Raw genomic sequence first — 55,468 nt, forward strand, 5'->3', positions numbered from 1 at the left:
ATCAAGACCAAGCTGAGGACGGGCCCCGAGTACACCGAGCTGAAATCGCTCGTGCGCCGGGAGGGCCTGCACACGGTCTGCGAAGAGGCGGGCTGCCCCAACATCTACGAGTGCTGGGAGGACCGCGAGGCGACGTTCCTCATCGGCGGCGACCAGTGCACGCGCCGGTGCGACTTCTGCCAGATCGACACGGGCAAGCCCAAGGAGTACGACCGGGACGAGCCGCGCCGGGTGGCCGAGTCGGTCCAGCAGATGGGCCTGCGCTACGCCACGGTGACCGGCGTGGCCCGTGACGACCTGCCCGACGGCGGCTCCTGGCTGTACGCCGAGACCGCGCGGCAGATCCACTCCCTGCTGCCCGGCTGCGGCGTCGAGCTGCTGGTGCCCGACTTCAACGGCGACCGCGGGCAGCTGGAGGAGGTCTTCTCCAGCAAGCCCGAGGTGTTCGCGCACAACGTCGAGACCGTGCCGCGGATCTTCAAGCGGATCCGGCCGGCGTTCCGCTACGAGCGGTCCCTGGCGGTGATCACCATGGCGCGCGAGGCGGGCCTGGTGACCAAGTCCAACCTGATCCTGGGCATGGGCGAGACGCGCGAGGAGGTCGTCGAGGCCATGCGCGACCTGCACGCGGCCGGCACCGACCTGCTCACCATCACCCAGTACCTCCGCCCGACGCCCCGCCACCATCCGGTGGAGCGGTGGGTCAAGCCGGAGGAGTTCGTGGAGCTGCAGGCCGAGGCCGAGGCCATCGGCTTCGCCGGCGTGCTGTCCGGGCCGCTGGTGCGCTCGTCGTACCGCGCGGGCCGGCTCTACCAGCAGGCGATCGAGGCGCGGCAGAGCGCCTGACGCACGGGTTGTCGCGGCGCCTCCCGGTGGGGGGCGCCGCGCCGTGTCCTGGCCGGTAAGGTCACGTTTTCCTTTCAGGACCGGTTGGTTTGTATCCTTGCGAACATGGCGAAGTCCGTGGACCCAGAGAAGCCGGGGCGCATCAAGCAGCTCCGCATGATCGCGCAGGTCATCCAGCAGGCCAACCCCAAGGGGTTGCCCATCGTGTTCCTGTCGGCGATCGGCACGCTCGCTGTGGTCGTCGTGATCGGCATGGTCACGGGCTTCCTGTGGTATTCGGTGTTCCTCGGCGTGATGCTGGGGCTCACCGTGGGCCTGGTCGTGTTCGGCCAGCTCGCCCAGCGCGCCCAGTACTCGATCCTGCACGGCCAGACCGGCGCGGGCGCGGCGGTGCTGCAGGGCATGCGCGGCGCCTGGCAGGTCACCCCGGCCATCGCGGTCAACCGCGACCAGGACCTCGTGCACATGGTGGTCGGCTACCCGGGCGTGGTGCTGGTGTCGGAGGGCCCGGGCAACCGGGTGGCGCGGATGCTGGCCGCCGAGAAGAAGCGGGTCGCCCGGGTGGTGCTGGGCATCGAGATCTACGACATCCAGTGCGGTGACGGCGAGGGCCAGGTGCCGCTGTCGAAGCTGCAGCGCCACATCATGAAGCTGCCGCGCAACCTGAAGAAGCCCGCGGTTAACGAGGTCAAGGACCGCCTGCGGTCGCTGCCGAAGAACATGCCGATGCCCAAGGGCCCGATGCCCAAGGGCTCGCGGATGCCGCGCGGCCCCAAGATGCGCTAGATGCCGTCCTCTTCGTCGCGGGCCAACCGCGGCTGGTGGGACGGCAACGCCGACGACTACCAGGTCGAGCACGGCGACTTCCTGCGTGACACCGGGTTCGTCTGGTGCCCGGAGGGGGTCGACGAGGCCGAGGCGGGCCTGCTGGGCGACGTGCGCGGGCGGCGGGTGCTGGAGATCGGCTGCGGCGCGGCCCAGTGCGCGCGCTGGCTGGTGACCCAGGGCGCCGAGGTGGCCGCGTTCGACCTGTCGCACCGCCAGCTCCGCCATGCCCGGCGCATCGACATGGAGACCGGCGTGCGGGTGCCGGTGGTGCAGGCGGACGCCGAGGCGCTGCCGTTCGCCGCCGGGTCGTTCGATCTGGCGTGCTCGGCCTTCGGCGCGCTGCCGTTCGTGGCCGACCCGGCGGCGGTGTTCCGGGAGGTGCGCCGGGTGCTGCGGCCCGGCGGGCGGTTGGTGTTCTCGGTGAGCCATCCGATCCGGTGGGCCTTCCCCGACGATCCGGGGCCGGGCGGGCTGACGTCCGACCGGTCGTACTTCGACCGCACGCCGTACGTGGAGAGCGACGAGGACGGCGTGCCCACGTACGTCGAGCACCATCGCACCATGGGCGACTGGGTGGGCCTGGTCGTGGCCTCCGGGCTGAGCGTGACCGGGCTGCTGGAGCCGGAGTGGCCGGCGGGTCACGAGCGGGTGTGGGGCGGCTGGAGCCCGCTGCGCGGCCGGCACATCCCGGGCACCGCGATCTTCACCGCCGAACGCCCCTGACGCCACGGGCGGTGCGCGGCCGGGGACCCCGGCCGGCCGCCGCACGCAGCCTCCCGGCCGGGTCATGGTCCGGCTACGGACCCACCTGCGCGGTCATGGCGTCACCCGCTCGAAGACGGCGGCCAGCCCCTGCCCTCCGCCGATGCACATGGTCTCCAGGCCGTAGCGGGCCTGGCGCCGGTGCAGTTCGCGGGACAGCGTCGCGAGCATCCGCGCGCCGGTGGCCCCCACCGGGTGACCGAGCGAGATGCCGGAGCCGTGGACGTTCGTGCGTTCCAGGTCCTTCTCGCCGAACTTCCACTCCCTCATGACGGCCAGCGCCTGGGCCGCGAACGCCTCGTTCAGCTCGATGAGGTCCATGTCGGTCAGGGACAGGCCGGCGCGGCCGAGGGCGGCCGCGGTGGCGGGGACCGGCCCGATGCCCATGGTCTTCGGCTCGACTCCCGCCACGGCCCAGGACACGAGGCGGACCAGGGGACGCAGCCCGAGCCGCTCGGCGCGCTCGGGGGTGGTGACCAGGCACAGGGCGGCCGCGTCGTTCTGCCCGCTGGCGTTGCCGGCCGTGACGGTGGCCTCCGGGTCGGAGCCGAGCATGATCGGCCTGAGCCTGCCCAGCGACTCCAGCGAGGTGTCGGCGCGCGGGTGCTCGTCGGTGTCGATCACCGTCTCACCGCCCTTGACCTTCACCGCGGCCGGGACGATCTCCTCGGCCAGGATCCCGTCCGCCTGGGCCCGGACCGCCCGCTGGTGGGACAGGAGGGCCAGCTCATCCTGCTCCTGCCGGGGGATCGCGTACGCGCGGCGCAGGTTCTCGGCGGTCTCCAGCATGCCGCCGGGCACGGGGTGGTTCCTGCCGCCGGCGGTCTGCCGGGCGCGTACGAGGGTGTCGTGGACGGCCACGCCGTTCCTGGCGCCCCACCGCATGTCGAGCGAGTAGAACGCGGCGTTGCTCATGCTCTCGGTGCCGCCCGCGACGACGACCTCGTGCGCCCCGGTCTGCACCTGCAGGGCGGCGTAGATCACGGCTTGCAGGCCGGAGCCGCACCGGCGGTCGAGGTGCAGGCCGGGGACGGTGGCGGGCAGGCCGGCGTCCAGGGCGACGACCCGGCCGATCGCCGGCGCCTCGCCGCTGGCGTTGCAGTGGCCGAGGATGACGTCCTCGATCACCTCCGGCGCGACGCCGGTGCGGTCGAGGAGGCCCTTGAGTGCGGTCACCCCGAGGTCGGCCGCCGTCAGGCTCCTGAACATCCCGCCGTAGCGGCCGATCGGGGTGCGGACGGGCTCGCAGATGACGGCTTCACGCATGGCCGGCGCCTTCCTGGAACTCGATCGTCAACGTGGTACGGGGCTCGCCGGGATCGCGGCCGGACACGCCCAGGGTGAGCGGGGCGTCCCCGATCCGGAGCAGCCGCGCGGTCTGGCCGCAGAAGAGCGGCCCGCGGTTCCTGTGCCGCATGCGGAGGACCGGGGCGTGCTGCCCTTCGAGGCGCAGGACCTCCGCGAGGGCGAGCGTCATCAGGGGTCCGTGCACCACCAGGCCGGGGTAGCCCTCGATCCGGGTGGCGTACGGCCAGTCGTAGTGGATCCGGTGCGGGTTCGACGTCGCCGCGCTGAACCGCATCAGCAGGGCCGGGTCGGTGGCGAGGTCCCAGGCCCACTCCCCCGCCCGGGTGAGGGGGGCGCCGGCGGGGGCCAGGCCGGCCGCCGGCTCGGCCGGGACCTCGGAGGCGGCGACGGCTCCCGCGTCCCGGTAGACGATGTCCTGCCGCTCCTCGATCGCCAGGCGGTCGTCCTCGTCGTACAGCCTGGTGGCGACGGCCGCGACGACCAGCTTCCCCGAGCGGCCGGACTTCTCGGTGACCGACTCCACGCGCGCCTCGCGCCGGACCGTGCCGCCCACCGTGAGCGGGCTGTGGAAGACGACCTCGCCGCCGGCGAACATCCGGCGCGGCAGCTCGACCGGAGGCAGGAACGTCCCGCGCGCCGGATGGCCGTCGGTCCCGAGCGTGGAGGAGGCGGGCCAGCGCGCCAGGGCGAGCCAGTGCCACAGCGGCGGCAGCGGGTCACCCGGGCCGGGCGCGGGCGTGCCGTCGTCGAACAGCGCGGACAGCGCCGCGACCGGATGCGGGTCGACCGTCTCGGTGGTGGTGAGGGTGTGCGGTTCCCAGCCCGTCGGCGTCACATGAGCCTTCCGCCGGTCACTTCCAGCACCGTGCCGGTCATGTACGAGGACAGGTCGGAGGCCAGGAACAGCGCGACGGTGGCGACCTCGCCCACCTCGCCCGCGCGCCCCATCGGTATCTCGGCCATCTTCTGGTCCCACGCCTTCCGCGGCATGGCCTCGGTCATGGCCGAACGGATCAGGCCCGGCTGGATGACGTTGACCCGCACGCCGTGGTGCGCCAGCTCCTTGGCGGCGGCCTTGGACAGGCCGACGATGCCGGCCTTGGCGGCGGAGTAGTTGGTCTGGCCGACCATGCCGACCTTGCCCGACAGCGAGGAGATGTTCACGATGGCGCCGCTCCTCCGCTCCCGCATGATGGCCGCCGCCTTGCGCGTGCCGTTCCAGGTGCCCTTGAGGTGGACGTCCACGACCTGGTCGAACTGGTCCTCGGTCATGGTGCGCATCGTCGCGTCGCGGGTGATCCCGGCGTTGTTCACCATGACGTCCAGCGTGCCGAAGGCGTCCAGGGCGGTCTGGAGCAGGGCGTCCACGTCGGAGGCGTTCGTGACGTCGCACCGCGCCGCCCGGGCCGCCGCGGGGCCGCCCAGCTGCTTGGCCGCGGCCTGGGCGGCGTCGAGGTTGAGGTCGCCGAGGACCACCCTGGCCCCCTCCTTGACGAAGACCTCGGCGATGGCCAGGCCGATGCCCTGCGCGCCGCCGGTGATGACCGCCGTTTTGCGGTCGAGTAGCGTCATGACTCTCTCACCCGATTCTGTCGCGTGCGATCGACTGGCGTCATCCGGTGTGCCGCCCGGTGTCGCGCGTCCGGATGACGCCCTTGTCCGCCAGGGCCGCGAGGTCCGCCGCCGCCAGCCCCAGCTCGGCCCGCAGCACCTCGCCCGTGTGACGGCCCACCGGCGGCGCCGGCTCCGGCGGAGCCTGCTCCGCGTTCATCACCAGCGGTGATCCCGGCGCCAGGTGCGTGCCGACGCCGGGCTGCGTGAGCGGCGCCATCAGCGGGCTCTCCCGCAGCGGGCGCGCGTCGCCGGCGGCGAGGTCGGCGAAGCTGCGGTACGCCGACCACAGCACGCGGGTGGCGCGCAGGGCCGTCTCCGCCTCGGCCAGGGTACGGGTCTCGAACCAGCCCGCGAGCAGCTCGCCGAGCACCTTGCGGTGCCGGTGGCGTTCCGCCTCCTGGCCGAGGTCCGCCCCGAGCGCCGAGGCCAGCGCGGCGACCACCTCGGTGAGGCCGGTCGCGGCCAGGAGGTCCCGCCAGTGCCGCGCGGTGAGCGCCACGATCATCAGCCGCCCGCCGTCGGCGGTGGCGAAGTCACGGCCGAAGGTGCCGTACACGTGGTTGCCGTCGCGTTCCCGTGGTGTGCCGCCGAGCTGCGCCTCGGCGAGGTAGCCGAGGTTGCCGGCGGTCGCCAGGGCGACGTCCTCCAGCGCGACCCGGACCTGCTGCCCCTCGCCCGTCAGCAGCCGGTGCCGCTCGGCCGCGAGCAGTCCGACCGCCAGGTAGAGCCCGGCGGCGACGTCCCAGGCGGGCACGACGCCGTTCACCGGCCCCGCCGTGCCCTCCGGGCCGGTCAGCAGGGGGAAGCCGGTCGCCGCCTGGACGGTGTAGTCCACCGCGGCCCCGCCGTCCCGGCGGCCGGTGAGCAGCACGTGGATCACGTCGGGGCGGCGCTCGCTCAACGCCTCGAAGGTGAGCTCCGGGTGCCGCGCGGAGTTCGTGATCACGATTCCCCCGCGGTCTCCCCCGCTGACGATCAGGGCGGCGACGAGCTCGCGTCCCTCCTCGCGGGACAGGTCCACCTCGACGGCGCGTTTGCCCTTGTTGAGGCCCGACCAGTACAGGCTCGTCCCGCTCGGGGCCAGCGGCCAGCGGGTACGGTCGGCGGCGCCGCCGACCGGCTCCACCCGGATCACGTCGGCGCCGAGCTGGGCCAGCGTCATCCCGCCCAGCGGGCCGGCCACGTAGCCGGAGATCTCGACGACCCGCATGCCGAGCAGCGGCCGGGAGCGCCGCCCGGCGGGCGCGGCCCGCTCCGTCACCGCCCCGCCGCCTTGAGCGGCTGTTCGCGGATGGCCTCGGGAGGCTCGCCGGTTCGCTCGATGACGTCCCCGGCGGGCACGACCTCCTCGCGCACGAGGGTGCGGACGGCGGCGAGCACCGCCTGGAAGGCTTCGGTCTCCACTGGCTGTCTCCTGACGCGGTCGTGGGCGGGTGTCCCCGGGACGAGACCGCGGCAGGCGGATCGTCCCGAGCGGCCCGCGCGGCCCGACCTGGAGGATCTTGCCCAGCGAGGGGCCGGCGAAGCGCGGCGCGGGCGGACCTGGCGGCGCTCAGCCCCCGGCGTAGCGGGCGGCCATGGCGTGGAAGACCTTCTTGGGCTCCCAGCGCGCCTCGTCGAGCAGCCGGATCACGCCGTAGGAGCCGATGTCGTCCGCCCCGGTGCGGTTGTAGGCGGCGAAGGTGAACCACAGCGCCGTCTCCACGCCCTCCTCCTCGAACACGTCGAGCAGCCCGGTGAGGTAGCGCACCTGCTCGTCCTCGTCCGGCACGGCCCCGTCGGGCACCAGCCAGGCCGTGCCGCCGCGCTCGCCCGCGCCCTGGTAGGCGCAGGTGCCGAACTCGGTGACCGCGACCGGCTTGCCGTGCCGGAGGTGCGCGCGCAGCTCCTCGCGGAAGTTGGCGGCGTTGTACGCGGCCCGGTAGGCGTCCACGCTCACCAGGTCGAACGGGCTCCAGTCGATGTACTCCCACGGCCCGGCCGCGTAGGTGACCCGGCCGCCGAACAGGGGCCGGACCGTGGCGGCCGCCTCGGCGAGGAAGACGTTGAAGCGGGTCATGACCTCGCCGAGCGACTGCCACCACGCCAGGTCGCCGTCCATCATGAGTTGCAGCCGCTCGCGGTAGGTGTCACCGGGTATGAAGCCGGGCCCGAAGGCGCTGGTCTCGCAGCCGGTGACGAGGACCACCTCGGCGCCGTCGCGCCGTAACGTCTCGGCCCGGGCGGCGCAGTCGGCGTACAGGGCGAGCGTCTCCTCGCGCGGCTGGTCCACCGGGAAGGGCGCGAGCCACACCTCCAGGCCGGCCGCGGCGGCCTCCTCGGCGGCGACGCCGAGGCGCTCCGGGTCGCCGCCGGAGACGCGCACCGCCCGGCAGTGCAGGTCTTCGGCGATGACCCGCATCTCGCGGCGGGCGCTCTCGCGGTCGAACGCCCGGCGGGACCGCTCGGGCCCGTTGAGGAAGCCGGTGTCGTAGTTGATGCCCTTTTTCATGATCCATCCTTGTCGTCGACGTGACCATGGCCGCGTTCCAGCAGGTCGAAGGCGAGCTCCACGTCCTCGGCCAGGCGCCGGCCCGCCTCCGCGAGGGGCGTCCCGCAGGACAGGCGGAAGAAGAACGTCTCCTGGAGGGCGGTGACCGTGGCGGTGATCTGGGCCGCCATGACGCGGGCCACCAGGTCGACCTCCCCTTCCGGAACGGGGCTCGCGGCGCTCGTGGCCAGGGCGGCGGCGAGCTCCTCGCGCTCCTCCGCGTACGCCTGCTGGAGGCCCGCCAGCAGCGCCGGGCTGGAGGAGATGACCCGCACGCGCGCCATGAGCGCCTCCACATCCACCTCGGCGGGGCCGGCGGCCAGCCCCCGGTAGTGGGCGCGCAGCGCGGCCAGCGGCGTCACCCCCGGCGCCCGTTCGGCCACGACCCGCGCCATGTCGTCCTTGACGCCCTCCAGGGCCAGGGACTCCTTGCTCGGGAAGTAGCTGAACAGCGTCACCTTGGCGATCCCGGCCGCCTCGGCGACCTCGTTGACGGTGACCGCGTCGTAGCCCCGCTCGGCGAACAGGCGCAGCGCGACCTCGGCGATGCGCCGCCGCGTCTGCTCCTTCTTGCGCTCCCTCAGTCCTGCCATCACACAGAAAAGCGTACCCGGTTCAGAACCGAACCGGGTACGCCTTTTCCGGGATCGTGTGTCACATGCGGACGACGACGGTGTGGGACACGCGGTCGTGCACCCCGCGGTGGTCGCGGTCGAAGATCAGCGCGGGCACGGCCAGGGCGAGCAGCAAGGTGCGCGTCAGCGTGGGCACCAGCCGCGGGTCGCCGCCGTCCATGGCCGCCACCCGGATGCCGGCCAGCCGGTGGCCGAACGTCTGCCCCATGAACGCCACCAGCACGAGGTACTGCACGGCGAACACGACGGCGGGCACCCAGGGCGACTCGGCGGGGTCGATCCGCAGGAGGAGCTGGGTGATGGCCCAGGTGCAGATCAGCCAGTCGATGACCAGGGCGGTGATGCGCCGGCCCCATCCGGCGACCGAGCCGCTGCCCTCCTCGGGCAGGCCCAGCCGCTCGCCCGGATAGCCGAGATCGACGCCCGCCGCCCGCACTCCGCCCAGCCAGGTCTGTGTCCAGCGGGGCTCATTGCCGCTCATGTCCACCACGGTATCCGGCGGGTGGCCCGGTCGCTCACACGGAGTGGCGTAGGCGCTCCGCGCCCCTCCTCCGCTTAACATATGCGAAACAATCGGGACACCGAGCGGAAACGGCCGCGACCTAGCGTCGGCCTGATAGCCAGGTCCCCAGGGAGGTTCGAGAGTGTTCAACTCCGCCGACGACGTCCTGAAGTTCATCAGCGACGAAGGGGTGCAGTTCGTCGATGTCAGGTTCACCGACCTGCCGGGGACGACGCACCACTTCACCTTCCCGGTAGAGAACTTCAGCGCGAGCGTCTTCACCGACGGGCTCATGTTCGACGGCTCGTCCATCCGCGGCTTCCAGGCCATCCACGAGTCGGACATGCTGCTGCTGCCCGACCCGTCCAGCGCCGTGCTCGACCCGTTCCGCCAGCACAAGACGCTGAACCTCAACTTCTTCGTGCACGACCCGCTGACCGGCGAGGCCTACAGCCGCGACCCGCGCAACGTCGCCCGCAAGGCCGAGGAATACCTCAAGGGCACCGGCATCGCCGACACGGTCTACTTCGGCCCCGAGGCGGAGTTCTACATCTTCGACGACGTCCGCTTCGAGACGAAGCAGAACGCCGGCTACTACTACATCGACTCCATCGAGGGCGCCTGGAACACCGGCAAGGCCACCGAGGGCGGCAACCTCGGCTACAAGCCGCGCTACAAGGGCGGCTACTTCCCGGTCCCGCCGATGGACCACTTCACCGACCTGCGCTCCGAGATGGTCCGCAACCTCATCGAGTGCGGCATCGACGTCGAGATGCAGCACCACGAGGTGGGCACCGCCGGCCAGGCCGAGATCGACTTCAAGTTCGGCACGCTGCTCAAGACGGCCGACAACCTGATGCTCTACAAGTACATCATCAAGAGCACGGCCCTGGAGTTCGGCCACACGGTCACGTTCATGCCCAAGCCGCTCTACGGTGACAACGGCTCCGGCATGCACTGCCACCAGTCGCTGTGGAAGGACGGCTCGCCGCTGTTCTACGACGAGGTCGGCTACGCCGGCCTGTCCGACACGGCCCGCTACTACATCGGCGGCCTGCTGCGCCACGCGCCGTCGCTGCTGGCCTTCACCAACCCGACGGTCAACTCCTACCACCGCCTGGTGCCCGGCTACGAGGCCCCGGTCAACCTGGTCTACAGCCAGCGCAACCGGTCCGCCTGCGTCCGCATCCCGATCACCGGCTCCAACCCGAAGGCCAAGCGCATCGAGTTCCGGGTGCCCGACCCGTCGTGCAACCCGTACTTCGCGTTCGCCGCCATGCTCATGGCCGGCCTCGACGGCATCCGCAACAAGATCGAGCCGCCGGAGCCGGTCGACAAGGACCTGTACGAGCTCCCGCCGGAGGAGGCCCGCCAGGTGCCCCAGGTGCCGGGCTCCCTGCCCGAGGTGCTCGCGGCCCTGGAGGCCGACCACGACTACCTCCTGGAGGGCGGCGTGTTCACGCCCGACCTCATCGAGACGTGGGTGGCGTACAAGCGGGAGAACGAGGTCGACCCGATCCGCCTGCGCCCGCACCCGCACGAGTTCGAGCTGTACTACGACGTGTGACCGGTGAGCCCGTGGCAAGGTCCTGGACCTTGCCACGGGCTTTTCGCGTCGCGGCGCCTTCCTAGCGGCCCCCGGTGGCGGGGAGGGAGTCCAGTTCGTCCGCTCGGCGGAGGTCCTTGGGGCGGCCCAGCGCACGGCGCATCCGGATCAGGTCCCGGCGGCAGACGTAGTGAACCTCCAGGCCGCCCGGGTCGACCGCGGTGATCGCGCGATCGAGAAGCTCCCGGACCGGGAGGGTCCCCCAGGGCAGCGCCGGAGTGCAGCAGTCGCCACTGGCTCCGGGTGAGGTGAACGGGACTTTGGGGCGGAGAAGGGCGTCCGGGCGAGGTGCCACGAGGGTGCCCGACTCGTCGGTGAGCCGGGCGCCGACGGAGTCGAAGGCGGCCGCCAGGGCCGGGGCGTGGGCCGGCGCGCCGTCCCAGAGCAGGTCCAGATCGCCGGTCAGTTCGGCGGATCCATGCATGATGCCGGCGACCTGCCCGATGACCACAGCCCGGACGCCGTTCCGATGGAAGGCCTCAAGCAGAGGGAAGGGGTCGAACCCCAGCGCGCCGTCCGTGTTGATCGTGCCGAGGACGTCATCGGCGTCCTCGGGGCCCAGGCCGATGGCTGTCCGGTCGCGAGCCAGTTCACGAGTGCGGCGGGCAGCGGTGCGGAGCCGTTCCAGCGGTTCGTCGATCATCTGATCCATGCAACACCGGCTGCGCCCCCGGCGCACGCGGATTCTCCTAGCGGTGGGAGCGGATGCCGGTGAGGCGGCGCAGCACGTCCCACCAGAACGGGGCGCCGAACAGCAACGCCACGTACGTCATGAGGTAGCCCGGCCAGTGGCTGGGCGTGGTGAGCCGGTCCCACCAGGTGCCGCCGTTCCAGTGGACGGCCGGGTCGCCCTCCTCGGGGATCGACAGGCTGACCAGGGCATGGTCGAAGACCTTGACCAGGGCCGGCTGGCTGAGGGTGTCGGTGATGCAGGGCACCGGGTTCGAGCGCTCGCACTGCGCCTTGAGCTCGCCGTACGCGTCGGGACCGGACTCGGCCACGGCCGTCACGGAGGCGCGGAAGGCGTTGTCGCGCAGCAGCGTCTTGGCGTACTCCAGCCCGTCCATGGTGAACACCAGCGTCACCAGCAGCCCGAGCGCGGCCACCACCCACTTGACGTAGCGCCGGTACAGCATCGACAGCCGCTGCATCTCGCCGTCGAACCAGGACTCCACCCCGGCCCGGAACCGCTCCATGTCGCGCTGGGCGCTCTCCCACACGCCCTTGAGGTGGCCGTGGAGCGGGCTGCCCATGGCCTTCAGCTTCTCCAGCAGCCCCTCGACGCCGCCGTCCTCGGCCGCCGCCAGCTCCATCAGCGCGGCGGCGAAGCGGCCCGGCGGCAGGTTGGCGATGCTGGTGCGGCCCTGCTTGGGATGGTCGATCTCGCGGACCCGCTGGTAGAGAAGGTTGATCATGGCGTCCTCGGCCTTGGTCTCCTTCGCGGGCAGCTCGCCGGCCTCGGCCGGCGCGGGCTGGTCGCTGTGCACCGGACGCGGGTCCCGCGTGAACGGCAGCACGGCGAACACCTCCCGCACGCTGGCGGGCAGCCAGCTCCTGCCGTCCTTGTCGCTGCCGTCCATGGTGTCGCGCAGGTACGCCCACAGGAACTTGCTGCGGATGGCGAGCAGGCGGACGAACGCCTCGTTCAGCCCGCTGACGAGCAGCGACAGCAGCAGGAACGACAGCACGAGACCTAAGGCCAGATCCACGTAGATCGACAGCAAAACGATCACCCCGCGCCTTGATACACCCGCTCGGGCGCGGGACGCAACGGCTCACATCTCCGGGGGAAACGGGCTCAGGAGCCGTAGAAGACGCGTTCCACCACCTGGCGGGCACGGCGGGTGACGCGGCGGTAGTCGTCGAGAAAGTCCTCCGAGCCCTCCGGCGGGTAGCCGAGCGTGCGGGCCAGCCGCATCCGCTCGCGGGCGTCGGCCGGGACGCTGTCGCCGGGCCGTCCCTTGACCAGCATGATGGCGTCGCGGATCCGGGAGGCGCACTGCCACGCCTCGGCCAGCACCTCCTCGTCGGCCTCCGTCAGCAGCCCCTCGGCGACGGCCGCGCGCAGCGCCTCCAGGGTGCGGGTGGTGCGCAGGGACGTGGCGGCGCCGGCGTAGCGGAGCTGGAGGAGCTGGGCGACCCACTCGACGTCGGACAGGCCGCCGGGGCCGAGCTTGGTGTGCAGGGCGGGGTCGGCGCCGCGCGGCAGCCGCTCCGCCTCCATCCGGGCCTTCAGGCGCCGGATCTCGCGTACGGCCTCCTCGCGCAGGCCACCGGCCGGGTAGCGCAGCTCGTCGGCCATCGCGGTGAACTCCGCGCCCAGCGCGGCGTCGCCGGCGCAGAAGCGGGCCCGCAGCAGCGCCTGCGCCTCCCACGGCGAGGACCAGCGCGCATAGTAGGCGCGGTAGGAGGCGAGCGTGCGCACCAGCGGCCCCTGCCGGCCCTCGGGCCGCAGGTCCGGGTCGATGGGCAGCGGCGGGTCGGGAGCGGGCAGCCTGAGCAGGCGGCGCAGCTCGTTGGCGATGGCGAAGGCGGCGTCGCCGGCCTCCCGCTCGCCGGCGCCGGGGTGCGGGTCGTGGACGAACATGACGTCGGCGTCGCTCGCGTACGACGACTCCATGCCGCCGAGCCGGCCCATGGCGATGAGGGCGAACCGGGTGGGCGGCTCCGCTCCCCGGTCGGCCCGGACCTTGGCGACGGCCGCGTCGAGGGCGGCCTGGAGCGTCACGTCGTTGAGCGCCGACAGCGCGACGCCGACGTCCTCGATGCCGGCCAGGCCGAACAGGTCGGCGACGGCCGTGCGGAACAGCTCCCTGCGCCGCAGGGCGCGCACGGCGGCGACGGCGCTCGCCGGGTCGGCCGCGTGCCGCGTCACGGCGGCGGACGCCTCGGCCCGCAGCGCCTCGGGGGCGCGCAGCGCGAGGTCCTCGTCCGAGCCGAGCAGCGCCACGGCGTCGGGGGCGTGCATGAGCAGCCCGGTGGCGTAGCGGCTGGCGCCGAGCACGCGGGCCATGCGGGCGGCCACGGCGGTCTCGTCACGCAGCAGCCGGAGGTACCACGGCGTGGTCCCGAGCTTGTCGCTGACCTGCCGGAAGCCGAGCAGCCCCGCGTCGGGGTCGGGCGTGTCGGCGAACCAGCCGAGCATGACCGGCAGCAGGGTGCGCTGGATCGCGGCCCGCCGCGACACCCCCGAGGTGAGCGCGGCGATGTGGCGCAGCGCGCCGTCGGGGTCGACGTAGCCGAGGGCCCGCAGCCGGGCCGAGGCCGCCGCGGTGGACAGCCGGGCCTCGGTGTCGGGCAGCCGGGCCACGGCCTGGAGCAGCGGCCGGTAGAACAGCTTCTCGTGCAGCCGCCGCGCCTCCCGCGCGTGGCGGCGCCAGCGGGCGGTGAACTCCCCCACCGGGTCGGCCTGCATGCCGAGCGCGCGGCCCAGCCGGCGTAGGTCGGCGGAGTCGGTGGGCAGCACGTGGGTGCGGCGCATCCGGTGCAGCTGGAGCAGGTGCTCGACCTGGCGCAGGAACGTGTACGCCTCGGCCAGGCCGCGTGAGTCGTCGCGGCCGACGTAACCGCCCCGGGACAGCGCGGCCAGGGCCGGCAGGGTGGCGCGGCGGCGCAGCAGCGGGTCGAGCCGCCCGTGGACGAGCTGGAGGAGCTGCACGGCGAACTCGATGTCGCGCAGCCCGCCCGGCCCCAGCTTGATCTGCCGCTCCCCCTCCGCGCGCACGTGCTCCTCGACGCGGCGGCGCATGGCCTGGACGTCCTCGACGAAGTGGTCGCGGGTGGCGGCCGACCAGACCAGGTCGTTGACCGCCTCGACGTAGGAGGCGCCGAGCTCCATGTCGCCGGCGACGGGACGGGCCTTGAGCAGCGCCTGGAACTCCCAGGTCTTGGCCCACCGGCCGTAGTAGGCCAGATGGCTGGCCAGGGTGCGCACCAGCGGCCCGTTGCGGCCCTCGGGGCGCAGGCCCGCGTCGACCTCCCACAGCGCCCCCTCGGAGGTGGCCGCCGAGCAGGCGCGCATCATGGTCTGGGCCAGCCGGGTCGCGGCGCGCAGCGCCTTGGTCTCGTCGGCGCCGTCGCGCGGCTCGGCCACGAAGATCACGTCGACGTCGCTGATGTAGTTGAGCTCCCGCGCGCCGGCCTTGCCCATGCCGATCACCGCCAGCCGTACGTCCTCGGCGTCGACCTCCGCGCGGGCGATGGCCAGGGCCGCCTCCAGCGCGGCGCCCGCGAGGTCGGACAGCTCGGCGGTCACCTCGCTGAGCGTGGCCTGGCCGGTCAGGTCGCGCGCGGCCAGGCCCAGGAGCCGGCCACGGTACGCGACGCGCAGCGCGACCAGCGCACCGGGGTCGGCCGGGTCGCCCGGGTGATGGCGGCCGCCTGAGGAAGAGGCGGGCGTGGCCGCGCGGGGCAGCGGGTCGCCCGGGTCGGCGCCGACGGCGCGCAGCAGGTCGGCGCGGGCGTCACCCGGCTCGGTGGAGGCCAGCAGCGCGAGGTGGCCGGGGTGGCGGACCAGGTGGTCGCCCAGGGCGGCGCTCACGCCGAGGACGGCCAGCGCGCGCTCGCGCAGCCGCTCGTCGCCGCGCAGGGCGGCGGCCGCTTCGGGGGCCCGCTCGGCCAGCCGCGTCAGCGACAGCAGCGCGAGGTCGGGGTCCGCGACCTCGACCAGCCCGTCGAGCAGGTCGTCCAGCTCGCCCCCGGCCTGTTCCAGGAGCCGCGCGGCGGTCGCTCCGTCGGCGAACCCGAGCTTGGCGAGCCTGGCGGCGGTGGACTCGATCCTGGGCACCCCTCCATCTTGACAGGCCGGCGCGCGGGCGACATAAAGTGGAACGCAACGTTGCGTTGTGTTTCGGCGTTGTGTGTCGGCTATGGGGAGGACGGACAGATGAGGTCTCATGCGCATGGCGGCGTCGGCAGGGTGACCGCGCCCACCTGGACGGCTCCGGCCCCGGGGGCCGCTGCGGTCTCCGGGCCCGCTTCGGCGGGTGCGGCGGCTTCGGGGGTGGTGCCGGCGGTGGTGACGTGGGGGCTGCTGGCGGCCTGGGCCGTGCACGACGCCGAGGAGCTGGTCACGATGCCCGGCTGGGCCGGGCGGGCCGGCCCCAGGCTCCGGCGGCTCTTCCCGGGCGTCCCGTGGGAACGACTGGACGTGTCACGGGCGCACACGACCGTGGCGATCGGGCTCATGGGCGGGGCCGTGGCGGCGCTGTCGGCCGCGGGGGCGCGCACCGGTGGGCGGAGTCCGGCGTTCCAGGCGGCGCTGACGGCCTTCGGGCTGCACGGCGTCGTCCATCTGGCGCAGGCGGCGGTCCCCCGCGGCTACACGCCCGGCGCGGTGACCGCACCGCTCGTCGTGATCCCGTTCACGCTGTGGGCACGGCGGCGGCTGCGCGAGGCCGGGGTGCCGGCCCCGCCCCGCGGCTCGTCGGCCGTGGGCGCACTGGCCGTACCGCTGCTGCTGGCGGGCGTCCACGCGGCGGCCCACGCCGTCACCCGCCGCCGGGACCGGGGCGGCCGGCCCACCTCACGTCCCCGCGACCGCTGGTACTGAGAACGGGTTCAGGCCGGCACCGAGAACGGGTTCAGGCGCCTCGTTCAGGCCCCTCGTTCAGGCGCCTCTGACGACGGACGCGAACGCCTCCGCCATGGGGCGCCAGACCGACACCAGCTTGTCCTCCGCCGCCCGGACCGCCGCGACCAGCTCCTCCGCCCCCTCCGGCGGCGACGACACGGCCCACGACGCGAAGATGTCAGGCGTGGCCTCCGGGTGGAACTGCACCGCCCAGGCCCTCTCCCCCAGCCGATACGCCTGGTTGGGGTACCGGGAGCCGGTCATGAGCGGCACCGCCCCGTCCGGCAGCCGGGACATCACGTCCTGGTGGTACTGGATCGCGACCGCCGTGCCGATCCCGGCCATCAGCCGGTCCGAGGCGGCCTCCGGCAGCGCGGTCACCTCGCAGAGCCCCACCTCCAGCCCTTCGCCGCCGCGCTCGACGGTCCCGCCGCAGGCCATCGTCATGAGCTGGGCCCCGAGGCAGATGCCGAGAGTGGGAGTGCCGTCGAGGACGGAGCGGCGCAGCAGCTCACGGGTGGCCGGCAGCCAGGGACAGCGCTCGTCCTCCCAGGCGGCGGCCTCGCCGCCGAGCACGACCAGCCCGTCGGCGGCCCGCTCGGGCACCTCCTCGCCCCGGTACGGCCGGACGACGTCGCAGGCCGGGCCGAGCCACCCGGCCAGGTAGCCGAGCCCCGCCTCGGCCTCGTGCTCGATCACGGTGATCCGCATACCGCGTAATTTATCCGGCTTTTTCGCCCAAGGTCTCCTCATCGGTGCCGTACGGGAGGAGACGACAGGTCCCCGGGCGTACCGGACCGAGAGATCTGTCCCTAGGATCCCGTCCATGAGGGTGGACGAGGTCGGCGGGCTGCGGCTCGCCAGGTTCGGGGACGGTCCGCGGGTGGTCATCGCGGTGCACGGGATCACCGCGTCGCTCATGGCGTGGGCGGCGGTGGGGCGGCGGCTGCCGGACGGCTGGTCGCTGGTGGCGATGGACCTGCGCGGCCGGGGGCACAGCGCCGGGCTGCCCGGGCCGTACGGGCTGCCCAGGCACGCCGAGGACGTGCTGCGCGTCGCCGACCACGTGGGCGCGGACAGCGGCGCGGTGCTGGCGGGGCACTCCATGGGCGCGTACGTGGCGGCGCTGGCGGCGGCCCGGCGGGAGTTCGCCCGGGTCGTGCTGGTGGACGGCGGCCTGCCGCTGCCGCTCCCGGCCGGCACCGACCCGGACGCGGCGTTGGCGGCCACGCTCGGCCCCGGGCTCGCCCGGCTGTCCCGCACCTTCGCCACGCCCGAGGACTACGTGGCCTTCTTCCGGTCGCACCCCGCCTTCGTGAACGCCTGGAACGACGACGTCGAGGCGTACGTCCGCTACGACCTGACCGGGCCGCCGGGGGCGCTGCGCTCACGCGCCGCCGGGGAGGCGGTGCGCGAGGACGGCCGCTGGCTGCTGACGGAGGCGGAGGAGATCGGCGCCGCGCTGACCTCGATCACGGCCCCCGTCTCGCTGCTGCGGGCGCCGCGCGGGCTGCTCGACCAGGAGACGGGCATGCTGCCGGACGAGCTGGCCGCCGCCTGGACGGCCCGGCTGCCGCTCCTGGAGGACGAGGTGGTGGCCGACTGCAACCACTACACGATCCTGTTCGACGAGCGCTGCGCGTCGCTGGTCGCCGCCCGCCTCACCGGCTGAGCCCCGCACGGGTCCCGGCATGCGAACGGCCCCGGAACCTCGTGGGTTCCGGGGCCGGGAAGCCGACGTCGTCAGGGCGTCAGCGGGGAGCGATCCAGGTGGCGCGGGCGGCGGCGACCAGCGTGCCGTCCACTTCGTAGATCGCGCTCTCGCCGAACAGCTTGCGACCCTCACGGCCGGTGGCGCGGGCCACGGCGGAGTAGGCGCCGCCCGGGTACACGCGCCGGTGGATCTGCAGGGTGAGCCGGCCGAGCAGCGCCGACTCGCCGGGCTGGAAGTGCGCCCAGCCCGTGATGCAGTCGAGCACCGCGCCCACGATCGAGCCGGGAACGCCGTCCTCGTCGGCCACCGTGTGCGGGACCCGCCAGCCGGCGGCCACCACGTCCTTGCCCTCCACCGGACCCGGGAAGACGCGCAGGCCGTCGCCGGGCTCACGCAGGCCGCAGGCGAAGCACTCGGGGAAGGCGTGACCCTTCCAGCCCGCGAAGCCGGCCTCGGCCCGCGCCGCGTCCTTGAACGGGACGAACTCGGGGGCGTCGAGGTCCTGCGCGACCGGGATGGCCTCGACGAGCAGCCGGTCGCCGTCGGAGAGGGTGACGGTGTTGGCGACGTGCTCCAGCCGCAGCTCGGTTTCCAGCGGGGTGGGGGCATGGAGGGTGACTTCGACGGCTGAGCGGTTGTCGTTGAACGCGTCCGCCATGGTCCCGGCTATCCAGCCGCCGTTGGCGACGCCCACCGGTCCCCGGAAACGCTCGGGAACGGTCAACACGGTCTGCAGGGCAGCCGTCGTCATGCCTCACCCTCCCATATCGCTCTGACAAGCGAAAATCCGAAATTTCAAATAAAGCAGGCCGATATTACCGGAGATCCGGATGGCCTGTGTCGGCAGGGATGGCTGTCCACCAGCCTGCACCAGGATCCAACACTCCGGACCCACCAGAACCTTCCCGCTCAGCCGTACCGAAGTGCGACGCGCCCGCGGCGCGGCTCCCGGGAGGGCTCGTGGGGGTGGCGGAAAAGCCGTACCCGTAAGATACGGGCGCTAAATTGCACGCATGTGTCTTCGGCGTGAGAAGTGATGCTGATCACTCCGCGAAGCTCTCTCGCATCCCCGGGCGCGGGGACGCCGTCGAGCCCTCCGGGAGGGGCTCGCCCGTCTCCAGCAGCGTCTTGAGGCTGGACAGGATCTGCGGCCATCCCCCGCTGACCGCCTCCAGCACGGGGCTCCCCGGCTCGAACCCGTCGTGCACGACCGTCAGCCTGACCTGCCGCCCGGCCTGCTCGATCTCGAACGTCACCCTGGACCGCCGCTCCCCCGACACCCGCGCCAGCCACTCCTCGCCGAACCCGTACCTGTGCGCGAACTCCGGCGTGAACGTGTGCCAGGTGTACGACAGCCGCCGGTAGGGCTCGGCCTCCAGCACCACCTGCTCCGGGTCCTCGAACGTCATCCCGTCCTGCTCCCAGACCATCGCCGACCCGGTACGCCAGTCGGTGCCGAAGGTGGCGCCCCAGTAGCGGCGGGTGAAGGCGGGATCGGTGAGCGCCTGCCAGAGCCGTTCCGGCGTCGTGTCGATGTAGGTGGTGTAGACGAACTCGGGCCTGTCCATGGGGCTCTCCTCCAGGGCGGTCTTGAGGTCGGCGAGCGCACGCGCCCGCTCACGGTCGTACCGGCGGATCCAGCGGTCGGCGATGGCGTTGACGGGCTCGGCGTTGAGGTAGTGCAGCTTCACCCGGCCGCGTCTGACCGTGCTGACCAGGTTCGCGGCCTCCAGCACGGCCAGGTGCTTGCTGACCGACTGCCGGGCCATGTCCAGCCCGGCGCAGAGCTCGCGCAGGGTCTGCCCGTCGCGGGCGTTCAGACTGTCGAGCAGCCGCCGGCGACTGGCGTCGGCCAGCGCCTTGAACACGTCGTCCATCGTCACCGTCCACAATAGGCAGCCATTTGGCTGCCTATTCAGGCTAGTCGATGACGTTACGCGCACACCAGTGCCACGGAGCAGCCCCGCGCTCCGGTCAGGCTGAGGGGCTCCATGCCTCCCGCGGCAGGCTCATCGTGACCGACGTCCACCACTCGTCGCCGACGAGGATGCTCCGCGGATGCACCCGGCCGGCCCGGAACCCGAGCCGTTCGTAGATTCGCCTGGCCGAGTCGTTGTGCGCGTAGACGCCCAGCTCCACCCGCTCGACAGCGGGGTCCGCGAACGCCACGCCGAGCGCGGCCTCCACCATGGCCGCCCCGCACCCCCGGCCCCGCGCCGCCGGGGCCACCAGCACCATGCCGAGCCGCACGGACGCGCCGCCCGGCTCCCCCCGCAGGCCGACATGGCCGACCAGGCTCCCGTCCGGGCCGGTCGCGACCAGGAGGCGGCGGGCGGGATCGGAGGCTCGCAGGTCCAGCAGCTGCCGGCCGTCGAACGGCCAGGTGAACCCCGTCTTGCCGGACCAGACGACCAGCGCCTCCGGGCCGTCGATCCACGACGCCACGACGGGGGCGTCGTCCGGTTCGAGCGCGCGCACACGTATCACCAGCCCATGGCTATCGGACCACTCGTTTCCCGGTCAAAGACGGCGTCCTCACCAAGGACGACTTCCAGCTCGCCGCCATCGCCGCCCCCCCTCGGACGCCCGCGAATCGTACGACCGTCCACAGCTTGCGGTGGAGATCCTGCGCGATGGCAGCTGTACACATATCTCACATGCAGAAAAAGCATTATGCTTGCACCATGGACGCCACCTTGCAGGTCAGAGGGCTGGATGCAGAAGTGGTCGCGGAGCTGAAGGCACGGGCCGCGCGTAAACGCATGTCGCTGTCCGCGTATGTGGCCGACATCCTCACCGAGGTCGCCGCCACTCCAGCCCCGGACACGATCAGAGGACGGCTGGAGGCGCTTCGGTCGCTCGGCGGCGGGGCGAGCCACGAAGACGTCGTCACCGAGATACGGAAGATCCGCGAGTCGTGATCGTCATCGACAGTTCAGCGCTCGTCGAAGCCCTGGCCGGAGACGCCCCCGCAGACGAACTGCTCGCTCGCGTCGCCGAAAGCCGACTCCACATCCCCTACCTGCTGGACTACGAGTTTCGCAACGCCATGCGCGGTCTACTCCTCGGCGGGAAGATCAGTGAGGCCCGCGCCGAGGGAGCCCGAACCGTCAAGGCCGGCCTGCCCTTCATCCGTCACGCCGACGACCTGACGGCCGATCGCGCCTGGGACCTGCGAGCGAACTTCAACGGCTACGACGCCACCTACGTCGCCCTGGCCGAAATGTTGGACTGCGTCCTCGTCACCACGGACGAGAAGATCTACAAGGTGGCCCGCAAGTACATCGACGTCGATCTCTGCTGACCTCTCGATCGATCTCCTCTGGCGAGCCTGGCACGGCTGTCCGGCCTTGGGAACAGGATCGATTCGCGGAGCGGCCTCTCCCCCGGCCGGCGTCGCGGGGGTGCGGGGGCCGGCAGGCCCCCGCTCCTGGGGTCGAAGGGGGCGGAGCCCCCTGGGCAGCACGCCTGAACGTCTCCACGCGCGAAGCGCGCCCTCCCGTGAAGACCTCGCCCCGCGCCTTACAGCACCGGCAGGTACCGGTCGAGCTCGAACTCCGTCACCTGCCGCCGGAAGTCGCGCCACTCCGCCCGCTTGTTGCGCAGGAAGAAGTCGAAGACGTGCTCGCCCAGCGTCTCGGCCACCAGCTCGCTCTGCTCCATGACGGCGATGGCCTCGTCGAGCGACTGCGGCAGCGGCCGGATGCCGAGGGCGCGGCGCTCGGCGCTGGTGAGGGTCCAGACGTTGTCCTCGGCGGCGGGCGGGAGCTCGTACCCCTGCTCGATGCCCTTGAGGCCGGCGGCGAGGACGAGGGCGAAGGCGAGGTACGGGTTGCAGGCGGAGTCCAGCGAGCGGAACTCGATCCGCGTCGAGCCGCCCTTGTGCGGCTTGTACATGGGCACCCGGACCAGGGCCGAGCGGTTGTTGTGGCCCCAGCAGATGTAGGAGGGGGCCTCGCCGCCCTGGCCGGCGATGGCCTCGGCGCCGCCCCAGAGCCGCTTGTACGAGTTGACCCACTGGTTGGTGATGGCGGTGATCTCGGCGGCGTGCCTGAGCAGGCCGGCGATGAACGAGCGGCCCACCTTGGACAGCTGGTAGTCGGCGCCGGCCTCGTAGAAGGCGTTGCGGTCGCCCTCGAACAGCGACATGTGGGTGTGCATGCCGGAGCCGGGGTGCTCGGTGAACGGCTTGGGCATGAAGGACGCCCAGATGCCCTGCTCCAGCGCCACCTCCTTCATGACCAGGCGGAACGTCATGATGTTGTCGGCCGTGGTGAGCGCGTCGGCGTAGCGCAGGTCGATCTCCTGCTGGCCGGGGGCGCCCTCGTGGTGGCTGAACTCGACGGAGATGCCCATCGACTCCAGCATCATGATCGCCTGGCGGCGGAAGTCGTGGCCGGAGCTGTGCGGGGTGTGGTCGAAGTAGCCGCCGGAGTCGATCGGCTCGGGCCGCCGGCCGGGCTCGGGGCGGCTCTTGAGCAGGAAGAACTCGATCTCGGGGTGGGTGTAGAAGGTGAACCCCATGTCGGCGCACTTGGCGAGCGTGCGCTTGAGCACCCACCGCGGGTCGGCGTGGGACGGCGAGCCGTCGGGCATGAGGATGTCGCAGAAGATGCGGCCCGCGCCGGGCGTCTCGCTGCGCCACGGCAGGATCTGGAACGTCGCCGGGTCGGGCTTGGCCAGCATGTCGGCCTCGTACACGCGGGCGAAGCCCTCGATGGCCGACCCGTCGAAGCCGATGCCCTCGGCGAAGGCGCCCTCCAGCTCGGCCGGCGCGATGGCCACGGACTTGAGGAAGCCGAGGACGTCGGTGAACCAGAGCCGGATGAACCGGATGTCGCGTTCCTCGAGTGTGCGGAGCACGAACTCCTGCTGGCGGTCCAAGGCATCCCCTCATGAAGACAGTCAGTCATCGTGTCCCTACCAGCATGCCGTGTCCGTGTTTCGCACACGTTACGTGGGGCGCCGGTGCGAGCCTCGCTGACAAACCGCCCGCCCCGACCTACTGTGATCACGCAGTCGGTCTCGGGGGAGGCATGGGTGGCCATCGACCTGCTCAATCACAAGCTGGATCGGGCGTTCGACCACATCGACGCGGGCGGCGCCGGCTCGGTCGAGCGCGAGGACCTGCTGGGCCTGGGGGCGCGTGTCCTGGTGGGCTTCGGCGAGTCGCCGACGTCGGTCACCGGCAGCGGGCTCGTCGACGGTTTCGACGCGATCTGGGCGGCACTCGCGGACGCGCTCGGCCGCGACCGCGAGTCCCGGCTGTCGCGGGAGGACTTCCGGGAGGGCATGCGCGGGGCGTTCGTGTCGGGTGACCGGTACGAGCCGGTGTTCCGGCCGGCGACGGTGGCCGTGGCGGCGCTGTGCGACCCGGACGGCGACGGGCTGGTCGGGCGGCGCGAGTTCCGGACGATGCTCGGCGCGTTCGGCACCGCGTACGACGACGTGGACGTGGCCTTCGACCGGCTCGACCGGACGGGACGCGGGACGCTGACGGTGGACGAGCTGGTCGCGGCGGCTCGGCAGTACTACACGGGCGAGGACCCCGGCGCGGCCGGCAACTGGCTGTTCGGGCCTTTGTGAGCATCCCCGTGATCGCTACCGTGCGGACCGCGCTGCGCTCCGTGCTGCACTGGAAGCCGCTGGCGCCCGCCCCGCGCGCCGGTGAGCCGGAGGCTCCCGGTGCGGGCGAGCAGCCCTGGACGGGCGGCGGCGCTGCCGCGCTGATGGCGCTGACGGAGCGGGTCCCGGCACTGGCCGCGCCGTGCCGGATGCACCCGGCCGTGTACGCGATCGAGGCGGCCGTGGCCGACTGGGCCAGGCGCACCGGGCTGGAGGCGGACCCGGGCGTGGGGTTCCACCGGATCGCCGGGCGGGCGCTGGCCGAGTTCGACGCCGCCGCGGCGGCGCTGTTCGCGCAGTGGCTGACGTGGCTGTTCCACCTGGACGACGAGATGGACGAGGGGCCGGGCCGGCTGGAGATCTTCCAGGGGCTGCTGGAGGGCCGTGCCGCGCATCCGCTGGAGTCGGCGTTCGCGGACCTGTGGCGGGTGACGAGCGTGCGGATGAGCGACCAGTGGCGGGCCAGGTTCGCCGCGAACCTGCGGCGCCACCACGACGCCTGCCGCGCGCAGGCGGCCAACCGCGCGGCGGGCCTCGTGCCGACGCTGCGGCAGTACCCGGCGCTGCGCCGCGCGACCGTCGGCCCGTACGTCTTCGACCTGGTCGAGCCGTGCCTGCGGGTGGAGGCCCCGGCGTGGCTGCACGGCTGCGAGGCGTGGCGGGAGCTCGTGGACGCCTGCAACGACGTGACGGCGTGGTGCAACGACGTGGCGTCCCGGGCCAAGGAGCGCGGCGACGGGCACAACCTGGTGGTGGTCGCGGCGCGCGAGCTGGGGCTGGCGGAGCCGGAGGCGGTGGCCTGGGTGCTCGACCGGATCGCCGAGCGCTGCCAGGACATGAACCGGGCGGCGCGGCGGCTGCCGCTCGACGAGCTGGGGCCGCGCGTGGCGCGCGACGTCAGCAAGGTCGCCTGCGCGTATCTGGCGGCGCCGCGCGCGCACATCGACTGGCTGGTGGAGTCCACCCGGTACGCGCGCCCGTGAACACCCGGGTCAGGGGGCGTGGAGGGCGAGGGCGTCGCCCGTCGGGGTGCGCCGGTAGACGACCTCCTTGCCGACGCGCAGGCCCATGGCCAGCCCGCTGTCGCTGAGCACGCCGAGGTGCTGGCTGACCGCGCCCCGGGTGATCGCCATCCGGTCGGCCAGCGCCGACGTGGTGGCCGGCTCGGCCAGCGCGAGCAGGATCCGCGCCCGGCTGCGTCCGATGAGCGCGGCGAGCGCGCCGGGCGCGGGCGGCGGTCCCTGCTCCCACAGCGTGCCGACGCCGGAGACCGGGTAGACGAGCATCGACTGGTACGGCTCGGTCATGACGGCCGTGGCGGGCCAGAAGAACGCGCTGGGCACCAGCAGCAGCCCGTCGCCGTGCAGCCCGCCGATCGAGCAGGTCCAGGGCCGCTCGACGACGAGCCGCTCCCCCGTCCACGACACGGCCGGGTCCAGCCCGGCGAACAGCTCGCGCGCGCCGCCCGTGGCCAGCAGCCGCGACCTGCGCAGCACGTCCCGCTCCAGCAGCGCGTACACGCGCGGCCAGAACTCGGCCAGGCACGTCTCCCAGTACGCCTCCAGCGCGTCGGCCACCCGGGCCACCCCGGCCGCCGGGTCGGCGCGGAACCGCTCGATCACCGCCCGGTCGGAGCCCACGACCCTGGCCGCCTCGGCCCGCGCCCGCTCCGGCGGGGTCCGCCGGACCGTCTCCAGCTCGGTGGCGAGGTCGGGCAGCGGCGTGTCGGGCGGTGGGGTGACGAAGTCGACGAGGTAGCCGTCCGGGGGCACGAGCGCGAACAGCTCCTCCATGTCCAGCCCGGCCAGACGAGGACGCACGCACTTGATCCACGGCAGGTGCAGCGACTGCCGGGCCGGGTCGCGCAGCGTCCGGAGGCTGGCGACCAGCTCCCACAACGGCGAGAACGCGAACCTGATGCGTGCCACGTCCTCCGGTTTCAGCACCCATGTCACCGCCACACGTTTTAGTGTGCCCTAAATCGTTCGCCGATCGTGGCCGGATTCATCACCCTTTGATCCGTGAGTACGCCCCTGATGGACAAGCCCGGTTTTCTGCGGTCCGCGCTCGGCGGGCTGCCGCGCCCGTTCTGGGCCCTGTGGAGCGGCACGCTGGTGAACCGCCTGGGCACGATGGTCATGCCGTTCACCGGCGTCTACCTGACGCAGGAGCGCGGCATGCCCGTGGCGGCGGCCGGGGCCGTGATGGCGGTGTTCGGCGCCGGGTCGCTGCTGTCGCAGCCGCTGGCCGGCGTGCTGGCCGACCGGATCGGCCGCCGGGCCACGCTGGCGGGCGGCATGCTGGCCACCGCCGCCGTGATGCTGTGGCTCGGGGCGAGCACCTCACTGGCCACGATCACGGCCGCGATGTTCCTGCTCGGCCTGGTGATCGACGTCTACCGGCCCGCCTCCAGCGCGCTGGTCGCCGACCTCGTCTCGCCGGAGGAGCGCCCGCGCGCCTACGGGCTGCTGTTCTGGGCGATCAACCTCGGGTACGCCCTCGGCATGACCGTGGGCGGGCGGCTGGCGGGGATGGGGTTCTCCTGGCTGTTCTGGATCGACGCGGCCACCTGCGTGGCGTTCGCGGTGCTGGTGTGGCGGGCCGTCCCGGAGACTCGCCCGGAGGCTCAGGAGTCGACGGGCGGCTTCGGGGTGGTGCTGCGTGACCGGGTGATGGTCGGGTTCACGCTGGTCATGCTGGGCAACACGCTCATGTACTCGCAGACGGTGACGATGCTGCCGGTCGCGATGACCAAGGCCGTGGGCCTGCCGACCGGCGACTACGGGCTGGCCATGGCGCTGAACGGGGTGCTCATCGTCGTCGTGCAGCCCCTGGTGTCCGGGTGGCTGGGCCGCCGGGACCCGTCGCGGACGATGGCGCTGGGGCTGGCCGTCATGGCGGCCGGGTTCGGGCTGACCGCGTTCGTCACCACCGTCACGGGGCTGGCGCTGACCATCGTCGTGTGGACGATCGGGGAGATCATCACGGCCGGCATCGCCGGAACCGTCGTGGCCCGGCTGGCGCCCGCCCACCTGCGCGGCCGGTACGCGGGACTGTCGGGGTTCGCCTGGTCGGCGTCCTCGGTGCTGGCCCCGCTCCTCGGCGGGACACTGCTGGGGGTCGGGCCGCAGGCGCTGTGGTTCACGATCGGCGGGCTGGGACTGGTGTCGGCGGCCGGCATGCTCGCCCTCGGCCCCGCCGTCCGCCGCCGCTGACCTCCACCCGGCGTTGAGCGGCTGTTGATCGGATGGTGGCATCCGCCCGATATTTTCCTCCCCAAGCGAAGTCCACGGGGTCGAAAGGACGGGTGGGATGCGCCACGCCGGACGGGCGCGAGGGGTGGCGATCGGCCTCGCCGCGCTGGCCGTCGTCTTCGAGCTGACCGACATCTGGGTGACCGCCCAGCTCCCGCAGCCGTCGTACACGCCGCTGCCGTTCGCGCCCGAGGACGTCGCGGGCACGGCGTTCTCGCTGTTCGGCGCGGTTCTCGTGCACAGCAGGCCGCGCCTGGTCATCGGGTGGCTGCTGGTGGTGGGCGGGCTGGGCTCGGCGGCCAACATCCTGGCCGCGAACCTCAACCTGCTCATCGACGGCCCGCCGCTGCACTGGCCGATCGTGAACGTCACCTGGCAGGTCGGCCAGCTGACCCTCGGCGTCCTCCTGCCGCTCCTCTACCCGACCGGGAGGCTGCCGGCCAGGAGGTGGGGGTGGGTGGCCGGTCTGGCCCTGGCCGGCATCGCCCTCGACTGGGCCGCCCTGTCCGTCCGCAGCCATCCCCTGCGGGAGGCGGCCCACTGGACGGTCGCCGCCGCCATGGGGCTGGCGTTCGTGTCGCTGGCCGTGCGGTTCGCCAGGGGTGACGCGGTCGAACGGCGGCAGTTGCTGTGGCTGCTGGTGACGCTGCCCGGGCTGCTCGTCCCGTGGATGCTCGGCGACCCGTTCTGGTGGCTGGCGTCGCTGGGGATCCCGCTCATCCCGGCGGCGATCGCGGTCGCGATCCTGCGGTACCGGCTGTTCGACATCGACACGCTGATCAGCAGGGCCCTGGTCGGCACCGGCCTGCTGGTCATGGTCGGCGGCGTCTACCTGGCGGCCGGGGCGGCGTCGAGCCTGTTGCTGTCGGGGGTGGACCGGGTGGCGGGGCTCGTGGCGGCGCTGTTCGCCGGGGCGTTCTTCCAGCCGATGCACCGGCTGTTCCAGCGTGGTGTGGACCGCCTGCTCTACGGCAGCACCGGCGACCCGGACGCGCTGGCCGAGCGGCTCAAGCTCCACCTCCAGCTCGCCGACCCCGGCCACGGGCTGCTGGCGACGCTGGAGGTGCTGCGCGAAGGGCTGTCCGTGACGGGCGTCGCGGTCGAGGTCGACGACGTCACGACCGTGGCGGGCACGCTCGGCGTCCCGGCCCGCACGGTGCCGCTCGTCCGGCACGGCACGCCGGTGGGCCTGCTGCTGGTGGGGCCGACGGAGCGGCGGCGGTTCCCCGCCGCGCACGACGAGCGAGTGCTCGCGACGATCGCGCCGTTCATCTCGGACGCCGCCCATGCCGTACGGATGACGGCCGCGCTCCGGCACTCGCGTGAGCGGATCATCACGGCCCGCGAGGAGGAGCGCCGGCGGCTGCGCCGCGACCTGCACGACGGCCTCGGGCAGTCGCTCAGCGGCATGGCGATGTCCATCAACGCGGCCCGGCTGACCCTGCGCCACTCCCCCGAGCGCGCCGAGCGGCTGCTCACCGACCTGCGCGCCGGCATGGACACGGTCACCTGTGACATCAGGCAGCTCGTGTACGGCCTGCGCCCGCCCGCGCTGGACGAGCTGGGCCTGGCGGGAGCCGTCGAGGAGCTTGCCGGGGCGCCGGTCGAGACGTCAGGCGGGCTGACCGGGTTGCCGGCGGCCGTGGAGGTGGCGGCGTACCGCATCGTGCAGGAGGCCCTGACGAACGCGCGCAAGCACTCCGGCGCCACCCGGATCGACGTCACGCTGCGGCGCATCACCGAGGCGGCCCCGGGAGGCGGCCTCACGCGGGAGGCCGCGGGCAGCGGGCGGGCCGCCGTGCTGCGGGTGGGCGTCGCCGACGACGGGTGTGGCGTCCCGCCGGACGCGCGGGCCGGCGTGGGGCTGTCGTCGATGCGCGAGCGGGCCGCCGAGCTGGGCGGCACCTGCGTCGTACGGCCGCGCGAGGGCGGCGGCACCGTCGTCCAGGCGGACCTCCCGCTGTGAAGCCCCTCGCCGCCCTGCTGCGCAGCACTGTAGGAAAACGCCATATCTCCCGACATCCAACGGCTCTACGCTTACCTCTGCCATGCTGACATTCACCGCGCTGGGACCGTTCCATGCCTGGTCCGACGGCGTCCCCCTCGATCTCGGCGGCCGGCGGCAACGAGCGGTGCTCGCGCGCCTGCTCGTGGCCGGGGGCCGCGCCGTGCCCGTGACCACGCTCATCGACGAGCTCTGGCCGGGAGACCCGCCCGCGCAGGCGCTGTCGACCATCCAGGGGTACGTCTCGCGGCTGCGCCGCGCGCTCGAACCCGGCCGCGCCCCACGCGAGGAGGCCGGGGTGCTGGTGTCGGCCGCCCCCGGCTACGCGCTGCGCGCCGGCGGCGAGCAGGTGGACGCCTGGCGGTTCGAGAGCCTCGTCCGGTCGGACGGCGATCCGGCGCGGGTGTGGACGGCCATGGAGGAGGCCCTCGCGCTGTGGCGGGGGCCCGCGCTGGCGGAGTTCGCCGATCTGACGTGGGCGGGCACGGAGGCGGGACGGCTGGAGGAGCTGCGGCTGATCGCGGTGGAGCGGCGCGCCGGCGCGGGGCTCGCGCTCGGCCGGGCGACGGCGCTGGTGGCCGACCTGGAGGCGCACGCCTCGGCGTACCCGCTGCGCGAGGAGGCGTGGCGGCTGCTGGCGCTGGCCCTGTACCGGACCGGCCGGCAGGGCGACGCGCTCGGCGCGCTGCGGCGGGCGCGGTCGATCTGGCGGGACGAGCTGGGGCTGGATCTGACCAGCGGGCTGCAGCGCCTGGAGGGCGACATGCTCGCCCAGCGTCTGGAGGAGCCGCCCGCGTCCCCGGCGCCCCCGGTTTCCCCGGGGTCCCCGCTGCGGGTGCTGGTGGCCGACGACCAGGCGCTGGTACGGGCCGGGCTGCGTACCGTCCTGAGCGACGAGGCCGGGCTGGAGCCGGCCGGTGAGGCGGCGGACGGCGAGGAGGCGATCGCGCTCGCCCGGGAGACCCGCCCCGACGTGGTGCTGCTCGACATCCAGATGCCGCGCCTGGACGGCCTGGCCGCCGCGCGCCGGATCCTGGCGGACGAGCGCCCGCCCAAGGTGATCGTGATGACCACGTTCGGCAGCGACGAGAACCTGTACGCGGCGCTGCGGGCGGGCGTGAGCGGGTTCGTGCTGAAGACGTCCCCGCCGGAGCAGCTCGTGGCCGCGATCCGGGCCGCGGCGGCCGGCGACGCGCTGATCGACCCGGCGGTCACGACGCGGATCATCGCCGGGTTCGCCGGCCGGACGGATCCGGGCTCTCCCCCGGCGCTGGCCGGGCTGTCCGACGACCGGATCGACGTGCTCAAGCTCGTGGCCCGCGGCCTGACGAACCAGCAGATCGCGCGAACCCTCGCCCTGGCCGAGCCCGCTGTGGCGGCCGAGGTGGCGGCGCTGCTCGATCATCTTGGGCTCATCGACCGGGCGCAGCTCGTCGTGGCCGCCTACGAGTCCGGCCTGGTCACCCCCGGGACGGCCGTCGGAAGATAACCCGCTTCTCGTCGCCGGGACGATAAAAATCACGGCGTATTAGGCTGGTCGCGTGGCTCAACTGCGCATCGCCCTCGCACAGACCAACCCCACCGTAGGCGACCTCAGCGGCAACGCCGACAAGCTCGTGGCGTGGACGCGGGACGCCGCCGACCGCGGCGCCCATCTCGTGGTGTTCACCGAGATGTTCCTCACCGGCTACCCGGTCGAGGACCTGGTGCTCCGCACGTCGTTCGTGGACGCCAGCGTCAGGACGCTCCAGGAGACGGCCGTGCGGCTGCGCGACGAGGGGCTCGGCGAGCTGCCCGTGGTCGTCGGGCACGTCGACCGGGCCGGCCTGGCGCCCCGTGTCGGCCAGCCCAAGGGCGCCCCGCTGGACGCCGCCGCCCTCCTCCACCGGGGGGAGGTGGTGACCCGCACGGCCAAGCACCACCTGCCCAACTACGGCGTGTTCGACGAGTACCGCTACTTCGTCCGCGGCGACCGGCTGCCGGTCTTCCGGCTGCACGGCGTCGACGTCGCCATCGCCGTGTGCGAGGACCTGTGGCAGGAGGGCGGCCCCGTGTCCGTCGTCGGCCGGGCCGGCGCCGGGCTGCTCGTCGTGCCGAACGCCTCGCCGTACGAGAAGGAGAAGGACGACGTCCGGCTGGAGCTGTGCGCGCGGCGGGCCCGCGAGGCCGGCTGCGCGCTCGTGTACGCCAACCAGGTCGGCGGGCAGGACGAGCTGGTCTTCGACGGAGACTCGCTGGTGGTGGACGCCTCCGGCGAGCTGGTCGCGCGGGCCGGGCAGTTCCGGGAGGAGCTGCTCACCGTGGACCTCGACCTGCCGGTGTCCACGGCCGAGCCCGGCCGGTTCCCGTACGACGCGGGCGACGGGTCCACGATCACCGTGGAGCGGCTGGTGCTGTCGTCCGACCCCGTCCCGCCGTACGAGCCGCAGCCCCCGGTCGTCGCCGAGCGGCTCGACCTGCACGCCGAGGTGTACTCGGCGCTGGTGCTGGCCGTGCGCGACTACGTCGCCAAGAACGGCTTCCGGTCGGTCATCCTGGGCCTGTCCGGCGGCATCGACTCGGCGCTGACCGCCACCATCGCCTCCGACGCGATCGGACCCGACCGGGTCAACGTGGTGCTCATGCCGTCCCGCTACTCCTCCGACCACTCGCTCGGCGACGCCGAGGAGCTGGTACGCCGCCAGGGGGTCAGCGCCCGTGTCGCTCCCATCGCCGACATCGTGGACGCGTTCGAGAAGGAGATCGAGCTGTCCGGCCTGTCCGCCGAGAACCTCCAGGCGCGCGTGCGCGGCATGATCCTCATGGGTCTGTCCAACGAGCACGGCCACCTGGTGCTCACCACGGGCAACAAGAGCGAGCTGGCCACCGGCTACTCCACCCTCTACGGCGACTCGGCGGGCGGCTTCGCGCCGATCAAGGACGTGCCGAAGACGATGGTGTGGGAGCTCGCCCGGTGGCGCAACGAGCACACCGACCCGTCGTTCCTGCTGCGCGCCGACCGTCCCGTGCCGGAGAACTCCATCACCAAGGAGCCCAGCGCCGAGCTGCGCCCCGACCAGCGCGACACGGACTCGCTCCCGCCGTACGAGGTGCTGGACCGGCTGCTGGACGACTACGTGGAGAAGGACATGGGCTCCCGGGAGCTCATCGACGCGGGCCACGACCCTGATCTGGTGGCGCGGATCATCCGGCTGGTGGACCTGGCCGAGTACAAGCGGCGCCAGTACCCGCCGGGGCCGAAGATCACCCCGAAGAACTTCGGCCGCGACCGCCGCCTGCCCATCACCAACCGCTGGCGCGAGACCACCTGACGCCTCGGCCCAAGGCCCTCGCGGGGGACCGCCGGGGACCGTCAGTAGTAGGCGCGCATCAGCTCGGTCGCCCAGGCCGGCTGGACGACCTCACCGTGCGGGCCGAACTCGGCCATGTACGGCTTGAGGTCGAGGACCGGACTGCCGTCCACGGCGTCCAGGCCCCGTACGCGGACGTCGAGACCGTCGACGGCGAGCAGGCGGCAGCGGGAGACGCCCAGCCGGTTCGGGCGGTTCTTGGCGCGCTGCGCGAAGATGCCCACCGCGGGCCAGTCCGGATTGCCGCGGGGGCGGCGGGCCGTGGTGTGGACCGAGGCCGGATCCACGAGGTGGAACTGGAACACCACCTCCAGATGCGAGAACGCGTCCAGGCCGGCCAGGGAGTCCGGCGCGAAGCGGGTCCCGTCGAGGCGGATCAGCGCCTCCTCGGTGTTCCAGTCGTCGTCGAACGCCTCGGCGCGCCCGCCGACGACGACGCCCACCGGCTCCACGGTCACGATGTTCATGGGGACTCCTCATGTGGGGGTAAGTGCCACGACCGTACGCGGAGGCGGTCGTGGGCCGAATCCGTCACGATGGACAGGAGTGCGCCCCGCGATCGACCGCCGGATAGGTACGCCAGGTCTCTCGGACGAGGGCGGGCACGCGGACCGGGCCGATGATCGTCCGTCTGGAAACCCCCAGCATGCGGGTGTAGGCCGGCTATATGGTGCGTTCGTGGACACTCTGGAGAGCCTCGTCATCGCCAGGCGGTTACGAGTCCCCGTCGACGCCCCCGCCGCCGAGCCGGCCGACTGGGGCGGGACGGCCGCCCGCCAGCTCGACGCCGCGCTGCTGAGCGCCGGCTTCACGTGCTCGCCGGCGCTGCTGGAACGCCTGTCGGGACTGCGCGGCCAGAGCGTGCTGGACCTCGGCGTACGGGTCCTGGACGCCGTCCGCCGCCTGGTGGGCGACCACGTCGAGCACAACGCCTACTTCATCGACTTCCCGGCGAACGTGCCCGACATCCTGGAGTGCTGGGCGGGGCTGCCGCACGAGGCCCTGCTCGACCCGGTCGCCGCCGCGCGGGTCGAGGCGCCGACGCTGAACCTGCTGTCCCTGCCGGGTTACGGCCGCTACCCGCACACCTACGCCGACCTGCTGGCCGCGCACGCCGAGCTGGTCCGGGCGGCCGGGGACCGGGTTACCGTACTGGAGCTGGGCGGGAGCCTGGAGTCGGAGGCGCGCGAGCTCTACCTGTCGCTGGCCGGCTCGGAGACGCCCCTGGCCGCCGAGGACCTGGCGGCGCTGCGCCGGCTGGCCGCGTTCTGCGTCGGCCAGGACGACCAGCCGGAGCGCATCCCGGTGCGCGAGAACCGCGCCGTCGTCAACGAGTCGCGGCTGGCGGCCGGCCTGCCCCTGCTCGTCGACACGGTGACCGACGTGCTGCGGCTCGCCTGCGCCTGCTCCGGCGGTGACGTCACGCTGGCCGTGCCAACGAGGTTCCGCTCGTTCCGCCGCGCCGAGCGCCGTGCCCTGCTGCAGGCCCTGGACACGGTCGCCTCCCCCGCCAGGCTCGGCGACGTGCCGCGCCACAGGGAGCAGTGGAAGCGGCTCGGCGAGCGGCTGCACCCCCACGAGTACCCGCAGTTCCCGGGTGCCGCGGGCGTCTTCGAGGTGGCGAGGGGCACGCGGGAGGCCGCCGGGTTCGACAGCCGGGTGGAGGCCGCCCTGTCGGCGGGCCGTACCGCCGAAGCCGTCCGGCTCCTGGAGAACGCGCCCGGCGCGCTGCTGCGCCGCCTGGACCACCTGCTGCGGACCGCCCCGTCCGCGGCGGCCGTGCTGGACGCCGCGGAGCGGGCGGCGGCGGGCGCGTCCGGCCGCGTCCTGCTGTCCCTGCGCGAGCACCTGCAGAACCGGCTCTCCCCCGCCGCCGGCCGCACCTTCGTCAACCGGTACGGCAGGGCGTGGACGACGGCGCCCGACTCCCGTCCGCCGCTCGACCAGGAGGTCCTGGCGCGGGCCCTGGCCGTCCTGGACGAGGAGATCACCCGCCGCCTGCCCGACCCGGGCGAGCTGGTGGTCGATCCCGCCATGCTCGACGTCGCCCTGCCGCTGTCCGGCAAGGCCGTCTCGCCCGGTCTCGGCATGCTGCCCCGCGGCTCGCTCTCGGTGGTGGACGGCGAGCTGCTGCGGTTCTTCGTCCACTGGCGCGAGGCCGCGCGGCGCACCGACTACGACCTGTCCGCGCTCATGCTCGACGCCTCCTACGGCAGTCCGACGCACGTGTCATGGACGAACTACTCCAACGGCTTCGCCGAGTACTCCGGCGACCTCACCGAGGCACCCGCCGGGGCGTCGGAGTTCATCGACATCCGTCTCACCGACGCGATCCGGCCGATCGTCATCCCCCAGGTCGACATCTTCGCCGGGGAGCCGTTCGACCAGGCCGCCGAGGCGTTCTTCGGGTACATGACCAGGGACGCCGAGCAGCAGGGCAGGCCCTTCGAGCCGCGTACCGTGCGGATGAAGTCCGACCTGCGCGGCTCCGGCCGGGTCGCCCTGCCGCTCGTCTTCCTGCGCTGCGACGACGGCGGATGGCGGGTGAAGTGGCTGCACCTCTACCTGAAGGGGCATCCCGGCTTCAACCAGGTGGAGGGCAACCGGGTGAGCACGTCCCTGCTGGTGCGCTCGATCGTGGAACGCGACTACCTGAACGTCCGCTACCTTGCGGGGCTGCTGCGCGGCAAGGCGTCCTCCACCGGGCACACCACCTACATCGGGCTGGAGGCGCCGGCCGGGCTGCCGCCGGGGTCGCGGGTGTACACACCGGGGACACTGCACGAGATCGTCCCCGCCTGATACGGTTCTGCCGGCGAGGCCATGGGAGGGCTTCCTTCTCAACTTTCCTTTGATTCCAGCCATCCCGCTCTCCTCGCACTCCGGTCATGAGGCCATCCGGGAGCTTCCTTCTCCCTTGGTTCGAATCCAAGGAGGCCCCTGGGGCCTTCTGGTGCTCCAGCTCCCGGGCCTTCCTCATGACCGGCCTCCCCTCCTCCAGAAGCTCACCGCTCCGCAAGGCAACCGATGCCCGGTTTCCGCCGAAGGACCGGTAACGAGAAGAACTGGGGGATCTCATGAACATCGGCTTCATTCTCATTCTCACCATCGGGCTGCTGGTCGTCGCCGGGATGGGCGTTCTGCTCGTCCGGACCGTGCTCAAGCAGGTCAGCGAGGAGCGGTGGAACGTGCGCATCCGCTGACAGGCGGACGCCGTCGCGACACTCCTGCGGCGGCAGGTGGCCGTGGTGAGCCGCTTGCGGAAGGCGTCGAAGGCCAGGCCCGCCGGCCAGGCCGGGTCGCGGTACGGCCGTCCGCCGGGGCGCCGGCCCTCAACGGTGACGGCCGCCCCGGGCGGGAGCCGGGACGGCCGTGACAGGGAGGGAAAGGCGGTCAGCGGCTGGTCAGGCCGCTCAGGACCTGGTCGACGACCCGGGTGGAAAAGTCGTCGGTGACGTCGCCGTTGCCCCACTTGGTGTGCCAGAGCATGGCGCCCGACAGGGTCGCGAGCGCCACCTCCACGTCGACGTCGGGCCTGAGCTCGCCGGAGTCGATGCCACGCTGGACCACGTCGCGCACCGCCTGCCTGCGCGGCTCGATGGCGATCTTCACGAACCGTTCCATGAGCCGCGGGTAGCGGTCGGCGTCGCTCATGGCGATGTTGATGATGCAGCGGGTGCGGGACTTGCGCTTCTCGTCCTGCATGGCCGACAGGAGGGTCACCAGGTCGTCGTGGACCGAGACGCCCGCGACCGGCGGCGGTGGGGCCTTGAGGGTGGCGAGGGCGTCGACGACCAGGTCCTCCTTGTTGGACCAGCGCCGGTAGATGGTCGTCTTGCCGACTCCGGCCCGTGAGGCGATCGCCTCGATGGACAGCTCGGCCACGCCCATGCCCTCCGCGATCAGGTCGAGGGTCGCCTCGACGATCGCCTTCTCGGCCTTCTCGCTGCGGGGGCGGCCCGCCGGACGGGCGGCCGCCGCCATTCCCTGCGCCATCTCCTGCATCGTCATCGCGGCCTCACACTACCGCTGGTTCCTTCGCCTCCGCCTGCTGCACGGGGGCGGGCTTGCCGGGCATCCACTTCGCGACCACGGCGACGCCGAGCAGCGCGATGGCCGCCGACACCAGGGCGGTGATGTGCATGCCGTGGATGAAGGCGTCGTAGGCCGGCTCCATCAGGCCCTGGCCGCGGGCGCCGAGCGCGTGGGAGACGGCGTCCGTCGCCATGAGGGACTCACCGGCGGCGTGCCGCACGGCCTCGGGCAGGCCGGTCAGGTGCGGGGCGATCTCGCCGCGGTAGCTGGAGGACAGCACCGAGCCGAGGACGGCCACGCCGAGCGCGCCGGCCACCTGGCGGACGGTGTTGCTCATGGCCGAGCCGACGCCGGCCTTCTCCCTGGGCAGCGACTCCATGATGGCGGTGGTGGCGGGCGGCATGATGTTGGCCATCGCGGCGCCCTGGATGAAGAAAATCACCTCGATGAGCAGGATGGGCGTGTTCTGGTCGAGGAACGCGTAGCTCACCAGGACCAGAGTGATCACGGCCATGCTGACGCCGGAGGCGAGCTTGCCGCCGAAGCGCTGGTTCACGCGCTGGCTGAGCGGGGCGAAGATGAGCTGCGCCGCCGCGAACGGGATCATGAGCGCTCCCGCCTGGACCGGGCTGAAGCCGAGCACGATCTGCAGGTAGAAGGTCAGGAAGAACATCCCGCCCATCATCGCGAAGAAGACGATGCCCATCATGCCGATGGCCGAGCTGAAGCGGACGTTGCCGAAGTTGCGGACGTCGAAGACGGGGTTGTCGATGCGCCGTTCCCACCAGGCGAACACGGCGAGCACCGCGACGCCGCCCAGGGCGGGGAGGTAGACGGCCGGGTCGGTGACGGTGGCCAGCTCGCCGCCGCGGATGATGCCGTAGACGACCGCGACGAGACCGATGATGGACAGCAGCACGCCGACCGGGTCGAGCTTGGACGGCTTGGGGTCACGCGACTCGGGCACGATGACGCCGATGAGGATCATGCTGATGATCACGATCGGCACGTTGACGAGGAAGACCGAGCCCCACCAGAACTTCTCGATCAGCAGGCCGCCGGTGATCGGGCCGATGGCCACGGCCAGCCCGACGCCGCCCGCCCAGATGCCGATCGCCTTGCCGCGCTCGGCGGGCGGGAAGACGTTGGAGATGATGGCCAGGGTGGCCGGCATGATGGCCGCGCCGCCGATGCCCATCGCCGCACGGGCCAGGATCAGCTGGGTGGGATCCTGGGAGTAGGCACTGGCCAGTGAGGACAGGCCGAACAGCAGCATGCCGACGAAGAGCATCCGCTTGCGGCCGGTGCGGTCACCGATCACGCCGAAGGTGAACAGCAGTCCGGCGAACACCAGGGTGTACGAGTTGATCGCCCACTCCAGCTCGCTCTGCGTCGCGCCCAGACCGTGGACGGGGTCGGCGATGGTCTTCATCGCCACGTTGAGAATGGTGTTGTCGAGCACGACCGCCAGCAGGCTGAAGACCAGCACACCGAGGATCGTCCACCGGCGCGGATGGCCTGCGTGGGTTTCCATGCGAACTCCTCATTTCGATACGTCAAAGTTTCGCAACGCCACCGTATCGCATGATATTCCGATACGCGACGGTGTCGTTTCGAAACTGGTTCGGTCGAGCTCGTGAACGGCACCCGAACAGCAGCCGTCCCGTCAGCGCGTGGAGACGGCCGCCGGCTCCTCCGCGACGGCCGACGCGGCGCTCACCGCGCGCCCGCGCCAGAACGGCACCGCGACGGCCACCATGGCCACGCACACCATGCCGGCCACGGCGAAGGCCCAGGCCGGGCCGTGCGCGTCGATGATCGCGCCGGCGACGGGCGCGGACACCGCCCCGCCGACCAGCAGGGCGGTGCCGTGCAGGCCCATCGCCTCACCCCGCGCCCCGGCGGGCACCCGCCCGCTCACGGCCTCGACCGTGGACGACAGCGACGGCGCGCACAGCAGGCCGGCGGGCAGCAGCGCCAGCACCAGCCAGCGCCAGTCGGCCCCGGCCAGGCCCACGGGCGCGGTCAGCAGCCCCATCAGCGCGATGAGCACCAGGGGCGAGAACCCCCGGCTCAGCCCGCCGTACACGAACCCGCCCACCAGCGAGTAGACGCACCACAGGGCGACGGCGAGGCCAACCCACGCCGTCTCCCCGGCGTTCTTCATGGTGCCGACCAGGGCCAGCTCGCTCGCCGTCAGCACGAACGTGGCCGCGGCGGCGGTGCCGAGCAGCGCGACCAGGCCGGGCGTGAGCCACCGCCGGCGCGGCACGCGGGCCTCCGGCCTCGCGAGCTCCTCGGCCGAGCGGGTCGGCGGATTCAGCGCGATCAGCCCCAGGCCGGCGGCCGTCATGCCACCCGCGATGATCGCCATGGTGGGGCCGCTGCCCAGCGTGGTGACGCCGGCCACGGCCAGCGCGGGACCCGTCATGTACGACAGCTCGACGATCATCGAGTCGAGCGAGAAGCCCATGCGGCGCTGCTCCAGCGGCACCATGGCCGCCAGGCACTGCCTGATCACGCTGAACACCGGCAGCGCCAGCAGGCCCGCGAGCGCCGCCGCGGCCACCAGCGCAGGGAACGGCAGCGCCCACGCGCACGCCCAGAACGCGGCCTGCGCCCCCGTCGTGACGGCCAGCACCGGGCGCAGCCCATGCTTGTCCACGAGCCTGCCGGACAGCGGCGAGCCGACCGCCATGCCGACCGTGCTGGCCATGGTGACCAGCCCGGCCTGCCCGAAGCCGAGTTTCATGCTCTCGACCACGTGCAGCGTCAGCGCCATGCCCGTCGCGGTCGACGGCACGCGGGCCAGCAGTCCTACGAGGAGCAGGACGGGAACGCCGGGCAGCCGCAGCAGACGCCGGTAAGGTTCGAGAGCCATGGTGATTGCTTACCTCCGCACCCATTGTGGCAAGCGGCACCGACAGTCTCGCCACAGGTTTTCGCGGATGGCATCATCGAAGGGTCCGGGTACGCCGCTGGGGCGCCTCGAGACCTTTCTGGAGCGTTCGACATGTCTTCTTCCACCCTGCCCCCACCCCCTCCCACCACCCTGTACGGCGGCGCCACCGGGCGCCGCGTCACCGTCCGCGACCTGGCGGCGGCCAAGGAGCGCCACGAGCGGTGGCCGATGCTCACGGCCTACGACGCCATGACGGCACGGGTGTTCGACGAGGCGGGCGTGCCGGTCCTGCTCGTCGGCGACTCGGCGGCCATGGTCGTGTACGGCTACGACTCCACGGTCCCCGTCACCGTGGACGACCTGCTGCCGCTGACGGCCGGCGTCGTGCGCGGCTCCTCGCGCGCGCTCGTGGTCGCCGACCTGCCCTTCGGCTCCTACCAGGCGTCGCCGGCGCAGGCCCTGGAGTCGGCGGCGCGCTTCCTGAAGGAGGCCGGCGCCCACGCCGTCAAGCTGGAGGGCGGACACCGGGTGCTGCCCCAGGTGGAGACGCTGGTGTCCGCCGGCGTCCCGGTCATGGGCCACCTCGGGCTGACGCCGCAGTCGGTCAACGTCTTCGGCGGCTACCGCGTCCAGGGGCGCGGCGAGTCGGGCGAGGAGCTGATGAAGGACGCCAAGGACCTGGAGCGGGCGGGCGCGTTCGCGGTGGTGCTGGAGTGCGTGCCGGCCGAGCTGGCCGAACGCGTGACGACGTCGCTGTCGATCCCCACGATCGGCATCGGCGCGGGGCCGGCCACGGACGCGCAGGTGCTCGTCTGGCAGGACCTCATGGGGCTGACGCCGCGCCCGGCGAAGTTCGTCAAGACGTACGCGGACCTGGCCGGCGACCTCGACCGCGCGGCCCGCGCCTTCGCCGAGGACGTCGTCACCGGCGCCTTCCCGGCCCGCGAGCACACCTACCGCTGACCCGCCGTCCCCGCCGCGGCTTCCCGCCGCGGCGGGGTCACGCCGCGTTCAGGGTGGCCGGGTCAGCGTGGGAGCCGCAGTGTCACGCCGCGTTCAGGGCGGCCGGGTCAGCGCGGGAGCCGCAGTGTCACGCCGCGTTCAGGGCGGCCGGGTCAGCGCGGGGGCCGCGGTGTCACTCCGCGGTCAGGGTGGCCGGGTCGGTGTTGGAGCCGCAGACGACGACGGCGACGCGCTCGCCGGGTGCCGGCGTGTACGCGCCCGACAGCAGCGCCGCGTACGCGGTGGCGCCCGCGGGCTCGGCCACCACCCGGTGGCGCTCCCAGAGCGTGCGCCGGGCCGCGACGATGGCCTCGTCCGGCACGAGCACGCTGCGGACGCCCGCGCGCGAGCAGACGCCGAAGGCCAGGTCGCCGATCCGGCTGGCGCCGAGGGCGTCGGCCGCCACGCCGCTCACCGGCACCTGCACCGGCTTCCCGGCCCGCAGCGCCTCGTGCAGGGTGGGGATGAGCTCCGGCTCCACGGCGACGATCCGCGGCCCCGCCGTCCCGTCGCCGGGCGCCCCGGCGTCCGAGGACGCCACGTCCAGGGCCCCCGCGGTCAGGGACCCTGTGGTCAAGGACCCCGCGGTCAGGGCTCCTGTGTTCATGGCCCCCGCGGTCGGGGCTCCTGCGTTCAAGGCTCCCGCGCCGAGGGTGACGCCGGCGATCAGGCCGCCGCCGCCCACCGCCACGACGATCGTGTCCACCCCCGGCACCTGCTCCGCCAGCTCCAGCCCGACGGTGCCCTGGCCGGCGATCACCTCGGGCTGGTCGTAGGCGTGGACCGCGAGCGCGCCCGTCTCGGCGGCGCGCTTGGCCGCGGCCTCGGCGGCCTCCGCGTAGATGGCCCCGGTCTGCCGGATCTCCGCGCCCAGGGTCCGCAGACCGGCCACCTTGACCGGGTTCGTCACCTCGGGCACGAAGATCTCGGCCCGGACGCCGAGCGCGCGGGCCGCGTGGGCCACGGCCAGGCCGTGGTTGCCGCCGCTGGCCGCGATCACGCCCGCCGGCGGCAGCTCCCCCGCGGACAGGATCCGGTTGAACGCCCCGCGTACCTTGAACGACCCCGAGTGCTGGAGCTGCTCCAGCTTGAAGAACAGCCCCGGCGACACCTCCAGGACCGGCGTGCGCAGCACGTGCCCCGCGATGCGGCGGGCCGCGCCCGTCACGTCCTCGTACGTCACCGTCATGGGGCCGTCCTTCCGTCGCACACGCTCTGGGTCCCGGTCTAGTCTGCCAACGCCTGCTCGATGTCGGCCCAGAGGTCCTCCGGGTGCTCGATGCCGACCGCGAGACGTACCGTGCCCTCGTCGATGCCGTGCCTGGCCAGCTCCTCGGCGCTGAGCGAGCGGTGCGAGGTGGTCGCGGGGTGCATGGTGAGCGTCTCGACGCCGCCCAGCGACGGCGCCAGCAGCGCGAGCCGTACGGACTTCATGAACCTCTTCCCCGCCGCGCGGCCTCCCACGAGGTCGAAGGAGAACACGCCGCCGAAGTCCGGCAGCAGCTTGCCGGCGAGCTCGTACGACGGGTGCGACGGCAGCCCCGGCCAGTGGACGGCGGCGACGGCGGGGTGCTCGGCCAGCCGGGTGGCGAGCAGGCGGGTGTTGGAGCAGTGGCGCTCCATGCGCAGGCCCAGCGTCTGCAGGCCGCGCAGCGTCAGCCACGCCGCGAAGGGGTCCGCCGAGGCGCCGAGCGCGGTGGAGAAGTGCCAGACCTTGTCGTACAGCTCGCGGTCGCGGAAGACGGCCAGGCCGCCGACGACGTCGGTGTGCCCCGACAGGTACTTGGTGGTGGAGTGGACGACGACGTCGGCGCCGTGCTCGATCGGGCGGCAGAGCACCGGCGAGGCGAACGTGTTGTCCACCACCGAGACCAGCCCCAGCTCGCGGGCCGTCGCGCACATCCCGGGCAGGTCGGCGACGAGGACCATCGGGTTGGAGATCGTCTCCAGGTACAGCAGCCTGGTCTCGGGGCGCACCGCCCGGCGGACCGCGTCCGGGTCGGCCTCGGAGACGTGGGTGACCTCGACGCGGAAGCGGGCGGCGAGCTCGTTGAGTATCGCCGCCGTCCCGCCGTACAGGGACTTCTGCGCGATCACGTGGTCGCCGGGCTTGAGCAGGGCGAACAGCACGGTGTTGATGGCGCCCATGCCGGACCCGGTGGCGAACGCCCCGGCGCCGCCCTCCAGGCCGGACACGGCCTCCTCGAGGGCGCGCACGGTGGGGTTGGTGTAGCGGCCGTACACGAACGGGCCGTCGGGGCGGCCCATCGCGTCGGCCATCACCGCCGGGTCGTCGAAGACGAACCCGGACGTCTGGTAGATCGGCATCGTGATCGGCCGGCTGTGCTCGACGGGCGGCTGCGGCAGGTGGACGACGCGGGTCTCGGGACGGAGTTCGGTCATGTCGTCAAGGATGTCCGGAAGAGGTGGCTTTTGTCAGATCCAATGACAGAGAATTGGTCCATGAATGGGGCCAATGTGAGCAAGGCCACGGCGGAGCCGAAGGCCACGGCCGTCCTGGGGGCCACGGCGGGCATGGATGACCTGGTCGACATGCTCGGCCGGTGGGCGTCCGGTCGCGGGCCGCTGTACCTGCTGCTGGCCGGCCGGCTCCGCGCCCTCATCGACGACGGGGTGCTGGCGCCCGGCACGCCGCTGCCGGCGGACCGGACGCTCGCGCGGCGGCTGGCCGTCGGCAGGGGGACGGTCGTGGCGGCGTACGACCTGCTCCAGCAGGAGGGACGGGTGACGCGCCGGCAGGGCAGCGGCACCCGGGTGGCGCCGCTGGAGCTGCCCGCCTCCCGCACCGCCGACAGCGTGCGCGCGAACCCCCTCCTGCTGCACATCCTGCACCCCCCGGACGGGGTGAGCCTGCTCACCTGCGCCGCGCCCGACCGGCCGCCCGCGGCGATGGCGGAGGCGTACGAGGAGGCGATCGGGCGGTTGGCCCGGGTCCGCGACCTGGGATACCAGCCGGCCGGCAACCCGGAGCTGCGCGAGGCCGTGGCCGCCTACTACCGCGACCGGGGCCTGCCCACGACGGCGGACGAGATCCTGGTGACGACGGGCGCCCAGCAGGCGCTGACGCTGCTGGCGGGGCTGCTGCTGTCGCCGGGCGACACCGTGCTGACCCAGTCCCCCACGTACCCGGGGGCGCTGGAGGTGTTCCGGCACGCCGCCACGGTGGTGCGGCCTGTGGCCCTCGGCGCCTTCGACGCCTCGGTGCCGGGCGCGGTGCCCGACCTGGCCTCGGCCCTGCGGGAGCGGCCGTCGCTCGTCTACACCGTCCCCACCGCCGGCAACCCCACCGGCGCCACCATGGCCACCGGTGACCGCAGGCGGCTGGCCCGGCTGGCCGGCGAGCACGACGTGCCGCTCATCGACGACGAGGTCTGCGCCGAGCTGTGCTTCTCGGGCGAGACCCCGCCGCCCGTGGCTTCGTACACCCGGGGAGAGCAGGTCATCACCATCGCCTCGCTGAGCAAGCTGGTGTGGGGCGGCCTCCGGGTCGGCTGGGTGCGCGCCCCGGCCCCGCTGGTGTCGCGGCTGGCCCGGCTGCGCGCCGTCCACGACCTGGGCGGCGAGGTGGTCAGCCAGATCGCCGCCGCGGCGCTGCTGCGGCGGCTGCCGGAGATCCGCTCCGAGCGGGTGCGCGAGCTGCGGGCCGGCCACGAGCTGCTCTGCGCGGAGCTGGCCGCGCGCCTGCCGTCGTGGTCGTTCGAGCGGGCGAACGGCGGGCAGACGATCTGGGTCCGGATCCCGCGCGGCGACGTCGATTCCTACGCGCAGGTGGCGCTCCGGCATGGCGTGGCGGTGCCGCCGGGACGCTCGTTCGACCCGCTCGGCGGCCACGCCGACCACATGCGGCTGCACTTCCTGTTCCCGCCGGACGAGCTGTCGCGGGCGGTCGCCGGCCTGGCGGCGGCGTGGGACGCCTACGACGGCAGCCGCCGCCCGGCCCACCGCCACCCGCTCGTCGTCTGAGCCCGGATTCCAGCAGCCCGTACGATGACCGTACGGGCTGCGCTGTGAGCTGACAGCGCGCTCCGCCGCTCCCGGCCGCTGTCACCCTGGGAGCATGACGACGACCTTCGTACTCGTGCACAGCCCGTCCGTGGGCCCCTCGACCTGGGCGCCCGTCGCCGCAGCGCTGGAGCGGCGCGGGCACGGCGCCGTGGTGCCCGACCTGACGCGGGTCGCCCGGGCCGGGTCGCCGACCTGGCCCCGAGTGGTGGAGACCGTGCGGGACGCCGCTCCCGAGACGCCGCTCGTGCTGGTGGCGCACAGCAACGCGGGCCTGTTCGCCCCGGTGGTCAAGGAGGGGCTGGGCGACCGGGTGGTGGCGTGCGTGCTCGCCGACGCCCACGTGCCGCCCCGCAAGGGGCTGGTGCGGGCGGCCGAGGAGGCGGACCTGGAGTTCCTGCGCGGGCTGGCCGGCGATGACGGAATGCTGCCGCGGTGGACCGACTGGTGGAGCGAGGACGTCGTCGCGGGGATGCTGCCCGACGCGGCGACGCGGGCCCGGGTGGTGGAGGAGCAGCCGCGGCTGCCGCTCGCCTACTACACCGAGGCGATCCCGGTCCCGGCCGGCTGGGACGAGGTCAGGTGCTCGTACCTCTGGTACGGCCCGCCGTACGACGTGATGGCCGAGGAGGCGGCGCGGCGCGGCTGGCCCGTGACCAGGATCCCCGGCGCGCACCTGCACCAGGTGGTGGAGCCGGAGGCCGTCGCCGACGCGCTGCTGATGTTGTCGCGCAAGTCGTGAATTCTTCACTGCCGCGCTCCTGAACACCCCGGAATAGTCGCCGGTATGACGGCTATTCGCGTGGAAGGGCTCAGGAAGAGCCATGGCCCGTTCGAGGCGGTGAGGGGCATCTCGTTCGAGGTGGCCGCCGGTGAGGTGTTCGCGCTCCTCGGCCGCAACGGCGCCGGCAAGACCACGACCGTGGAGGTGCTGGCCGGGTTCCGGCGGCCGGACGGCGGGTCGGTGCGGGTGCTCGGGCTCGACCCGGTCACCCGGCGGGCGGAGGTGCGCCGGCGCACCGGGATCATGCTGCAGGAGGCGGGATTCTTCCCCGACCTGACGGTCGCGGCGACGGTCGACGCGTGGCGCGGCTTCACCGCCGCGCCGCGCCCCCGGGACGAGGCGCTGCGGCTCGCCGGGCTGGCGGGCAGGGCGGGGGTCAAGGTGCGCCAGCTCTCGGGCGGCGAGAAGCGCCGCCTGGACCTCGCGCTCGCCCTGCTCGGCCGTCCGGATGTGCTCTTCCTCGACGAGCCGACCACCGGCATGGACCCCGAGGGCCGCGCGGCGACCTGGGAGGTGGTGCGCGACCTGGCCCGGCGCGGCACCGCGGTCCTGCTGACCACGCACTACCTGGAGGAGGCGCAGCGGCTGGCGTCCGCCATGGCGATCATGGACGAGGGCGAGATCGTCGCCTCCGGCGGGATGGCCGAGACGCTCGCCGCGCGGGGCGGGCGGGTGTCCTTCCGGCTGCCCGCCGGCGTGAACCCCGCCGACCTGCCGCTTCCCGTGACGGTGGAGGGCGCCGAGGCGGCCTGCCGCGCCGAGGACCCGGACCTGGCGGCGCAGACGCTGCTGAGCTGGGCCGCCGAGCGGGGCTTGCGCCTGCCGGGCCTGGAGGTCCGCGCGGCCACCCTCGAAGACCTCTTCCTCGACCTGCCCAGGAGGACCCGATGACCCTGGCCGCCACCTACCGGCTCGGCACGCGCCTGTTCTGGCAGGACCGCGGGCTGCTGATCGGCTCCGTGGTCACGCCCGCCGGCCTGGCGATCGGCCTGCCGCTGCTCATGCGGCACGTACAGGCCGACGGCGTGAGCGCCGCCGCCGACATCTTCGACGGGACGCTCGCGCTGCTGCTGTCGATCACCGCGTTCATGAACATCGCGGTGGCCCTGTCCGCCCGCCGCGACCAGCTCGTGCTGAAGCGGCTGCGCGCCACGACGCTCACCGACGCCCGGATCCTGGCGGGCCAGATCGCCGCCACCGCCACCCAGACCGTGGCCGTCGTCGTGGTCTGCGCGGTGGCGGTCCATCTGGTCGCCGGCGTGCCGTATCCCGCGAACCCCCTTCTGTTCGGCGCCGCGGTGGTCGCCGGGGCGCTCGTCCTGGCGACGCTGGGCGCCGCGTGCACGGCCGCGATCCCGCGCGCCGAGCTGGCCGGGGCCGTCTGCATGCCGGTGTTCCTGGTGTCGGGCATCGCCTCCGGGGCGATGGGCCCGATCCGCCAGGTCCTGCCGTCCTGGGTGGGCGTCGTGCTGGACCTGCTGCCCACCACCGCCGTGGTGGACGCCGTCAGGACCGGCGCGGTGGCCGGGCCGGCGCTCCTGCTGGCCGTGTGGGGCGTCGCGGGGCTGGTCGCGATCCGGCTCTGGTTCCGCTGGGAACCCCGCCGGCCCTAGGCCGGCCGATCACCGGGAGCCGGACATAATGGCCGGGACATGACCTCCTCCTCCGCCCAGCGGCTCGCCCGCGTGCTGATCACGTTCGTCTCCGCCGTGTACACCCTCATCGGGCTGCTCTACTACACGGTCAGCCCCGGCTACGGCCTCCTGGCGACGGTGGCGATCATCGTCCTGGCGGCGATGTACTACCTCACCATGCGAGCGGCCCTGCGCGACGAGCGCCCGCCGCTCTTCCCGCTCACGCTGGTGGTCCAGGCAGTCGCCACATACGGGCCCGACCCGTTCCTGCCGGGCGGCTGGTCCGGCGTGGCGGCGCCGATGCTGGGCGCGGCGGTGCTGGTGATGCTGCCGCTGCGTCTCGGCGGGCCGCTCGTCGCCCTCATGACGGTGTACGACACCGCCGCGCTCCTCCCCGTCAACGCCGTCGTCGCCCTCTTCTACGGGCTGACCGTGCCTCTGACCAGCGGCATGGTCTACGCCCTGGTGCGGCTGGTCCGGGTGACGTCCGACCTCGAACAGGCCAGGGCCGAGCTGGCCGAGGCGGCGGTCCTGCGGGAGCGGGTGCGCATCTCACGTGACCTGCATGACGGTCTCGGCCGGAGCCTCACGGCGATCGCGCTCAAGGGCGACCTGGCGGGCCGGCTCATGGAGCGGGACCCGGCCGCGGCGCGGGGCGAGGTGGGCGAGCTGGTGCGGGTGGCGCGGGAGGCGGCCCAGGACGTACGGCGGGTGGCGCGCGGCTACCGGGAGATGTCCCTGACGGGCGAGGCGGACCGGGGGGCGGCGCTGCTGGAGTCGGCCGGGGTGGGCTGCCAGGTGCACCTGGCGGACGTCACGCTGCCCCGGGCGTCGGAGGAGGCGCTGGCCTGGGCCGTGCGGGAGGCCGTCACGAACGTCCTGCGCCACAGCGCGGCGACCACGTGCACGATCAGCACGTCGCTGCGGGAGGGGGCCGTCCGGCTGGAGGTCGCCAACGACGGCGTCCCGGCGTCACCGGAGGCGCCGGCGGCACCCGGCGACGGCGTGCCCGGTGCCGCCGGGTTCACCGGGGGCGGGCTCGCCGGAAACGGGTTCGCCGGAGGCGGGCTGACGGGGCTGAAGGAGCGAGCCGCGCAGGCCGGCGGGACGCTGCTCACCGCGCGCACCCCCGCGGGCGGCTTCCGCCTCACGATGGAGGTACCCGCGTGAGAAACCGGCACCCGCGAGGGGGCGGCATGCGAGGGACGGCGTGAGCGGGCCCGGCGTGAGCGGGCCCGGCGTGATCCGGGTGATGCTGGCCGAGGACATGCACATGATCCGCGCCGCCCTCACCGCCCTGCTCCGCCTGGAGCCGGACATCGAGGTGGTGGCCGAGGTGACGAGGGGCGACGAGATCGTCCCGGTGGCGCTCCGGCACCGCCCCGACGTGGCGATCGTGGACATCGACCTGCCCGTCCTCGACGGCATCACCGCCGCCGCCTCGCTCCGCGGCGAGCTGCCCTCGTGCCGGATCCTCGTGCTCACGGCGCTGGGGCGGCCGGGCCAGGTGCGGCGGGCCCTGGAGGCGGGCATCCAGGCGTTCCTGGTGAAGGACGCGCCGGGCGAGCGGCTCGCGGACGCGGTCCGCAGGACGGCCGCCGGGCTGCGGGTGCTGGACCCGGAGCTGGTGGCGTCGGCCCTGCAGTACGGCGAGAGCCCGCTGACGCCCCGGGAGGCGACGGTCCTGCGGGAGGCGGCCCGCGGGGCCTCGGCCGAGGACATCTCCGCCCGTCTCCACCTGTCGGCCGGAACGGTGCGCAACTACCTGACCAGCGCCATCACGAAGACGGGCGCCCGCAACAAGATCGACGCCATCCGCATCGCGGAGGACGCCGGCTGGCTGTGACGCCCGGGGAAGTCCGGCACCCCGGTAAGGCTCAGACGTCGGTGATGCGGATTCCGGCGTGGGCCTTGTAGCGGCGGTTGACCGAGATGAGGTTGGCCGTCAGCGCCTCGATCTGGTGCGCGTTGCGCAGCCGCCCGCCGTACACGCCGCGCACGCCCGGGATCAGGTCCGCGAGCGCCTGCACCAGGTCGGTGGCCTCCCGGTCGTCGCCGAGGACGAGCACGTCGAGGTCCACCTTCTCCACGGCCGGGTCCAGCAGCACGACGGCCGACACGTGGTGGAAGGCGGCCACGACGCGGCTGTCCGGCAGGACGGCGGCGGCCTGCTGCGCGGCGCTGCCCTCCTCGACGGGCAGCGCGTAGGCGCCCTGCTTGTCGAAGCCGAGCGGGTTCACGCAGTCGACCACGATCTTCCCGGCCAGCTCGCCGCGCAGCGACTCCAGCAACGCCCGGTGCCCCTCGTACGGCACGGCCACGATCACGATGCCGGCCTCGGCGGCGACGTCCGCGTTCGCCGCGCCCCGGACGTTCGGGCCGATGGAGGCGGCCGCCTCCTGGGCGCGCTCGGCGCTCCGGGAGCCGATCAGCACCTCGTGCCCCGCCAGCGCGAAGCGCCGCGCCAGCCCCTTGCCCTGGTCGCCCGTGCCGCCCAGGATCGCGATGGAAAGCCCGCTCACGTCAGTCATACCCTCGATCATGCCAGCCCCTCCGCACCGGTCCCGCGCGGCCCCACCCAGGACGAAAAGGCTCACCCGGGACGAAGGGCCCGGCCGTCGGATGGGACGGGCGGGCCCTGGCAGGTCGCGGGTGGTCAGCAGTTGCCGGTGGCGGGCAGGCCGATCAGCCGGAGCGCCAGCCACTCGATCGCCAGTGGGCCGCCCTCGACCGCCCCCAGGACGTGGGAGCCGGCGGGCAGCGAGGTCCAGCGGACGGTGGCGCCGGCCCGGCAGTACTCGGAGCGCAGCGTCGCGCCGACGGCCTGCGGGATGATCTCGTCGCCCCGGGCGTGGTAGAGGAACAGCGGCGCCTTCGGCGCGACCGCGCCGAGGCGGTTCTCGTTGAGGCGGACCCGCCACTTGGGCAGGTCGAGCAGGTCGACCGGGCTCAGGTCGGAGAAGCTCAGCCCGGCCAGCTTGTCCAGGTCGCCCACGCAGTCGTCGGCCGCGTCGCCCAGCAGCGCCCGGCCGCGGTCGTTGAGGTCGGCCTCGAGGTCCAGCTCGGGGTAGGCGGCGTCGAGGCCGACCCCGGCTGCCGCGGCCAGGCCGAAGTTCGCGTCGCCGTCCAGGTGGGCGGCCACCGCCCGCAGGTCGGCCGGGACGCCGCCGGCCGCCACACCCTTGAGCCGCAGGTCGGGCGCGTACGAGGGCTGGAGCTGCGCCGCCCAGCCGGCGGACGCGCCGCCCTGCGAGTAGCCCATGACGGCGACCGGGGCGCGGTCGGACAGGCCCGCGCCGGACACCCGCGTCGCCGCCCTGACGGAGTCGAGCACGGCGTGGCCCTGCGAGACGCCCACCATGTACGTGTGCTGCCCCGGCGTGCCGAGCCCCTCGTAGTCGGTGATCGCCACCGCGAACCCCTTGAGCAGGAACAGGCTCACCAGCGCCAGCTCGGCCTCACGGCCCTGGCTCATGCTGACGGAGGGGGCGCACTGGTCGCCGAGGCCGTGGGTGCCGGTGGCGTAGCCGACGATGGGCCGCCTCCCCAGGGCGTACGCCGCCTTGGGGACGAGGAGCGTGCCGGACACCGTGTTGATCTGCCCGGTGGCGGAGGTGGAGTGGTAGAGCAGGTGCCACGCGTCGACCGGGACCTCGAGAAGCTTCCCGGGCAGGAGGTAGACGGTGGTCGGCTCGGCGGAGACCACGTCACCGGGCGCGGCCGCGTGGGCCGGCGTGGCGACGAGTGATGCGATCAATAACACGATCATGGACATGCTGACGCGGACACGTAAGGTCATGTGCCGGCCCTCTCCGTGGGGGATCGCTGTTCGGGACGGCGGCGCCGCGAGCCGATCGTTACCCGGCGGTAACCACCTGTCAAGGCCCGAAATGACAGCGGAACGGCATTGAAGTCAGGCAGGCAGGGCGGCGAACCGGGCGGACGGGGCGACGAGGCGGCGGCGGTCATGCACTATGGGGCGATGGACTCTGGTTCGGTGGACTTCCTCCGCGAGCTCCTCGCCGAGACCGGATGGGTGGAGCGCACCCGCGAGTTCGGCCTCGCGCTGCGGGCGACCCGCTCCCCCGGCGGGCTGCTCCTCGTGGGCACACCCGAGGACGAGCCGTGGCACCTGACGGCGCACCTGGCCGACGAGGCGCGGCTGTCGGGCCTGCCGCAGCTCGCGCCCACCCTCGTCCGCTGGTCGCCGCCGCCGGGCGCGCCCGAGCACTTGCGGGTCGGCCTCGACCGCGTGCGGCAGGCGGGCCGGGGCGAGACGCTGTTCGTGGTGGCGGAGGGGCAGGCCCCTGTCCCGCTGCTCGAACGGGTGGACGACGCCCGCCGTGTCGGCGCGACGATCCTCGCGCTGGAGGGCGCCCATCCGGAGGTGGCGGGGCTCGCGCACGACGCGATCGCCGTGCCGCCGGAGGGGCTGGTCACCTTCGACGGCGCCCAGCACCTGGTGAGCGCCGCCGCCGGCGAGCTGCCCGGCAACCCGGGGCTGCGCGAGCGGCTGGCCCGCCTGCTGGAGAAGGTCACCGGCCCCAGGGTGACCGACTGACGGGTTCGTGCCTCTGAAACTTTCAGGGCGTCAGCGTCTCACCCCTCTCCCTCCGCCGCCCGCCCTGACCTGGGAGGACCCACCGGTCCCGCCGGAAGGCGACGGGCCTGTCGCCGTCGCCGGGGGGCGGCCGGCCGCCGTCGCTTCCCACCCCGACCGGGCTGTGCTTGACTCGACCGCACCGAGAGGGAAAGCGCTTACCGAAACTCTCGGAGCGGGCCCGCACTCACCTTCGATGGGAGTTCGACGTGCGTGAGAAGGAACGGTTCGGCATGAGACTGGCGGTCGGGCTGGCCGCGGGGCTCCTGGCCGCCGGAGGGCTGGTGGCGGTGTCCGTCACACCGGCCTCGGCGGCGCCGGCCAACGGCGACTACACACTGGTCAACGCCGGCAGCGGGCTGTGCGCCGCGGTGCCCGGCCAGAGCACCGGCGACGGCGTGCAGCTCGTGCAGAGCACCTGCGCCGGCGGCGCCGGGCAGGTCTTCACGGTCACCGCCTCGGGCGGGGGCTACCAGCTCAAGGCGCGGCACAGCGGCAAGTGCGCGGGCGTCCGCGACGCCTCCACCAGCGCGGGCAAGGCGGTCCAGCAGGAGGGTTGCACCGGGGCGGCCTCACAGACGTGGCAGCTCACCACGTCCGGGTCCGGCTACCGGGTGGTCAACGACAACGGCGGCAAGTGCCTCAACGTCAAGGACAACTCCACCGCGGCCGACGCCCTCCTGCAGCAGAACTCCTGCGACAGCGTGGCCACCAAGCAGTGGACGCTGCGGCCGGCCGACGGCTCCTCCCCCGACCCCACCCCGACGGTCACCCCCACGGTCACGCCGACCAGCGGAGGCGGCGACGGCAGCGGACCGTGGCCGACCGCCCAGGGCAGCGTCAAGATGAACGCGACGCAGAGCGTCGGCAGCTTCTTCGACGGCGGCATGAAGAGCTACTACGGCATCGGCGACGGCGGCCAGAGCGAGAGCCAGGACCCGATGTTCGAGGTGGCGAACGGCGGCACGATCCAGAACGTCATCATCGACGCCCCGGCCGGCGACGGCATCCACTGCCTGGGCTCCTGCACCATCCGCAACGTGTGGTGGAACGACGTCGGCGAGGACGCCGCCACGTTCCTGAGCTCCAGCTCCTCGGCGACCTACCTGGTCGACGGCGGCGGCGCCAAGTCGGCGTCGGACAAGGTCTTCCAGCACAACGGAGCCGGCACGGTGACCATCAGGAACTTCCAGGTCCAGAGCGCCGGCAAGCTCTACCGGGCGTGCGGCAACTGCTCGACCTCCTACCAGCGCCACGTGGTGATGAACGGCGTCACCGCCCGCAGCACCTCGGCCCTGGCCGGGATCAACACCAACTGGGGCGACACCGCGCGGTTCAGCAGGATCACCGTGTACGGCACCAGCACCAGCATCTGCGACAAGTACAAGGGCGTGCCCAAGGGCAGCGAGCCCACCAAGATCGGGTCCGGAGCCGACGGCACGAACTGCATCTACTCCGCGTCCGACATCACCTACAAGTAACCGCTCCTGACGGATGCGGCGGGCTCAGACCGGCTGGAGGTGGGCCTTCAGGCTCGCCTCCAGCGCGGCCGTGGCGTCCTCGATCGCCCCGATCACCACCGCCTGCACCGGATCGGGCTCGCCCGACCGCGTGCGGCTGACCCGGGTCACGGCGTCGAGCCGCCGCGCCCCCACCTCTCGCAGCTCGCTCACCCGGACCTCGCCCTCCGGGACGTCGAGCAGCGCCAGGGTGGGCACGATCGCCACCCCGTGCCCGGCCGCCACCAGCGCCAGCGCCGGGCCGAACTCCGTGATGACGTGGACCTTGCGCGGCTCGAAGCCGTGCAGCCCGGCGAGCCGGTCCAGCGCCTGGCCGCACGCCTGGTCCGGCTCGCCGGCCACCCACGGCACGTCCGCCAGGTCCGCCATGGAGCGCGGCGGGCTGGTCCAGCCGGGGGGCACCACGATGCGGTACTCGTCGACGTAGAGGGCGCGGGTGGCCAGTGACGGCTGCGACAGCACGGGCAGGCTCATGTCCCGCTCGGTGATGAGGACGTCCACGGCGCCCAGCCGCAGCTCCTGGAGGGCGGGCTGGCCGTACACCTCGTGGATGATCGGCGTGATGCGCGGATGGCGGGCCGCCAGGTCGCGCAGGGCGGGCACCAGCATGTGCTTGATCACCGTGGGGAACGCGGCGATGCGCACGGGCCCCGCCAGCCGCTCGGTGAACCGCGTGAGCTCCCGCCGGGCCTCGGCCAGCTCGTCCTCGACGCGCTCGGCGTAGCCGGCGAGCACCCGGCCGGCCGGGGTGAGCGACACGCGCCGCTGGGAGCGGTCGATGAGGGCCAGGCCCACCTCGCGTTCGAGCTGGGCGAGCTGCTGGGAGACCGCGGAGGGCGTCAGGAACAGGGCCTCGGCGGCACGCATGACCCCGCCGCGGCGGGCCACCTCGTGCAGGACACGGAGGCGCCGGGGGTCGATGTCCATACAGGAGAGCTTACTTGGCGCTGTAGATACCTTTAATTGCACTTTATGGCAATTAATTCGGACAATGGGTGCATGGATTTCCTGTTCGAGGTGGCCGGCTGGCTCGGCGCGGGCCTCCTCCTGCTCGGGTACGGCCTGGTCTCCGCCGGCCGCATGCCCGCCGGCGGCGCCGCGTACCAGGTCGTGAACCTCACCGGCTCGCTCGCGCTGATGGCCAACAGCGCCCGCAACGACGCCTGGCCCTCGGCCGGCCTCAACCTCGTCTGGGCCGTGATCGGCGCGGTCGCGCTGGTCAGGCTCGTCCGGATCGGGGCGGCGGCGTGATCGTCGAGTTGAGTCACCGCATCGTCGAGGGCATGGTCACCTACCCGGGGGTGCCGGGCCCGGTGCTCGGCACGCACCTGAGCCGGGAGGCGTCGCGGGAGGTGTACGCCCCGGGCACCGAGTTCCACATCGGGACGATCACGCTGGCCGCCAACACCGGCACCTACCTCGACACGCCCCACCACCGCTACGCCGGCGGCCCCGACCTGTCCCAGGTGCCGCTGAGCAGCCTGGCCGACCTGCCCGGGATCGTGGTCCGGGCGCGCGGTACCGGCAGCCGGGAGATCACCGTCGACCCGGACCTCGACGTGCGGGGCCGGGCCGTGCTCATCCACACCGGCTGGGACCGCCACTTCGGCACGGACGCCTACCTCCACGGGCACCCGTACCTCGCCCCGGAGTCGGCGCGGCTGCTCGCCGAGCGGGGCGCGGCGCTCGTCGGCATCGATTCGCTCAACATCGACGACACCCCGCCACGCGGCGAGCGACCCGCGCACACGATCCTGCTCGCGGCCGGGATACCGCTCGTGGAGCACCTCAGGGGCCTGGAAGCGCTGCCCGACGAGGGTTTCAGGTTCCACGCCGCGCCACCGATGGTGGCGGGCATGGGCACCTTCCCCGTACGGGCCTACGCGGTCGTCCCCTGAGGGAGGGGGCCGGCCGGCTCAGTCGTCGTCCTGGTCGGCCTCTTCCCATGCCTTGTTACGGTCCGCCGCGCGCTGCAGGGCGCCGGCGGCCTCCTGCTCGCTCGCGTAGGGACCCATCCGGTCCTTGTTGGGGCAGCCGTTCTCCGGCTCGACCCGCATGTGCTTGAGGCAGAACCACCACTGGCCATCGCTCACGAGGGCTATTCTGCCCCGTAGACTCGTCTTTCATGACGACACTGCTCCAGCCAGGGCGAGTCTCGCCCATGCGAAAGGTCCCCGCCCACATCGAGCGGCCGGAGTACGTCGGAAAGAAGCGCCCCAAGACCGGCGAGGCCGACGTCAAGACCCCCGAGATGATCGAGCGCATGCGCGTGGCGGGCCGGATCGCCGCGCAGGCCCTCGAAGAGGTCGGCAGGAACGTGCGGCCGGGGGTCACCACCGACGAGCTCGACCGGATCGGGCACGAGTTCCTGCTGGACCACGACGCCTATCCGAGCACGCTCGGCTACAAGGGCTACCCCAAGTCGCTGTGCACGTCGATCAACGAGGTCATCTGCCACGGCATCCCCGACGACACCGTGCTGCGCGAGGGCGACATCGTCAACGTCGACATCACCGCCTTCATCGGCGGCGTCCACGGCGACACCGACGCCACGTACCTGGTGGGCGAGGTCGACGAGGAGTCGCGGCTGCTGGTGGAGCGCACCCGCGAGGCGACGCTGCGGGCCATCAAGGCCGTCGCCCCGGGCCGGCAGCTCAACGTGGTGGGCCGGGTCATCGAGGCGTACGCCAAGCGGTTCGGCTACGGCGTGGTGCGCGACTTCACGGGTCACGGCATCGGCACGACGTTCCACTCGGGGCTGGTGGTGCCGCACTACGACGACCCGTCGCATCGGGTGGAGCTGGTGCCGGGCATGAC

55 protein-coding genes (2 of these 55 cut by a window edge) are annotated in these 55,468 nt (G+C 73.1%); 28 read left to right on the forward strand and 27 right to left on the reverse strand.

Annotated elements, in window-relative coordinates; all coding sequences use genetic code 11:
- The 3 genes from lipA to MTP10_RS34920 form a co-directional block, all read left to right on the forward strand.
- Positions 1 to 846, forward strand: the 3' portion of a protein-coding gene (gene lipA / locus MTP10_RS34910; protein ID WP_310715133.1) for a lipoyl synthase. The gene continues 84 nt to the left of window position 1, outside the view; 846 of the gene's 930 nt are visible here — the last part of the coding sequence; its start codon lies off the left edge, out of view; it ends in the stop codon at positions 844 to 846.
- A 105-nt stretch (positions 847 to 951) separates the two neighbouring features.
- On the forward strand, positions 952 to 1,632 hold the full coding sequence (locus MTP10_RS34915) for a DUF4191 domain-containing protein (protein ID WP_310715135.1): 681 nt from the start codon (positions 952 to 954) through the stop codon (positions 1,630 to 1,632).
- Positions 1,633 to 2,397, forward strand: coding sequence for a methyltransferase domain-containing protein (locus MTP10_RS34920; RefSeq protein ID WP_310715137.1), 765 nt, complete (start codon positions 1,633 to 1,635; stop codon positions 2,395 to 2,397). It abuts the gene before it with no gap.
- A 93-nt stretch (positions 2,398 to 2,490) separates the two neighbouring features.
- On the opposite strand, the gene MTP10_RS34925 is transcribed toward MTP10_RS34920, so the two are convergent.
- The 8 genes from MTP10_RS34925 to MTP10_RS34960 all read right to left on the reverse strand — a co-directional run bounded on the left by MTP10_RS34925 (position 2,491) and on the right by MTP10_RS34960 (position 9,004).
- Entirely contained in the window at positions 2,491 to 3,702 is a 1,212-nt protein-coding gene (locus tag MTP10_RS34925; RefSeq protein WP_310715138.1) for an acetyl-CoA C-acetyltransferase, read from the reverse strand.
- Complete coding sequence (locus MTP10_RS34930; protein ID WP_310715140.1) at positions 3,695 to 4,579, reverse strand: MaoC family dehydratase N-terminal domain-containing protein; 885 nt, start codon at positions 4,577 to 4,579, stop codon at positions 3,695 to 3,697. The genes MTP10_RS34925 and MTP10_RS34930 overlap by 8 nt, the downstream gene beginning before the upstream one ends.
- A complete protein-coding gene (gene fabG, locus MTP10_RS34935; RefSeq protein ID WP_310715143.1) occupies positions 4,576 to 5,316 on the reverse strand; it encodes a 3-oxoacyl-ACP reductase FabG in 741 nt (246 codons plus the stop codon). The genes MTP10_RS34930 and fabG overlap by 4 nt, the downstream gene beginning before the upstream one ends.
- Positions 5,317 to 5,356: 40 nt before the next feature.
- Positions 5,357 to 6,619: a CoA transferase gene (locus MTP10_RS34940; RefSeq protein ID WP_310715146.1), complete on the reverse strand. Its 1,263-nt coding sequence runs from the start codon at positions 6,617 to 6,619 to the stop codon at positions 5,357 to 5,359.
- Positions 6,616 to 6,762, reverse strand: a complete 147-nt coding sequence (locus MTP10_RS34945; RefSeq protein WP_310715147.1) for a hypothetical protein — start codon at positions 6,760 to 6,762, stop codon at positions 6,616 to 6,618. The genes MTP10_RS34940 and MTP10_RS34945 overlap by 4 nt, the downstream gene beginning before the upstream one ends.
- Positions 6,763 to 6,910: 148 nt before the next feature.
- Complete coding sequence (locus MTP10_RS34950) at positions 6,911 to 7,849, reverse strand: hypothetical protein (RefSeq protein WP_310715149.1); 939 nt, start codon at positions 7,847 to 7,849, stop codon at positions 6,911 to 6,913.
- Positions 7,846 to 8,481: a helix-turn-helix domain-containing protein gene (locus MTP10_RS34955; protein ID WP_310715250.1), complete on the reverse strand. Its 636-nt coding sequence runs from the start codon at positions 8,479 to 8,481 to the stop codon at positions 7,846 to 7,848. Before MTP10_RS34955 ends, MTP10_RS34950 begins: the two co-directional genes overlap by 4 nt.
- A 61-nt stretch (positions 8,482 to 8,542) precedes the next feature.
- Positions 8,543 to 9,004: an RDD family protein gene (locus MTP10_RS34960; protein WP_310715150.1), complete on the reverse strand. Its 462-nt coding sequence runs from the start codon at positions 9,002 to 9,004 to the stop codon at positions 8,543 to 8,545.
- Between the two features lie 163 nt (positions 9,005 to 9,167).
- On the opposite strand from MTP10_RS34960, the gene glnA (MTP10_RS34965) reads away from it, so the two are divergent.
- The gene (glnA, locus tag MTP10_RS34965) at positions 9,168 to 10,592 is read left to right on the forward strand and encodes a type I glutamate--ammonia ligase (protein ID WP_310715152.1); all 1,425 of its coding nucleotides are present in this window, start codon (positions 9,168 to 9,170) and stop codon (positions 10,590 to 10,592) included.
- A gap of 61 nt (positions 10,593 to 10,653) precedes the next feature.
- Here the strand turns inward: glnA (MTP10_RS34965) and MTP10_RS34970 are convergent, their stop codons facing one another.
- The 3 genes from MTP10_RS34970 to MTP10_RS34980 all read right to left on the reverse strand — a co-directional run bounded on the left by MTP10_RS34970 (position 10,654) and on the right by MTP10_RS34980 (position 15,417).
- A complete protein-coding gene (locus tag MTP10_RS34970; protein WP_310715154.1) occupies positions 10,654 to 11,274 on the reverse strand; it encodes a hypothetical protein in 621 nt (206 codons plus the stop codon).
- A gap of 46 nt (positions 11,275 to 11,320) precedes the next feature.
- Positions 11,321 to 12,364 (reverse strand): hypothetical protein, encoded by a 1,044-nt coding sequence (locus MTP10_RS34975; protein WP_310715156.1) that lies wholly within the window; start codon positions 12,362 to 12,364, stop codon positions 11,321 to 11,323.
- A 65-nt stretch (positions 12,365 to 12,429) separates the two neighbouring features.
- Entirely contained in the window at positions 12,430 to 15,417 is a 2,988-nt protein-coding gene (locus MTP10_RS34980) for a bifunctional [glutamine synthetase] adenylyltransferase/[glutamine synthetase]-adenylyl-L-tyrosine phosphorylase (RefSeq protein WP_310715158.1), read from the reverse strand.
- A gap of 99 nt (positions 15,418 to 15,516) precedes the next feature.
- Here MTP10_RS34980 and MTP10_RS34985 point away from each other — a divergent pair, with 99 nt between their 5' ends.
- Positions 15,517 to 16,182: an HXXEE domain-containing protein gene (locus MTP10_RS34985; protein ID WP_310715161.1), complete on the forward strand. Its 666-nt coding sequence runs from the start codon at positions 15,517 to 15,519 to the stop codon at positions 16,180 to 16,182.
- A 57-nt stretch (positions 16,183 to 16,239) separates the two neighbouring features.
- On the opposite strand, the gene MTP10_RS34990 is transcribed toward MTP10_RS34985, so the two are convergent.
- Complete coding sequence (locus tag MTP10_RS34990) at positions 16,240 to 16,914, reverse strand: type 1 glutamine amidotransferase (RefSeq protein ID WP_310715163.1); 675 nt, start codon at positions 16,912 to 16,914, stop codon at positions 16,240 to 16,242.
- A 115-nt stretch (positions 16,915 to 17,029) separates the two neighbouring features.
- On the opposite strand from MTP10_RS34990, the gene MTP10_RS34995 reads away from it, so the two are divergent.
- On the forward strand, positions 17,030 to 17,875 hold the full coding sequence (locus MTP10_RS34995) for an alpha/beta hydrolase (RefSeq protein WP_310715164.1): 846 nt from the start codon (positions 17,030 to 17,032) through the stop codon (positions 17,873 to 17,875).
- 79 nt (positions 17,876 to 17,954) lie between these two features.
- On the opposite strand, the gene MTP10_RS35000 is transcribed toward MTP10_RS34995, so the two are convergent.
- The 3 genes from MTP10_RS35000 to MTP10_RS35010 form a co-directional block, all read right to left on the reverse strand.
- On the reverse strand, positions 17,955 to 18,668 hold the full coding sequence (locus MTP10_RS35000) for a hypothetical protein (protein WP_310715165.1): 714 nt from the start codon (positions 18,666 to 18,668) through the stop codon (positions 17,955 to 17,957).
- A gap of 292 nt (positions 18,669 to 18,960) precedes the next feature.
- Positions 18,961 to 19,794, reverse strand: a complete 834-nt coding sequence (locus MTP10_RS35005) for a metalloregulator ArsR/SmtB family transcription factor (protein ID WP_310715166.1) — start codon at positions 19,792 to 19,794, stop codon at positions 18,961 to 18,963.
- Between the two features lie 97 nt (positions 19,795 to 19,891).
- Positions 19,892 to 20,404, reverse strand: coding sequence for a GNAT family protein (locus MTP10_RS35010; RefSeq protein WP_310715169.1), 513 nt, complete (start codon positions 20,402 to 20,404; stop codon positions 19,892 to 19,894).
- A 197-nt stretch (positions 20,405 to 20,601) separates the two neighbouring features.
- Here MTP10_RS35010 and MTP10_RS35015 point away from each other — a divergent pair, with 197 nt between their 5' ends.
- Positions 20,602 to 20,838 carry a FitA-like ribbon-helix-helix domain-containing protein gene (locus MTP10_RS35015; protein WP_310715171.1) on the forward strand — a complete coding sequence of 79 codons (237 nt, stop codon included), beginning with the start codon at positions 20,602 to 20,604 and terminating at the stop codon, positions 20,836 to 20,838.
- Entirely contained in the window at positions 20,835 to 21,221 is a 387-nt protein-coding gene (locus tag MTP10_RS35020) for a type II toxin-antitoxin system VapC family toxin (protein WP_310715174.1), read from the forward strand. Before MTP10_RS35015 ends, MTP10_RS35020 begins: the two co-directional genes overlap by 4 nt.
- A gap of 218 nt (positions 21,222 to 21,439) precedes the next feature.
- Here the strand turns inward: MTP10_RS35020 and glnA (MTP10_RS35025) are convergent, their stop codons facing one another.
- Entirely contained in the window at positions 21,440 to 22,801 is a 1,362-nt protein-coding gene (gene glnA, locus MTP10_RS35025) for a type I glutamate--ammonia ligase (protein ID WP_310715178.1), read from the reverse strand.
- A gap of 156 nt (positions 22,802 to 22,957) precedes the next feature.
- On the opposite strand from glnA (MTP10_RS35025), the gene MTP10_RS35030 reads away from it, so the two are divergent.
- Together MTP10_RS35030 and MTP10_RS35035 are read left to right on the forward strand one after the other, a co-directional pair.
- A complete protein-coding gene (locus MTP10_RS35030) occupies positions 22,958 to 23,503 on the forward strand; it encodes an EF-hand domain-containing protein (RefSeq protein ID WP_310715180.1) in 546 nt (181 codons plus the stop codon).
- Positions 23,504 to 23,511: 8 nt separating this feature from the next.
- Positions 23,512 to 24,525: a terpene synthase family protein gene (locus tag MTP10_RS35035; RefSeq protein ID WP_310715182.1), complete on the forward strand. Its 1,014-nt coding sequence runs from the start codon at positions 23,512 to 23,514 to the stop codon at positions 24,523 to 24,525.
- A 9-nt stretch (positions 24,526 to 24,534) separates the two neighbouring features.
- Here MTP10_RS35035 and MTP10_RS35040 read toward each other — a convergent pair whose 3' ends face one another.
- Entirely contained in the window at positions 24,535 to 25,503 is a 969-nt protein-coding gene (locus MTP10_RS35040; protein WP_310715185.1) for a DUF5937 family protein, read from the reverse strand.
- Positions 25,504 to 25,563: 60 nt separating this feature from the next.
- On the opposite strand from MTP10_RS35040, the gene MTP10_RS35045 reads away from it, so the two are divergent.
- The 4 genes from MTP10_RS35045 (at position 25,564) to MTP10_RS35060 (ending at position 32,112) form a co-directional block, all read left to right on the forward strand.
- Positions 25,564 to 26,757 carry an MFS transporter gene (locus MTP10_RS35045; protein WP_310715189.1) on the forward strand — a complete coding sequence of 398 codons (1,194 nt, stop codon included), beginning with the start codon at positions 25,564 to 25,566 and terminating at the stop codon, positions 26,755 to 26,757.
- Positions 26,758 to 26,854: 97 nt separating this feature from the next.
- Entirely contained in the window at positions 26,855 to 28,762 is a 1,908-nt protein-coding gene (locus MTP10_RS35050) for a histidine kinase (protein WP_310715191.1), read from the forward strand.
- An 82-nt stretch (positions 28,763 to 28,844) separates the two neighbouring features.
- On the forward strand, positions 28,845 to 30,290 hold the full coding sequence (locus MTP10_RS35055; RefSeq protein WP_310715193.1) for a BTAD domain-containing putative transcriptional regulator: 1,446 nt from the start codon (positions 28,845 to 28,847) through the stop codon (positions 30,288 to 30,290).
- A 52-nt stretch (positions 30,291 to 30,342) separates the two neighbouring features.
- Positions 30,343 to 32,112: an NAD+ synthase gene (locus MTP10_RS35060; RefSeq protein WP_310715195.1), complete on the forward strand. Its 1,770-nt coding sequence runs from the start codon at positions 30,343 to 30,345 to the stop codon at positions 32,110 to 32,112.
- Between the two features lie 41 nt (positions 32,113 to 32,153).
- On the opposite strand, the gene MTP10_RS35065 is transcribed toward MTP10_RS35060, so the two are convergent.
- Positions 32,154 to 32,618, reverse strand: a complete 465-nt coding sequence (locus MTP10_RS35065; RefSeq protein ID WP_310715196.1) for an SAM-dependent methyltransferase — start codon at positions 32,616 to 32,618, stop codon at positions 32,154 to 32,156.
- Between the two features lie 211 nt (positions 32,619 to 32,829).
- Here MTP10_RS35065 and MTP10_RS35070 point away from each other — a divergent pair, with 211 nt between their 5' ends.
- Together MTP10_RS35070 and MTP10_RS35075 are read left to right on the forward strand one after the other, a co-directional pair.
- The gene (locus MTP10_RS35070; RefSeq protein WP_310715197.1) at positions 32,830 to 34,953 is read left to right on the forward strand and encodes a hypothetical protein; all 2,124 of its coding nucleotides are present in this window, start codon (positions 32,830 to 32,832) and stop codon (positions 34,951 to 34,953) included.
- Positions 34,954 to 35,228: 275 nt separating this feature from the next.
- Entirely contained in the window at positions 35,229 to 35,354 is a 126-nt protein-coding gene (locus MTP10_RS35075; protein ID WP_310715198.1) for a hypothetical protein, read from the forward strand.
- 190 nt (positions 35,355 to 35,544) lie between these two features.
- On the opposite strand, the gene MTP10_RS35080 is transcribed toward MTP10_RS35075, so the two are convergent.
- From MTP10_RS35080 to MTP10_RS35090, 3 genes are all read right to left on the reverse strand, one after another.
- The gene (locus MTP10_RS35080) at positions 35,545 to 36,162 is read right to left on the reverse strand and encodes a TetR/AcrR family transcriptional regulator (RefSeq protein ID WP_310715200.1); all 618 of its coding nucleotides are present in this window, start codon (positions 36,160 to 36,162) and stop codon (positions 35,545 to 35,547) included.
- Positions 36,163 to 36,169: 7 nt separating this feature from the next.
- The gene (locus MTP10_RS35085) at positions 36,170 to 37,720 is read right to left on the reverse strand and encodes an MFS transporter (protein ID WP_310715201.1); all 1,551 of its coding nucleotides are present in this window, start codon (positions 37,718 to 37,720) and stop codon (positions 36,170 to 36,172) included.
- A 132-nt stretch (positions 37,721 to 37,852) separates the two neighbouring features.
- Entirely contained in the window at positions 37,853 to 39,067 is a 1,215-nt protein-coding gene (locus tag MTP10_RS35090; protein WP_310715203.1) for an MFS transporter, read from the reverse strand.
- A gap of 132 nt (positions 39,068 to 39,199) precedes the next feature.
- On the opposite strand from MTP10_RS35090, the gene panB reads away from it, so the two are divergent.
- The gene (panB, locus tag MTP10_RS35095) at positions 39,200 to 40,051 is read left to right on the forward strand and encodes a 3-methyl-2-oxobutanoate hydroxymethyltransferase (RefSeq protein WP_310715206.1); all 852 of its coding nucleotides are present in this window, start codon (positions 39,200 to 39,202) and stop codon (positions 40,049 to 40,051) included.
- A gap of 172 nt (positions 40,052 to 40,223) precedes the next feature.
- Here panB and MTP10_RS35100 read toward each other — a convergent pair whose 3' ends face one another.
- Together MTP10_RS35100 and MTP10_RS35105 are read right to left on the reverse strand one after the other, a co-directional pair.
- Positions 40,224 to 41,279, reverse strand: a complete 1,056-nt coding sequence (locus MTP10_RS35100) for a threonine/serine dehydratase (protein WP_310715207.1) — start codon at positions 41,277 to 41,279, stop codon at positions 40,224 to 40,226.
- A 38-nt stretch (positions 41,280 to 41,317) separates the two neighbouring features.
- On the reverse strand, positions 41,318 to 42,493 hold the full coding sequence (locus MTP10_RS35105; RefSeq protein ID WP_310715209.1) for an aminotransferase class I/II-fold pyridoxal phosphate-dependent enzyme: 1,176 nt from the start codon (positions 42,491 to 42,493) through the stop codon (positions 41,318 to 41,320).
- 60 nt (positions 42,494 to 42,553) lie between these two features.
- On the opposite strand from MTP10_RS35105, the gene MTP10_RS35110 reads away from it, so the two are divergent.
- The 6 genes from MTP10_RS35110 (at position 42,554) to MTP10_RS35135 (ending at position 48,377) form a co-directional block, all read left to right on the forward strand.
- The gene (locus tag MTP10_RS35110; protein WP_310715210.1) at positions 42,554 to 44,074 is read left to right on the forward strand and encodes a PLP-dependent aminotransferase family protein; all 1,521 of its coding nucleotides are present in this window, start codon (positions 42,554 to 42,556) and stop codon (positions 44,072 to 44,074) included.
- 94 nt (positions 44,075 to 44,168) lie between these two features.
- Positions 44,169 to 44,855 (forward strand): alpha/beta hydrolase, encoded by a 687-nt coding sequence (locus tag MTP10_RS35115; RefSeq protein ID WP_310715212.1) that lies wholly within the window; start codon positions 44,169 to 44,171, stop codon positions 44,853 to 44,855.
- A gap of 45 nt (positions 44,856 to 44,900) precedes the next feature.
- Positions 44,901 to 45,788, forward strand: coding sequence for an ABC transporter ATP-binding protein (locus tag MTP10_RS35120; RefSeq protein ID WP_310715214.1), 888 nt, complete (start codon positions 44,901 to 44,903; stop codon positions 45,786 to 45,788).
- Entirely contained in the window at positions 45,785 to 46,510 is a 726-nt protein-coding gene (locus tag MTP10_RS35125) for an ABC transporter permease (protein WP_310715216.1), read from the forward strand. Before MTP10_RS35120 ends, MTP10_RS35125 begins: the two co-directional genes overlap by 4 nt.
- A 39-nt stretch (positions 46,511 to 46,549) precedes the next feature.
- Positions 46,550 to 47,701, forward strand: coding sequence for a sensor histidine kinase (locus MTP10_RS35130; protein WP_310715219.1), 1,152 nt, complete (start codon positions 46,550 to 46,552; stop codon positions 47,699 to 47,701).
- A 70-nt stretch (positions 47,702 to 47,771) separates the two neighbouring features.
- Positions 47,772 to 48,377, forward strand: a complete 606-nt coding sequence (locus tag MTP10_RS35135) for a response regulator transcription factor (protein ID WP_310715252.1) — start codon at positions 47,772 to 47,774, stop codon at positions 48,375 to 48,377.
- 31 nt (positions 48,378 to 48,408) lie between these two features.
- On the opposite strand, the gene npdG is transcribed toward MTP10_RS35135, so the two are convergent.
- Together npdG and MTP10_RS35145 are read right to left on the reverse strand one after the other, a co-directional pair.
- Positions 48,409 to 49,062 (reverse strand): NADPH-dependent F420 reductase, encoded by a 654-nt coding sequence (gene npdG, locus MTP10_RS35140; RefSeq protein ID WP_310715221.1) that lies wholly within the window; start codon positions 49,060 to 49,062, stop codon positions 48,409 to 48,411.
- Between the two features lie 125 nt (positions 49,063 to 49,187).
- Positions 49,188 to 50,330, reverse strand: coding sequence for a lipase family protein (locus MTP10_RS35145; protein ID WP_310715223.1), 1,143 nt, complete (start codon positions 50,328 to 50,330; stop codon positions 49,188 to 49,190).
- Between the two features lie 183 nt (positions 50,331 to 50,513).
- Here MTP10_RS35145 and MTP10_RS35150 point away from each other — a divergent pair, with 183 nt between their 5' ends.
- Both MTP10_RS35150 and MTP10_RS35155 read left to right on the forward strand, forming a co-directional pair.
- A complete protein-coding gene (locus MTP10_RS35150) occupies positions 50,514 to 51,092 on the forward strand; it encodes a hypothetical protein (RefSeq protein WP_310715225.1) in 579 nt (192 codons plus the stop codon).
- Positions 51,093 to 51,340: 248 nt separating this feature from the next.
- Positions 51,341 to 52,612, forward strand: a complete 1,272-nt coding sequence (locus MTP10_RS35155; protein WP_310715228.1) for a pectate lyase — start codon at positions 51,341 to 51,343, stop codon at positions 52,610 to 52,612.
- Positions 52,613 to 52,636: 24 nt separating this feature from the next.
- On the opposite strand, the gene MTP10_RS35160 is transcribed toward MTP10_RS35155, so the two are convergent.
- Positions 52,637 to 53,578, reverse strand: coding sequence for a LysR family transcriptional regulator (locus tag MTP10_RS35160; RefSeq protein ID WP_310715229.1), 942 nt, complete (start codon positions 53,576 to 53,578; stop codon positions 52,637 to 52,639).
- A gap of 72 nt (positions 53,579 to 53,650) precedes the next feature.
- Between MTP10_RS35160 and MTP10_RS35165 the strand changes: the two genes are divergently transcribed.
- Together MTP10_RS35165 and MTP10_RS35170 are read left to right on the forward strand one after the other, a co-directional pair.
- Positions 53,651 to 53,902 carry a hypothetical protein gene (locus MTP10_RS35165; RefSeq protein WP_310715231.1) on the forward strand — a complete coding sequence of 84 codons (252 nt, stop codon included), beginning with the start codon at positions 53,651 to 53,653 and terminating at the stop codon, positions 53,900 to 53,902.
- Positions 53,899 to 54,549 (forward strand): cyclase family protein, encoded by a 651-nt coding sequence (locus MTP10_RS35170; protein WP_310715233.1) that lies wholly within the window; start codon positions 53,899 to 53,901, stop codon positions 54,547 to 54,549. Before MTP10_RS35165 ends, MTP10_RS35170 begins: the two co-directional genes overlap by 4 nt.
- Before the next feature lie 18 nt (positions 54,550 to 54,567).
- Here the strand turns inward: MTP10_RS35170 and MTP10_RS35175 are convergent, their stop codons facing one another.
- Positions 54,568 to 54,744: a hypothetical protein gene (locus tag MTP10_RS35175; RefSeq protein ID WP_310715235.1), complete on the reverse strand. Its 177-nt coding sequence runs from the start codon at positions 54,742 to 54,744 to the stop codon at positions 54,568 to 54,570.
- A 32-nt stretch (positions 54,745 to 54,776) separates the two neighbouring features.
- Between MTP10_RS35175 and map the strand changes: the two genes are divergently transcribed.
- On the forward strand, positions 54,777 to 55,468 hold the 5' portion of the coding sequence (gene map, locus MTP10_RS35180) for a type I methionyl aminopeptidase (protein WP_310715238.1). It continues 157 nt past the right edge of the window; the window shows 692 of its 849 coding nt (coding positions 1-692); it begins with the start codon at positions 54,777 to 54,779; its stop codon lies beyond the right edge, outside the window.

This window comes from Nonomuraea sp. 3-1Str (assembly GCF_031570565.1).
GTDB lineage: Bacteria > Actinomycetota > Actinomycetes > Streptosporangiales > Streptosporangiaceae > Nonomuraea.

Bases quoted from the DNA above. Each gene is read 5' to 3' on its own strand.
- MTP10_RS35075 (WP_310715198.1), top strand. From the start codon at position 35,229: ATGAACATCGGCTTCATTCTCATTCTCACCATCGGGCTGCTGGTCGTC.
- MTP10_RS35130 (WP_310715219.1), top strand. From the start codon at position 46,550: ATGACCTCCTCCTCCGCCCAGCGGCTCGCCCGCGTGCTGATCACGTTC.
- fabG (WP_310715143.1), bottom strand. From the start codon at position 5,316: ATGACGCTACTCGACCGCAAAACGGCGGTCATCACCGGCGGCGCGCAG.
- MTP10_RS35115 (WP_310715212.1), top strand. From the start codon at position 44,169: ATGACGACGACCTTCGTACTCGTGCACAGCCCGTCCGTGGGCCCCTCG.
- MTP10_RS35055 (WP_310715193.1), top strand. From the start codon at position 28,845: ATGCTGACATTCACCGCGCTGGGACCGTTCCATGCCTGGTCCGACGGC.
- MTP10_RS34925 (WP_310715138.1), bottom strand. From the start codon at position 3,702: ATGCGTGAAGCCGTCATCTGCGAGCCCGTCCGCACCCCGATCGGCCGC.
- MTP10_RS34955 (WP_310715250.1), bottom strand. From the start codon at position 8,481: ATGGCAGGACTGAGGGAGCGCAAGAAGGAGCAGACGCGGCGGCGCATC.
- MTP10_RS34960 (WP_310715150.1), bottom strand. From the start codon at position 9,004: ATGAGCGGCAATGAGCCCCGCTGGACACAGACCTGGCTGGGCGGAGTG.
- MTP10_RS34970 (WP_310715154.1), bottom strand. From the start codon at position 11,274: ATGATCGACGAACCGCTGGAACGGCTCCGCACCGCTGCCCGCCGCACT.
- panB (WP_310715206.1), top strand. From the start codon at position 39,200: ATGTCTTCTTCCACCCTGCCCCCACCCCCTCCCACCACCCTGTACGGC.
- MTP10_RS35000 (WP_310715165.1), bottom strand. From the start codon at position 18,668: ATGACGACGGCTGCCCTGCAGACCGTGTTGACCGTTCCCGAGCGTTTC.
- MTP10_RS35145 (WP_310715223.1), bottom strand. From the start codon at position 50,330: ATGACCTTACGTGTCCGCGTCAGCATGTCCATGATCGTGTTATTGATC.
- MTP10_RS34950 (WP_310715149.1), bottom strand. From the start codon at position 7,849: ATGAAAAAGGGCATCAACTACGACACCGGCTTCCTCAACGGGCCCGAG.
- MTP10_RS35015 (WP_310715171.1), top strand. From the start codon at position 20,602: ATGGACGCCACCTTGCAGGTCAGAGGGCTGGATGCAGAAGTGGTCGCG.
- MTP10_RS34990 (WP_310715163.1), bottom strand. From the start codon at position 16,914: ATGCGGATCACCGTGATCGAGCACGAGGCCGAGGCGGGGCTCGGCTAC.
- MTP10_RS34920 (WP_310715137.1), top strand. From the start codon at position 1,633: ATGCCGTCCTCTTCGTCGCGGGCCAACCGCGGCTGGTGGGACGGCAAC.
- MTP10_RS35090 (WP_310715203.1), bottom strand. From the start codon at position 39,067: ATGGCTCTCGAACCTTACCGGCGTCTGCTGCGGCTGCCCGGCGTTCCC.
- MTP10_RS35125 (WP_310715216.1), top strand. From the start codon at position 45,785: ATGACCCTGGCCGCCACCTACCGGCTCGGCACGCGCCTGTTCTGGCAG.
- MTP10_RS35080 (WP_310715200.1), bottom strand. From the start codon at position 36,162: ATGACGATGCAGGAGATGGCGCAGGGAATGGCGGCGGCCGCCCGTCCG.
- MTP10_RS35065 (WP_310715196.1), bottom strand. From the start codon at position 32,618: ATGAACATCGTGACCGTGGAGCCGGTGGGCGTCGTCGTCGGCGGGCGC.
- MTP10_RS35165 (WP_310715231.1), top strand. From the start codon at position 53,651: ATGGATTTCCTGTTCGAGGTGGCCGGCTGGCTCGGCGCGGGCCTCCTC.
- npdG (WP_310715221.1), bottom strand. From the start codon at position 49,062: ATGACTGACGTGAGCGGGCTTTCCATCGCGATCCTGGGCGGCACGGGC.
- MTP10_RS34995 (WP_310715164.1), top strand. From the start codon at position 17,030: ATGAGGGTGGACGAGGTCGGCGGGCTGCGGCTCGCCAGGTTCGGGGAC.
- MTP10_RS35105 (WP_310715209.1), bottom strand. From the start codon at position 42,493: ATGACCGAACTCCGTCCCGAGACCCGCGTCGTCCACCTGCCGCAGCCG.
- MTP10_RS35150 (WP_310715225.1), top strand. From the start codon at position 50,514: ATGGACTCTGGTTCGGTGGACTTCCTCCGCGAGCTCCTCGCCGAGACC.
- MTP10_RS35085 (WP_310715201.1), bottom strand. From the start codon at position 37,720: ATGGAAACCCACGCAGGCCATCCGCGCCGGTGGACGATCCTCGGTGTG.
- MTP10_RS35120 (WP_310715214.1), top strand. From the start codon at position 44,901: ATGACGGCTATTCGCGTGGAAGGGCTCAGGAAGAGCCATGGCCCGTTC.
- MTP10_RS35160 (WP_310715229.1), bottom strand. From the start codon at position 53,578: ATGGACATCGACCCCCGGCGCCTCCGTGTCCTGCACGAGGTGGCCCGC.
- MTP10_RS35100 (WP_310715207.1), bottom strand. From the start codon at position 41,279: ATGACGGTGACGTACGAGGACGTGACGGGCGCGGCCCGCCGCATCGCG.
- MTP10_RS35050 (WP_310715191.1), top strand. From the start codon at position 26,855: ATGCGCCACGCCGGACGGGCGCGAGGGGTGGCGATCGGCCTCGCCGCG.
- MTP10_RS34985 (WP_310715161.1), top strand. From the start codon at position 15,517: ATGAGGTCTCATGCGCATGGCGGCGTCGGCAGGGTGACCGCGCCCACC.
- MTP10_RS35110 (WP_310715210.1), top strand. From the start codon at position 42,554: ATGAATGGGGCCAATGTGAGCAAGGCCACGGCGGAGCCGAAGGCCACG.
- MTP10_RS35005 (WP_310715166.1), bottom strand. From the start codon at position 19,794: ATGGACGACGTGTTCAAGGCGCTGGCCGACGCCAGTCGCCGGCGGCTG.
- MTP10_RS34915 (WP_310715135.1), top strand. From the start codon at position 952: ATGGCGAAGTCCGTGGACCCAGAGAAGCCGGGGCGCATCAAGCAGCTC.